The organism is Paenibacillus xerothermodurans (assembly GCF_002220865.2).
Lineage (GTDB): Bacteria > Bacillota > Bacilli > Paenibacillales > NBRC-103111 > Paenibacillus_S > Paenibacillus_S xerothermodurans.
The window spans coordinates 1-57,671 of sequence record NZ_NHRJ02000009.1 but is presented as its reverse complement, the minus strand read 5'-3'; the positions used below and the strand labels follow the sequence as shown (position 1 = coordinate 57,671).

Genomic DNA, 57,671 nt, shown 5'->3' with positions numbered 1-57,671 from the left:
TTAGCGTAGACGTCCTCCATTGCTTTTTGCACCTTTGGGTCCAGGTTAGTATAGATGCGAAGGCCGGACGTGAGCACTTGTTCCTCAGTGAAGCCATACAGCGCTGCAGCTTCTTCAATGACGTAATCTACGTAAGACGGATACTTTCCTTTGAGTGATTCTTCATTGTTCTGCTTTAATACAATCGGCTTCGCAACCGCCTGCTGATAAGCGGCGTCGCTGATAAACTGCTGCTCTCTCATCAAGGAGAGCACCAAATTACGCCGCTCCAGCGCTTTCTCCCTGTTTTTCGCCGGAGAATAGGTGGTCGGCGCCTTCGGCAGAGCGGCGAGCAAAGCAGATTCCTCCAGCGTCAGCTGTGCCGCCGGCTTGGCGAAGTATTGCTGTGCCGCGCCTTCGACACCCCAGCGCCCTTCACCGAAATAAATACTGTTCAAATACAGCTCTAAAATTTCGTCCTTGCTGTAGATAAGATTAATTTTAATCGCGTAGCCAGCTTCCTTAATTTTGCGGCTGAACGTTTTGTCCGTCTGCAGGAACAGATTTTTCGCAAGCTGCTGCGTCAAGGTGCTGCCGCCCTCCTTGAGCGAACCGGACTGCAGGTCACGTAACAACGCCCGCCCGATGGCCCACAGATCGATGCCGGAATGCTCGTAAAACCGCCGGTCTTCCACAGCGATCACCGCGTTGCGCAGATCAAGTGGGACATCCTCCAGCTCTACCGGTATAATGCGGGAGGAGGACAGCTGTGAGGCAGGCTGACCACTACTGTCCAAGATCAGGGTAGGCTCGGGCAGCGGGTGCTCCAGCTTGCTCACATCCAAGCTGCGTATCCACAGTGCCGCTGCCGCCAACACCGCCATGCCTGATGCCAGCAGCGCACCGCCCAGCCACAGCCAAGTACGCCTATCACGCAGTCTCGTCTTCCACCCCGCAGCCTTTTGATGTGCAACCGCATCTCCTTGCATCGGCGTGTTCTGTTTGCTTTTATCGGCTCCAATTCGTGCGTTTGCTCCCGCTGCCGGCTGGCGCTCTTTGGTATTAGTTGTTTTTGTTCTATCGGTTTGATTGTCCTCGAACATCCCGACACCCCCTGGCATGATGCCTAAAAATTGTCTGCATAATGGTGTTTTAATAATGTATTCGCAGGAAGTTCCTTGTTTGAAGCGGCACTCGGGCAATCATGCCCAGGTGTGATGCATAGCTGGAGGTTCGCTTCAGTTCAAGCTGTAGCTCCAGCTCCTTTGCTGCAGCCGTGTATGCCTCGAAATCCGCCGAATCTGGCCGACTTCGCATTACCCCGCCCTCAGACAGGCTTTTCACTCTCACGCACGACGTACGCGTTGCTGCCAACACATGCACGGTGGGGCTGTTGCCCACGAACATGTAACAAAGGCATAATAAGGAATAAATAGGAAAAGGTTGTGAAACGATGAAGCTCGACCGCCTTCTGGCGATCACCATGCTCCTGCTAAACCGAAAAAGAGTCACTGCGAAAGAGTTGACCGAGCGCTTTGAAGTTTCAGTTCGCACCATTTACCGTGACTTGGAATGTCTCAATCAGGCGGGCATTCCCATTGTCTCATTCGCAGGGGCGTCGGGCGGATATGAGATTATGGACCAATACCGGTTGGAAAGGCAGTATTTGTCTATGGAGGAGCTGCAGGCAATCGTCATTGCGCTGAAAGGGGTTCGCTCTTCGTTGGACGACACCGACATCGGCGGCCTGCTCGATAAGGTTGGGGCCCTGGTGGCGAAATCAGAGCGGAACAACATAGATGACTTGAGCCAGCAGATATTGATCGATATCAACCCTTGGTATGGGGCGGAGGTAGAGCGGGAACGGCTGACTGTGCTGCGTGCCGCGATACGTGATACCAAGCTGATACAAATGAATTATATTAATTCACAGGGCGAAACATCGGAGCGTGAGTGCGAGCCTATGGGGATGGTCCTGAAGGGCTATGTGTGGTATCTATACGGCTTCTGCAGATTGCGTCATGATTACCGTATTTTTCGTCTATCGAGAATCGATGGTCTGACTGTCCTGAGTGAAACGTTTGAGCGGAAGCACAAACCTCTGGATCAATTGGATGTTCGATGGAACCGGCCGGATGTGCAAAATGTTGTCAAATTGGTGCTGCAATTTCAGCCCCGCGTGAAATCCCGCGTACGGGACTACTTCGGCCACGCTAAAGTAGAGGATTTACCAGACGGTACCGTGCTCGTCACCAGCGTACAGCCGGAAGAGCCATGGCTTTACAGCATGCTGCTCAGCTATGGCCCCGACGTGAAAATCTGTGAGCCTATATCGGTTGCTGAAGCAGTGGCAGCGCAGGCACGAAAAATTGTTGAATTGTACCGGCCAACACTGACATAAGGTTGTCAGGGTAGACAGCGTAAAGTTAGGGACGTAGCGGGTTAATACAACATACTAAGGAGGCTGTTAGAAAGCATGTTTACCACTGTGGAACAATTCGTAAGAAATTGGAAAAATGAGTCGGCAGCGACCCAGCGGGTGATGGAGGCGCTCACTGATGAATCCCTGTCGCAGCAGATCGCACCGAATTATTGGAACCTGGGGCAGTTGGCGTGGCACTTGGCTGACACGATCCATGAGATGGTATCACGTACGGGACTTACTTTTGTGAACGTGGTCCACACTGAGCACGCACCTGCATCCGCGGCAGAGATTGCGGGCACGTATCGTCGTGCCGGTCAAGCCATGCTCGACGCGATTCAAGCCCAATGGACGGATGAAGATATGAGCAAATCGAGTGAAATGTACGGCGACCAATGGCTCAACGGGTTCACACTGCACGTAGTGATCCAGCATGAGGTGCATCACCGCGGTCAAATGACCGTGCTAATGCGTCAAGCCGGCCTGAGAGTGCCTGCCGTCTACGGGCCTACCCGTGAGGATTGGGTTGAACGAGGTACGCAGCCTTCGATCTAAAACGTAAAGAGGCAGTCACGGTCTCATACATTGACCGTGAACTGCCTCTTGCCACTTACTTAGGCAAAGTTGAAATACTGCTGCGCATTTCTATAAGAAATGTCCTGCACCATGCTGCCCAGAAGCTCCATATCATCCGGCGCCTCGCCATCCTCGACCCATTTGCCGATCATGTCGCACAGAATTCTTCTGAAGTATTCGTGTCTCGGATAGGACAAGAAGCTTCTGGAATCCGTGAGCATACCGACAAACTTACTCAACAGGCCAAGGTTAGCCAGTGCGTCCATCTGCTCTAGCATGCCGTTTTTCGTGTCGAGGAACCACCACGCGGCACCAAGCTGCATTTTTCCAGGAATGCCGCCGCCTTGGAAGCTGCCGACGATCGATCCGAGCACATAGTGATCTTTTGGATTCAGTGAATACAAGATCGTTCTAGGCAGCGCGTCGTCGTGGTCCAGCGCATCGAGCAAACGGGTCAAAGGCTGCGCGGTATCGCTGTCATTGATGGAATCAAAGCCGGTGTCAGGGCCGAGCTTTCCGAACAGGCGGCTGTTATTGTTGCGGTGCGCATTGATATGGAACTGCATAGTCCAACCGTTTTTCGCGTACTGCTTTCCAAGGAATACCAGGGTAAAGGTTTTGTACTTCTTTTCGTCCTCCAAACTCACCTTGTCACCCTTCAAGGCTTTGGCGAAAATCGCTGCGGCCTCATCCTTGGTGGTCTCCGCGTAAGGCACATAGTCCAGCGCATGGTCGGAGAGGCGTCCGCCGATCGAGTGGAAGAAGTGGATCCGGGACTCGACAGCAGCCAGGAATTGATCGTAGTTTGCGATTTTTTCGCCGGTCACCTCGCCGAGCTTTTCAACCCATGGCAGGAACGCGGCACGATTGATTTCCAGCCCTTTGTCGGGACGGAACGATGGGAGCACCGCTGTGTCGAAATCCTTCAGTTCTTTGATTTTAATATGCCATTCCAGGCTGTCCGTAGGATCATCCGTTGTGCAGATAACGGTGACGTTGGATTTTTTGATCAAATCCCTAGCGCCGAAGCCTTCGCCGCTCAACTGTGCGTTAACCTTCTCCCAAATCGCAGGAGCTGTTTGCTCGTTGACCAGCTCATAGATGCCGAAGAAGCGCTGCAGCTCCAGGTGGGTCCAGTGATACAGCGGGTTGCCGAGCGTGTTCGGTACGGCTTTCGCCCATGCCATAAAACGGTCATAGTCGTTCACGCCTTCGCCGCCGGTCACGAGGGATTCTTCCGCGCCGTTGGCTCTCATCACTCTCCATTTGTAATGATCCCCGTATAACCAGGCATCGGTGATGTTCTTGAACGTTTTGTTTTCGTAAATTTCCTGAGGGCTTAAATGGCAATGGTAATCGATGATCGGCATCTGCTTGGCGTAATCATGGTACAAACGGACTGCCGTTTCGTTAGACAGTAAGAAGTTTTCATCCAAAAACTTTTTCATGAATATCTACACCACCCGTAAGAAATATGATTCGGTTCTACTATATGATTGCGGTCGAAACAAATAGAACAAGCCCTATTACTTACCCAGCAGGTCGATATGTCTGCCGATGTGTTTGATTAAGGCTTGCTCGTATGCCTCTTCGTTCTCACTCAATGTGCGGAAGAACTCGTTAGCGAACAACGAATCGCCTTGCTCGTCCTTGGCTTGCAGCAGGATGCCGTAAGTAATATGAATCAATTGACGGGCGTTATCCTCGTTCATGTAAGTATCGGCTAGATCGGCATCCTTGACTTGGTCCAACGGGACGATTTTACTCAAGTCTGTTGTAACATGATAATAGGCTGCCGCCTCGTGGAAGTGTTCCAGAGAATACTTGTGCATTTTGCGATACAGCTCGGGCTTAACTTGAGCCACGGTTCTTACCGCTTCCAACCAGTTGGTGCCCGCGGTCTTCACATGGAAACGGCCTTTCGTGTACTGTCCGATAATCGGGAACACGCTGAATTTGTCGCTGCCGGAGTGAATGCTGAGCTTGTACCCGAAATCGTCGGCCAGCCCTGCGTGAATCACCATTTCCTTCTCAAATTGCTCGATGTCGCCGATGTAGTCGATGCCTTTCTGGAACTCCCCGCAGAACCTCGGCGCCATACTGTATACGGTTACGCCGCGGCTGTACAGCTCCTTGGCTACGAAGAAGTGCGCTTCCGGAGCGGTCGGAGATGGAGTCTCGTCGATAGAGATTTCGAAGTCCACTGCACGACCCAGGTCTTTAATGTAGGTGACATACACATGCTCCATGAAATCTACCGCTTCACCGTATATCAGTACGTTGATAATCAAAGTGTCTTTATCGAATGTGATAGAGTTGCCTGCCACCTCGAACGTCTTATCCCGATAACGGGACTCGTAATGCTTGCGTTTGGCTGCCGGCAGTTGGTTGTATTTCTGTTCGCGCTCTGCCGTGGAGATTGTTTCTACACTGTTGTCGATCTTCTCGGAACAATCGAGTGTGATCATGGTAAAGCCCAAATCGAGGGACATTTTGATATCCGATTCGACTTTCAGGTGGTCACCGTCTGCACCATAGCCGTCCTTGTAGCCCTCTTGGAACACGGCGAAGCAAGCGCCATTGAGAACATCGTTGTAATCGCGGTTTGTCAGAGTGATTTCACGAATGCTCTGCTGTGCCAGGATAGGACGAACATCTTTGCCCAGCACGGTTTTTATATGACCGGCGGAAGCGATACCGAGGCGGTCGCCAAGTCCGAGCGTGGAGGACTGAGTACCGAATGCGCGAGGTACGGTGTAGTCGAAATATTTATTCAGCACCAGACGGTTGGCGGTGACCAACGGGCATACCTTGGTACCGTTTTCTACTTCGCCGGTGAGTTCGTCAAACAAGGGACCTGCGCCCACCGCCAGGATGTATTTGGTGTGATCCTGTTTCACCATTAATAATTTCACGTTGCCCGACTGCTCGAATGAATGCGGATACACTTTTACGCTGTCTGATAAAATGCCGGCTACGTCACCCTGTTGCATCGCTTCGGCAATCGCCTGATATTTGCTCATGAAATAAAGCCTCCTCAAAAATGAATGGGATACGACTATAGAATAGATGATAACGCAAAATCATATTAGTTTCTCCGCCTATTTTGTCCATTTTGCCCGGACGACTGCATATTTTGCTATCCTGCGGCAGCGCGGTTTGGTACAATAAAGTTATCTTGTAGTACGGCGTAGTCGTTATCGATATAGCTGAGGTTAGCGTTTCCAAGCACGCGGCAGTACATTGCAGACAGCGGTATACATAGAAGGACGGTGAACAACAGATGAGCGAAACAGTTTCCCTCGACTACGGGTCCGAGGAAGGCGATTTTTACATGCAGCATATAAAACGGACCGAGCCGTTTGAAAGGACAAACCATTTTCACGGAACTTATGAGATCTATTTTTTGCTGTCAGGCCAGCGTGCTTACTTTATTAAGGACCGGTCGTATTTGATATCGCCGGGCGATCTGGTGTTCATCAACAAACACGATGTGCATAAAACATCGGACGTAGGCCGACCCGGGCACGAACGGATCGTGATTAATTTCAGCGACACGTTCATCAGCAAAGACCATCCTTTGTATCATCCCTCGCTCTTCAATGTGTTTCGGCAGCCTGCACATGTGCTCAGTTTGAAGCTGCAGGACCAATTGTTTGCACAGTCGATTATCGGCAAAATGGATAAGGAGCTCCGTGAGAAAGCGACTGGCTTCGAAACCTACATCAAGCTGCTGCTGGTCGAACTGCTGCTGTTTTCCAGCCGCTATGCGGAACGCAATGAAACTGTTCCCTTCGAGCATGCCAGCCCGCTGCACAAAAAAATTTCGGAAATCGTGCAGTTTATCAACAGCAACTACGACCAGCCCATGACTTTGTCAGGTATGTCGGAGCAATTTTACATGAGTCCGTATTATATGAGCCGCACGTTTAAGGAGATCACGGGGTTTACCTTCATCGAATACGTGAATATGACTCGCATCCGTGAGGCACAGCAGCTGCTCCGGGCAACGGACCGCAAGATCATCGACATTGCTGACGGGGTCGGCTTTGCGAATATCGCTCACTTCGGCCGCATGTTCAAGAAACTCACCAAGCAAACGCCGCATGAGTACAGAAAAACACATCGCTGAACTGACGGCTGAGCAGCTATATATAACGAGATACACACCCCAGTCAAGCACAACTGCACGGTGTCGCGCCGCAAACACCCCGGACGAGGGCAGGCGCACCGGTGTCGCACCACAATATAAAGCAACAACCCCGCGGCTCAGTCAGCACATCGGGGTTGTTGTCATTACTGTATAAGATTAGATCATTCTATGCGGATAAACTGAGCGTCCAGTGCATCCTTGCCATTTTTGCTGCCTGCTCTCTTCTATCGTGCAGGCGAATTGGCTAAGTGCCCATTAACTGCCCCCGCAGTCCCGGTGGCGGCTGTCTTCTGGCCGTGGCTTGTCAAGTACTGCGCTACTTCGCTTAGAACGTGCCGTGCGGCTGAGAATGCTTGCGCCGGGATTTCACCCGACTCCTTGAAAGAGGCCTCATGCAGGTGTACGCAAGTTGACCCCCTGTCGTCGTTATAGGTGGGGATGAGATACGTATAACTTTGATGGCTCGTCGGACTGCGAAACGACAGTTCATACACACTTCCCGCTAAGGTCGCCTTCTCGCTGAAGCCTAATGCGGTCAATGTCTTATGAACGTGAGCAAAGGGGCGGGTGATGGTGTTGGTTACTTTCTTACGCGTCATTTTTTTCCGTCACACTCCTTCATAATGTTGTGTGGGCAGGTTGACATGTGCGTATTCCCCGCTTATGCGGGTAATAAATAATTACCCCTATCTGGCTCCGTCTGAACCGGAATTTTCTAAATAGCACAGCAGCTGGGAGGCGCTGTAGGAAGTCATGCCGCTTTTTGTAGGAGTACCGTGGCATGTTATACTGAAACAACTGAGCAAGTACATAACTCAAGTGGAGTGAACGATAATGAGAATAAATAAGTACATCAGCGAAACGGGGTTTTGTTCCCGCCGGGAAGTGGATAAGCTGGTGGCAGCTGGACGCGTCACCATCAACGGACGGTTGGCGGAGCTGGGCAGTCAAGTCGAAGAGGGAGATGAGGTGTGCGTGGACGGGCGCCCGGTCAGCGCTAAAAAGCCCCCGGTGTACATCGCGCTGAATAAGCCGGTCGGCATCACCAGCACAACCGAGAGGCATGTGCAAGGGAATATTGTTGATTTTGTGGGGCATCGGGAACGCATCTTCCCTATCGGCCGTTTGGATAAAGACTCCGAAGGGCTGATTCTGCTGACGAATGACGGCGATATCGTGAACAAAATTTTAAGAGCGGAAAATGAGCATGAGAAAGAGTATATCGTCACGGTCGACAAGCCCATTACCCCTATGTTTTTGCAGGGTATGGCGGGCGGTGTGCGCATTCTCGGCACAATCACGAACCCTTGCCGAATTACCAAGCAGGGAGACCGGGTGTTCCGTATTATTCTCAGCCAGGGCTTGAACCGTCAGATCCGCCGGATGTGTGCTGCGTTCGGGTATGAGGTCAGACGCTTGAAGCGAGTTCGCATCATGAACATCCATTTGGCAGAACTCCCGGTAGGCAAATGGCGCGATCTGACCCAAACCGAGATGGACGAGCTTCAGCGTAGAATTGCATATAACCGCCGCTGACATCAGCCATAAGCCATGCACGCGCAAGGCATGCAATTTACATGCAACAATTTGTCCATTGGCGCGAAACAGCCCGGCCCATGCCTGCCTCGGCAGTGCCGCAGCGATGTCATGGCATCACCTCCGTAGAATGAACGCCGATGTTACAGTGTGATCAGCCAATTTGTCGCCGGCACCAGACGCATGCTTCAACACTTGGTCCACTGGGTGTCTCCGCCGCTGCTGTTGAATTTGTAGCCTACGCCGCGAACGGTTGGGATGTAGGCCGGTTCGGCCGGGTCCTGTTCGATTTTTTTGCGTAAGCTACTTATGTGTACCAGAAGCGTGCGGGTGTCCCCGTTGCTATCGACACCCCAAGCCATTTTATACAATTGCTCGATGATTGGTATGACGCGGTCTGGCGCTTTGGCCATTAAGGACAGCAGGTCGAACTCTTTAGCGGATAGCGTGACAAGCGCCCCATTGACCCATACATTCCGCGTCAGCAGATCGATGGCGACGCCCGGATATGATAACTTCCGCGACTCCTCCTTATGCTGATCCAGTTGATGCATCCGCCGAAGGTGTGCTTTTACACGGGCCACCAGCTGGCTGGGGCTGAACGGTTTGGTAATATAATCGTCTCCACCTATGGTTAACCCATGTATAATGTCCATGTCTTCGCTTTTGCAGCTGACAAGCAAGATTGGTATATCGTAAGACAGCCTCAGCCGCCGGCATATTTCAATTCCATCCATACCTGGCAGCAGTATGTCCAAAATCAGTAAATCCGGAGCATATCGTTGCATATGGTCAAATACTGTTTCCCCGTTATCGGTGCTTAGCACCTGATAGCCTTCTTTTGACAGGCACAATCGGATCAACTCGACAATTTCCGCTTCATCATCCACTATTAATATTTTTTCGCCTGCCATGAGTCTATGATCCTCCTACCCTTGCATCTATGAACTCAGTTCCCAAAACTCCGAAATTGCGATAACATGGACAAAAAAGCCAGGAAAGAGGCCCCGTTGGCTGGAAGCGGCTATGCGACCTTTCAGCTCCAGGTTTTGCTGGATCCGGGCGCCAAAGTTATGGCTCTGGAACTTCCGACTATCAGGTCGGCGTATGTTTTATGGATCAACGGCCAACCGATGGGAGGGGCAGGGAGGGTAGCAGCTAGCGTGGCGGCGGCGGAACCGGGCTGTGAGCCCAAGGTGGTCTTTTTTGAGCAAGGAGACTCAACCACCGTGGACATCGTCCTGCAGGTATCGAACTATGACCATCGACTCGGCGGTATCTGGCAGGAGCTAATACTCGGCGATGCGCAGCTGTTGTCCGACCATCACAACCAGCATCTGGCGGTGGAGATGCTGCTCGTCGGAAGCTTGCTTCTGATGGGCTTTTATCATTTGGGCCTATGCCTCATCCGACGGCAAGAGCGTGGGGCTCTCTACTTCGGTGTTCTCTGCCTCTTGGTGGGCATGAGAAGCATATTCGTGGGCGAAGGGGGGATATATGAATTTTTCCCGCGGTTTCCCTGGGAGACGGGGCTCAGGATCGAGTATGTTTGCTTTTTCCTCGCTGTGCCTATTGGGCTGATGTTTCTGCGTTCCCTGTATAGCGACGAGATTGGACCGCGTGTTACGGCAGTGGCCAAGTGGCTCGGCTGTTTGTTTTCCATCGCGGTGCTGCTGCTGCCCGCACGTATTTTCAGCTGGACTACCCAAACCTATCAAATTATCACAGCCATTGTGTGCCTGTACGCCGTTGTCCGTTTGCTGGCCGCTATCCGGCGCCAAAGAGAGGGATCGGGGTTTGCGTTCGCCGGCGTGATTGTGTACCTGTGCACGGTAGGGATAGATATCGCCTTTTACAATCAGTGGATCCTTACCGGCGATGTGTCAACGATCGGGTTGTTTTATTTTATATTCATGACCTCTTTCATTATCAGTCTCAAATCGTTTAAGGCTTTTGCCGCCGTAGAATCGTTGTCCAGGCAGCTGGTCGAATTGAACACGGGATTGGAACAGCGAATCCAAGCGCGCACGGCCGAGCTCAAAAGGTCCAACCGCAACCTGGAACAGATGGACGATGATCTCGCAAGGCTGGAGAAGTCAAGGCGGCACTTGCTGAGTAACATCTCGCATGACTTGGGGACGCCGATGACACTGATTCAAGGTTACATAGAAGCACTGGTGGATGAGGTGATTGTCGAGCCGGACCAGCAGCGAAAGTATTTGCGGATGACGTTAAGCCGCATCAACGGGCTAAACCGGTTAATTTCGGACCTGTTTCAATTGTCTAAGCTGGAAGCGCGGTAGATCGAATTTACCATGCAGGAAATGACCGTGCAGGAATTCGTCCGATACTTCAGCGAACGGCTACGAGCTTGAGGTTAAAAATGCCGGGAGAGGCTTCAGATGGCATGAATCTATCGCGCTCCAGCTGAAGCACGCCGGGGACAAGGTACTACTAGACATCGGTAGAATCGATCAGGTGTTGACGAATATCATTCACAACCGCCATCAAGCATACGCCTGCAGAAGCTGCCGTCGAGCTGCATTTTCACATTGATCACGGCGGCCTGCTGGTGAAGGCGCAGGACGGTGGAAGCGGGATTGATCCGGCGGGTTTGCCGTTCATCTTCGATCGTTTTTACAAAAAAGACAAGTCTCGTAACTCCGCTGCAGGAGGGAGCGGCTTGGGCCTTGCCATCGCCAGGGAGATTATCGAGTTTCACGGCGGCCGCATCTGGGCGGAAAGCCGGCAGGAGCAAGGAGCACGCATATGCTTCGTGCTGCCGCTCGCGGCTCCGCGGGAGTTATCCGGCAGGGAGCGAAGTTAAAGCTGGCGTACTTCGTCGCGGTAGGCGCTCGGGGATACGCCGTGGAGACGTTTGAACTGTTTGGAAAAGTAGAGAGGATCCTGAAACCCGACCGACGCTGCGATCTGCTCCACCGTCAGCTCGTGCCGTTCTCTCAGTAAATGGCGCGCTTTATCAACGCGGAGCTTTAGCAAAAATGTTACCGGTGTCACGCCCGTATGCTGCTTGAACAATGTCGAGAGGTAAGCCCGGTTATAGCCGAGGGATTCAGCCATCAACTCAATGGTAATTGGTTCCGCGTACTGCGTGGACAAATAGTTCACCGCCTGACGCACGATACGTTCGGCACTGCTTGTGAATTGGGTATGCGTTGAAGGGCTTGGATGAATCGCTTCAGCGTACTCCGCCAGAAGCAGGTGCAAATAGCCGGCTGCTCTGAGATTGGCGCCATGCTCCCTGGCTTGAAAGGCACGCTGAATTTGCTGATACAGTGCTGCGATGTTCCGCTTGCGGCCTGTATTGACAATAGGCTGCTGTGAGGATAAGCCGATGCGTGAAAGCAGCCGATCAGCCTGTTCGCCCGTGAAAGCGAGCCACCGGTAGTGCCACGGATCATCCAGGTCGGCCGTGTAACTGATCAGCTCACCCGGTTCGATCAGGAAGCTGTCTCCGGCGCCCAACTGATAGGTTGTCCCTTGGCAAGTGTACGTACCACGCCCGGACACAATGTGATGCAGCAGATAGTAATCCACCACTTTGGGACCGGGCTTATGCCCCGGCTTGGTTTGACTGCTGCCGGTGAATAGCACGACCAAATCATCCTCTGCAGCCTCGGCTTGCGGGTTGGATACAACGTAATAGCTGTCTACTGGTTTTGTGCGTGCGGCCATGCTGCGGTCTCCTTTCGACTTGCCTGAAGTTACGTGTTAGCGGTGAAGCACTGGTGCAGTCTGGATAACGGTCATGCGCGGCCTTATTTCCAACAAATGAAGAAGGAGCAGCAGGCATGTCCGACGAAGTCTGGTTTACTTTACTGAAGTATAACATCAACCGGTTGGTCCCGCATGATAAATCCGACATTTTTCCATGTGATGCTAACATCGCTCCATAGCGGGGTGGCCGGTCCGGCGTTATACTGGAATCAGGAAGCAAGGGCCGTTTTTGCAGCGGCGCAGCCATTTATGAAACGGAGTGTGGGATAATGACAGATTCGCAAGCCCTGAAGCAGCGTTTTGTCCAGCAGTTCGGCAGTGCACAAACCGAAGCGATACATGCGTTTCATGCACCCGGCAGGGTGAACCTGATCGGTGAGCATACGGACTACAATGGGGGTTACGTGTTTCCGGCGGCACTTACCTTCGGCACGACGATGTTAATCCGCAAAAGAAACGATGACCAGCTCCGTTTTGCCAGTACCAACTTTGATCTGCACAAACAAATTTCCATTGATAACATAGTGTTTGATACGTCTGATGAGTGGATCAATTACCTGAAAGGAATTGTGGCTGAGCTCCAAGCGCGGGGAGTACACATCGGAGGCTACGATATTTTATACAGTGGAGCGATTCCGAACGGCGCCGGATTATCATCGTCCGCTTCTCTCGAAGTCGTTACGGCTTTTGGGCTGTTAACGATGGAAGGTGCGGCGATCGACGAGGTACAGATTGCGCAGCTTTGCCAACGGGCGGAGAATGTGTTTATGGGCGTGAACTGCGGCATTATGGATCAGTTTGCCGTAGCGATGGGCAAACGGGACCATGCTATTCTGCTGATGTGCGATACGCTCGAATATAAGCATGTGCCGTTTCAGGCCGGTGAATATCAGCTGGTGATCGGGAACACGAACAAGAAGCGCGGACTTGTAGACTCGGCTTACAATGAGAGAAGGGAGCAATGTGAGCAGGCGGTAAAGGACTTGCAAGTGCAATTTCCACAGCTAACCCTGCTTGGGCAGCTCAGCTTGGAGCAGTTCCAAGCACACCGGCACCTGATCAAGGATGATACAGTACGCAGACGGGCGCAGCATGTGGTAGAAGAGATCGATCGAGTTCTACGGTCGATGGAACTGCTTCAACGTGGGGATCTAGCCGGTTTCGGGCAGTTGATGATCGGGTCGCACGAATCTTTGCGTGATTTGTACGAGGTAACCTGCACTGAACTCGATGTCATGGTGGAAGAAGCGCTCAAGGTTGCGGGCGTGCTTGGGTCGCGCATGACGGGAGCGGGCTTTGGCGGCTGCACGGTGTCGCTTGTCCATAAGGATAGTGTGCCCGCATTCATCGACCAGGTAGGTGCGGCCTATCAGCGGAGCACGGGCTTAATTGCCGACTTCTATGTTTGCGAGATAGGCGATGGGGTGAAAGACATCTCGGAACAGTTGGCTCAAGCGTCGGAGCACTAATGCAATGAATTTCAACGGGAGGGATTAACTATGGCAATACTAGTTACTGGCGGCGCGGGTTACATTGGTTCGCATACGGTCGCGGCACTATTGGAACGAAACGAAGAGGTTATCGTTGTCGACAACCTGCAGCAGGGGCATCGAGAGGCTGTGCTGGGAGGCAAGCTGTACGAAGCCGATCTGCGCGACGCGGAGCAAATGGATAAGGTGTTCCGTGAAAATGAGATTGACGCCGTGATTCATTTTGCGGCGAACTCGTTGGTTGGCGAAAGCATGCAAAATCCGGCGAAGTATTATCATAACAATGTCTACGGCACGTTGTGTCTGTTAGAGAAGATGAATCAATACGGTGTGACAAAGATTGTATTCTCATCGACAGCGGCCACCTATGGCGAGCCCGAGCAGGTGCCCATTATGGAGGACGATCGCACCCGGCCGACGAATGCCTATGGGGAAACAAAGCTGGCGATGGAAAATATGATACGCTGGTTCGATACGGCTTACGGGATAAAATACGTCTCGCTCCGTTACTTTAACGCAGCAGGCGCGCATCATAGCGGCCGCATCGGGGAGGATCATACTCCCGAAACGCATCTGATACCGCTCATTTTACAGGTGGCTCTAGGACAGCGGTCGCATATCTCGCTGTTCGGGGATGATTACCCAACCCCGGATGGAACCTGCAGCAGGGACTACATTCACGTGACGGATCTGGCCGATGCACACATTCTCGCTGTCCACAGACTGAGGCAAGGTGGGGACAGCTGCGTCTGCAACCTAGGCAACGGCCAAGGCTTCTCGGTGAAAGAAGTTATCGAGATCGCACGTAAGGTCACCGGACATCCGATTCCAGCGGTGGTGGAAGCTCGCCGGGCAGGCGATCCAGCGGCGCTCGTGGCCTCATCGGCGCGTGCTAGAGCTGAACTCGGCTGGAATCCGCAGTACGGCAGCCTGGAGCGGATGATTGAGACGGCGTGGGCATGGCATCAAGCACATCCACGAGGCTATGGAGGCCAGTAATGCCAGCAGCCGCGCGAAGAGACGGAAGGGAGTGACAGCAAATGGGAGTACTGCATGACGCGCACCGCAAAGGTGAAGTAATCGGACGTGAGCTGCAGGCGAAGGCTGCACAGGACATCGAAAGGCTGCTGGAATTCGGCATTCGCCGAGGGCTGCTCGAGCCCATAGACCGCTACGCCGTACGCAACGCTCTGCTTGATCTGCTGCGCATCAGTGAGCCCGATGACGCGGCACTGACGGTGGAGTGCGTGCCTGAAGCGGTCGCCCAGCTGCTTGAACCGCTGCTGGATTATGCGGCTGCCGCCGGCATTCTGGAAGAGAATAATACCACGTATCGGGATCTATTGGATGCAAAGATAATGGGTTATATGATGCCGCGGCAATCGGAGGTCATCCGCCGGTTCCGGGCGACGGTCGAGCAGGGCGGGGTGCAGCAAGCTGCGGATGACTTTTACCAGCTGTGCATTGATTCCAACTATATCCGGATGGACCGCATCGCGAACAACCTTCATTGGCTGGCGGACACCGAATATGGAGCTATGGAAATTACGGTGAATCTATCAAAGCCGGAGAAGGACCCGAAGGAGATCGCGCTGCTTCGGACGGCTCCACAGAGCCACTACCCTAAGTGTCTCCTGTGCGTGGACAATGTTGGCTACGCCGGAAGGCTAAACCACCCTGCCCGGCAGAATCTTCGGGTGATCCCGCTGGAGCTCGGCGGTGATCCGTGGTATTTTCAATACTCTCCGTATGTGTATTACGACGAGCACTGCATCATTTTCGATGAAGTACACCGTCCCATGCAAATCACGGATCAAACCATTGTCCGGTTGTTGGACTTTGTGGATCAATTTCCGCACTATTTCGTCGGGTCAAACGCGGACCTCCCCATCGTCGGCGGATCGATCTTGAATCACGAGCATTTTCAGGGCGGCCGGCATCAGTTCCCAATGGAAAAAGCACCGGTCGAGCAAACTTACAATCATCCGCACTATCATGATGTCAGACTGGGGATCGTGCAGTGGCCAATGTCTGTGATACGGATTAATAGTCGCCGCAAGGAGTCAATCCTGCAGCTGGCCAGCAAAATTTTGCACGCTTGGCGAAGGCACAATGATCCGGCTAACGAGATCTTGGCATATTCCGAGAGCCACGGTGTGCGCAGCAACCATAACACGATTACGCCCATCGCCAGAAAAAATGTGGCGGGAGAGTACGAGATCGATCTGGTTCTTCGCAACAATCGCACAAGCGAGCAGCATCCGGACGGCATATTTCATCCTCATAAGGAACTGCACCATATTAAGAAAGAGAATATCGGTTTGATCGAGGTGATGGGCCTAGCGGTGCTGCCGGGCCGTCTCAAGGAAGAATTGGATTTACTGGTCCGGGTATTAAGCGGAGGGCTGACATTGCCCGCTGCCATCCATTCGATGCCCGAGCATCCCCTCCACAAGCATAGCGCTTGGATCGAAGATTTGATCACCCGGCATGGTACCGCGCTGAGTGAATCGGCTGCGGAGCAGGTCGTGCAGGCGGAGGTGGGTGTAAAATTTGTGGAAGTGCTGCATGATGCCGGCGTGTACAAACGAGATGTGAATGGCCGTGGCGGATTTGAACTTTTCTTGTCAACCATTGGGTGTGTGCGAGAAGCATAGCGGGATTGAGCGTGCCGGTGGTCCATTGACGAACACCGCAGTCGAACGCGAATCGCCAGCCATCCAACTAAATTGTTGCACAGACGTAAAAAGCACCTCCCAACACGATCATGTAACAGGGAGGTGCTTTGCGTGCCACAGAGAGACTCATAAGGCGGGAAACAGTTTTTTGTTGGACTGCCCCGTGCCCGCGGCAGCGGATATCAGTGGTATACAATGAAACAAGCCACGTTAGTTTTCCTCATCGGCAGCTGCCGCCTCGTCTGCGTATACATGCTTTAATTCAACATGAATGGTGTCATCATCGCGCTTCATCTCACTGATTTGAATTCCGTTTCTCGTTAGCGTGGCGGAGAGCAGATTCTCATCCTGGGGTGGCAAAATATAAGTCGGGCCCGTATTCGCGTCATGCAGCAGTTTTTCTGCCACCTGCAGCAGCTTTTCCATGGTGAAAGGCTGACGCAGAAAACTTTTCACTGTCCTTCGCTTGATAACCCGCAGGTGGCTCCAGTGCAGTCGACCGATCACGGGGGTCCGGTGCCATAGCGGATGGCGATATAACTCAGATATGAAATCCCAGCCGGTCCCCTCCAGATGAATATCCACTATGCACAACCGCGGCGGCACATTGGCTGTATGCTGCAGCGCGACAAGCCCTTCCTCCGCGGACCGCAGCGGCACAATCGGCAGCTTGAGTTTGCCCAGCGCCACTTGGATCAGTTTCGCTAAATTCGCGTCGTCCTCCAGTAAGAGGATACTTCGTTTCGCTGCAATGTTATTCGGGAAATGCCTCTGGTACACGGTGATCATGGTTACGCCTCTCGAACAGAACACGGTCATGATGCTTATGGCCTCTGGCGCACGGCATCATGGTTATGCCTCTCACGCCCGGTGACGCGGTAGACCGTCTTACGGCATTGCTCGTTGTCGGCACAAACGGCTAATGATGTACTACTTCTTGCCAGAGATTCGCCTTGCGTGCGGCGGATCTATACTTCGACCCACTCGCTTCTGAGGGCGAACAGCTCACGTAAATCGTCGGTCGACATTTCGGTAATCCATTGCTCGCCGCTTCCGACAATTTGTTGACTCAACCCCTGCTTCTTTTCAATCATCTCATCGATGCGTTCCTCAAGTGTGCCAAGGGTGACGAATTTATGCACCTGGACTTGGCGGGTTTGGCCAATGCGGAACGCCCGGTCGGTCGCCTGATTCTCAACGGCCGGATTCCACCAGCGGTCGAAGTGAAAGACATGGTTGGCTGCGGTGAGATTCAATCCGGTGCCGCCTGCCTTAAGAGATAGGATGAAGACACCGGGCTGCCGCTCCGCGGGCAGCGAATCGCCCTGAAATTCGGCGATCATCCGGTCACGGCCCGCTTTGGGAGTACCTCCGTGCAGGAACGGAACGTTCGGCTCCAATTCTTGTTCCAGGATGCGCTGCAGCAGGTGACCGGTTTCCACGAATTGAGTGAAAATTAAGCATTTATCGCCTTCCTGACGAAGCTCGTGTACCATCTCTAACAAGCGCTCCACTTTATTGGAACGATTCTGCCAGGGTGCTCCCTCGGGCTCCTTCAGCATGAGGGACGGGTGATTGCAGATTTGCTTGAGCTTCGTTAAAGCGGCGAGGATTAAGCCTCGGCGCTCCATTACGCTGAGCCGGTCAAGCCGCTCGAACATGTCGTTGATGTAATTTTCATATAAACTGCCCTGCTCTGCAGTGAGCGAGACGTAGGTTTTATATTCATGCTTATCCGGCAGATCCAATTGGATGGCCGGGTCTTTTTTGACCCTCCGAAGCAGAAACGGGCGAATGAGACGCTGCACTTTGCCCACCAGCCCCGGGTCGTTAGTTTTCTCTATGGCATTCACATAGCGGTGAGTGAATTCCCGCAGGGGGCCCAAGTAACCTGGATTCAGAAAGTCGAATATTGACCAGAGCTCAGTGAGCCGATTCTCAATGGGCGTGCCGGTCAGTGCGATCCGGTGCCGCCCGTTTAAGTTGCGAATCGACGTAGCTTGCTTCGTGTAGGCGTTTTTGATATTCTGCGCTTCATCCAGGCAGATGGAGTTCCACTCCACCGGCGTCAATTCCGCTTCGTCCAGATGCGATAACGTGTAGGTGGTGAGCACAAGGTCACTTCCGCGGCACGCTTCGATGAATGCATCACCTTTCACCCGATGCGGACCGTAATGCAAATATATCTTCAGCTTGGGCGCGAAGCGCTCGAGCTCCTTTTGCCAGTTGCCAAGCACCGAGGTCGGACAGATCAGCAGGGAGGGAGGGTGCTCGACCGACTCTGGGCGGCTGCCGATGGAGGCCGCGTGCTGGCCGACCTCTTCCTCATCTTCTTTCAGGTGCAGCAAATAGGTAATCATTTGGATCGTTTTCCCAAGCCCCATGTCATCGGCCAGGCAGCCTCCCAAGCCCGCCTGCCGTAAAAAGAGCAGCCATGAAATGCCCTCGATTTGATATGGCCGCAGCGTTCCACGGAACGAAGCCGGAGGTTCGATAAGCGGAGGCCGCCGGGAGTGGTTCAACAAGGCGACCATCTCCTGCAGATGTTGATCCAGCTCCACCTCCATCTGAAGCGAGCGCTCGAAGCCGAATTCCTCTTCGTCATCGATCGATCCTAACAGGTGCAGCTCAAGCACATCGCGAAAGGAGAGCCCCCGCTTGTTTTGCACCTGCTGCATCACCTGTTCGAGCTCCTGCAGTTGTTCCGGATCCAGCTGAATCCACTGACCTCGGATTTGCACCAGATTACGCTTCTCCTCCAGTAATGTCCGGAATTCCTCTTCCGTCAGTTCAACATCGCCTACCGCGACCTTCCAATCGAACTGCATCAGCTGCTGGAGGCCGAACATGGCCTGTGGACCCGTACCGATGGAGGATTTGACCTTGGCTTTCAGTTTTGGCCGCCAGCGGCGGATGCGTTCCCACCAGGCCGGCAGGAATACCGAGTAGCCCGCCTCCATCAATCGTAAGCTGCCTTGGGTCAGTAACTGCCAAGCGTCGTCTTGCGATAGCTCCGTGCGCAGGGCCGGTGTGTCCTCATCTTTCTGCAGTGACGGTTGGATGCGCCGCCATTTCGCGAGGTCCTTCGCAGCGCGGTGCAGGTGCGGCAGCCACGCTTCGGGCAGCGCGGCGAGCTCCGGCTCCGCGGCGAGCAGCGCCTCGCGTTCTGCCGCCACAACAGCATCGCGCGCAGTGTCATCGCCGGCGACCGAGAGCGCCTCACGTTCCGCCGCCGCGGCTCCATCGCGTGCGGTGTCTGCACCGCCGGCCGCGTCCGGCGATGCCGCCAAGCGGGCTGCGTGTATCTGCGCAGCCGTTTCCAATGCTGCGGCGTCCACTTCGCGCAGCACATCCTTGTCTGCGCGATCCTGCAGGATCACGCGCAGCGGCCACGAACCTCGCCCCTGCGGAGGCTCGCTCAACTGCAGGCACGTACGGAACGGAGTGCCGTCCGTGTGCCAGCCGATGGAGACGAGCCAATCTTCCTCGTCCATCCACAGATCGGTTGGCAGCGTGCCGCGCTGAAGCAGTGGATATGCCTGCTCCAGCTGGCTAATGCTCTGGCGCAGCGTAGCGTCTTCCTCGGCCCACTCGGGAATGAGCCGTTCCATCCACTGCTGCGCCAGCGGGGACATGCCGGCAGCAGCCACGCCTTCCGGCAGCTGCAGCTTCCAGCCGAGCTCGCCCGCCTTCCACTTCGCGAAGTCGGGCATCACACGGCCCTTCACCAGCGCCTCCTTCACGTGAGGCGCCAAGCGCAAGAGCTCCCGCAGCTCACCGTTCCATTCCAGCTTCAAATGCTGGACGGTGCTTGGGCTGCAGAAGTAGTCCAGCGCCTCTAGTGCCGGCAGCTGCAGTCCCTCAACATTCATCGACTCCATCGTCTCGATGAACGTGCCGTAGAACGAAGGCTGATGCCATGCGAACAGCAGGTTTTTCAAATCGGTGGCGTCTGCAACAGCCCCGTTGTGTCGTGTGGCCCACAGGAAAAAAACGCCGGGCGAGATCCAGCGGGCATGAACGGTTAACGCTGTGGTGTCGATCATGGAATCCATTTCCCTTTCCGAAGCTCTTCTTGCAGCGCACGCAGGCGGGAGTATCGAGTGGCCAGCCGGTAAATGTACTCTTCCCACGCGTTCTCTTTATCCAGCTTTTTGTAATAGCTATGCAGCTTCTTGAGCAGTTTAACGGCCGTCTTATAGGCGTTGCGGTTTTTCTCGTTGATGCACCGTTCCACCGCTTGAGTGTACAAAGGAAGCAGCAGCGCCGGGTCGCTTGATTCCACCGCTTTCAAGTCCATCGCATACAGATTGAGTGGCGAGACACGGTTCGAAATTTGCAGATCAACCCATGATTTATAGCGCTGCGCCTTCATTAAATAGGACGTATAAAAATAATACGTGCGCGGCAGCAAGGCGATCATCACATCGACCCATTCGCCGTCATCCGGTTGATGGCCTACCGCCTCCATCCAATAGGTGCAGAACGTGCGCAGCTCTTCCTGCTGCGCCCGCTGCACCGAGGGAAGAAGCCAGCGCAGCCAAGCCAGCATTCGATTCCATTGCTGCAGCTCGTAGCAGCGGTGAAGATACAGGAAAAAGTCCTTAGCTTCACGGCGGGACAACTGCTCCAGCAGTGACATGGCCTTCTGGTCGTCTCCCTGCATCACGTCAAAATGTGCAAGTGCGATCAGCAGGGCATCTCGTTTGCGGGGCATCAATGTTTCGTTCGCTCGCAACAGCTCCAGCCTTTTTCGTTCCTGTTCGACCCTCTGCCGTTGATTCTCGAGGCGCCACCAGATACTCCGGTAAACCAATAGCCACTCCACCGGAGATTCTTTGCCGTCCAAAGCGAACTCGCCTACCAGCGCGGTGGTTTCATTCAGCGCGCGCTCGTGCTCCTCCAGCAGCTCCGCAAAATTCAATGCAGGAAGCAGTTCGGCAAAGCGTTCCATACATTGCTTGGCTACGGTTTTACTGCCCGTTTCAATGTAATAAGACAGGTAGGATGATTTGGTGTCCGCATAGAATTGATCAATCTTCCGCATGACAAACAGCAAAACGTGCAGTGTATACAGGCTGCGGAGCGGCTCATCCCAATCCGCGGCTATGGGCATCAGCGAGTCCTTCACCGCATTGTAGAATAATTCAATCGAATTCTGCTGCGTCAGGGCGTAGCCATAGAACTGCTGGTCAAAATACCGCTGCCAAGCAGCAGGCGGCTGATCGGGCTTCGGCGGTTCAAGCCGATCCAGCTTTTTCTCCGTCCTAGCCGCTGTAGCGGTGGTACGGGCCGACTGCTGCCGTTTCTTCACCAGTTTGGCCTGCCTTAACTGCTGAAGCAGGAGCTCTGGGCGTGCATACGAAGCGTATAGTGCGTAAATTGTCGCTGCCATATGCTTACAACAAGCCCCCAACGAGCAGCTGCAGTTACTTTTCGCAAAGCTGTCCAAATCGATAGTTACCTTGTACGTTTGTTTACCGCGCACGTCGGCGTGAACCTCAACTCCATCCAGGAGCTCCACGTCTCTGACCCTTCCTTTGTGGAAGAATTCCCACCCTGTTTCCAATGCGGCCAAATCAAAGTCATGCTGCATTCGTTCGATCAGATAATTTATTCGGTTTTTAGGAATTTGCAGCTTCAGCATGGGAAACGCTCCGCCTCCGGGCTCATTGTCTATCCTTATAGTGTAACAGATTTTGTTTTTAAATGCTTCCCGCCGGTCGATTGCATGGCAACGTTTTTTCAGGGTAAAATGCTTAATAGAGCGTTTCTCCATTAATTGCTAATTTGAGGAGGACTGTCCGCGTATGGGAATAAAATTCGGGCGTGAGTATCCAGATATTATTACAGATTTTACCGAAGCTTTGTGCAGTATAGATGAATGTTACACGTTCCTGGAGATGACCCCGAAGGAGTGGCAGGGGCTGGAGCCGGACGAGCAGCGGGAGTGCATTAAGACATTGGCGGATGACGTTTTTTATGGATTGGGCACTGAACCTAGGATGCGGATAGGCACCTGCACCATCAACTATGACAGGGAAAAGCACGTCATTGTCATTCACCATGAAGATAAGCTGATCAACGTGGTGTATTTGGTATAGCTAGGGCAGCTCATGCTCTAAACTGACCTCTCGGCGGGCAGGCGGACTTACGAAGTTGGATTTGGAAGCAGATGCACGCTCTGACGTCGCGCGCGAAACCCTGAATTGATACTGATACAAGTGTCTGAACAACCGTTACACCGCTTTTTCCAGCCCTGAGTTCCGTGTTCACTCATCTGGAGCGTGCTTCCGCACCATACAGTAAAACGCCTGTCTGCCGTGCGGCGTCATCCGGTCATATGAATCGGTATGCACGAAGCCGGCGCTGCGGTAGACGCGATATGCACGAATGTTCCAGGTGAGAACCTCCAGATCGATTTCATTGTCAGGTGATTGCTCTCGGGCATATGCGGCAACGGCACGAACAAAATCGACTCCGAAACCTTGTCCGCACCGCTTTGGATCCATGCCCAAGCCCAGCCTCGTCACGCCTTTCATGGGAAAGAATTGGGCAAATCCCCACATCTCACCCTTGTTGTCCACAACAGCTCGGTACTGTTGCTCTCGTAACTCTTTGTCTGCGAACTCCTCCTGCGCGGCCAGCATGTCAGCCCACGGCCGCCAATTGTATATGTCGTACGGGGGCGGATAAGACCAGGTACAGATTTCTTGGCATTGTTCTTCTTTCAAAGGCACGATGTGATAAGCGGGAACGATCATGGTACAGCCTCCTTGCTATGTGCAGATATTGCCGGTTTGCTTTGAATCTATTGTAACCGGACGATGCGGCCATGTCGAACGGTTACCAGTATAAGGGATTATTTAACGTTTCTCTGGACGGTCTGTACGTTGTATACTGGTAGACATAACCTATTCGTAGAAGGAAGTGTTCAGCGATGCAACCGATCGTAACTCAAGAGTGGCTGTTCGAGCATGGGACCGATGAGCATGTCGTGATCGTGGACTGCCGGTTTGTTCTGGGCAATCCTACCGCAGGACGGCAGGCCTATGCTATTGACCATATCCCGGGGGCTGTTTATTTTGACCTGGAAGAGGATTTATCCGCACCGAAAAGCGCTCATGGCGGACGCCACCCAATGCCTGATTGGGATCAATTTGCCCGTAAATTGGGCGAAGCCGGCGTGGGCCGCGACACAACCGTTGTTGCGTACGATGACCAGGGCGGAGCTATGGCCTCCCGCTTATGGTGGATAATGCATTATCTTGGACATACCCGGGCGTATGTGTTGGACGGCGGCTATGAGAAGTGGAAGCAGGCGGGTTATCCCGTAACGGATGGACCCACGGTAACACACCGCACCGTGTTCGAAGCGAATCCTCAGGAAGGTTTGCTGCTTCATATGGAAGACGTGAAGAGCCGGCTAGGCAGGCCCGGCACAGTGTTGGTCGATTCACGGGAACATCGGCGCTACCTGGGGCTGGAGGAGGCCATTGATCCGGTCGCAGGTCACATTCCCGGCGCCAAGAACTATTTCTGGAAGGACAGCCTCACCGAGAACGGAGGATGGAAGGATGCCGAAGCGCAAAAGGAGCGCTTTGCCGGTCTGCACACTGCGGACGAGATCATTGTTTACTGCGGCTCAGGCGTGACGGCCTGTCCGAATGTGCTCGCTTTGCTGGCGGCAGGCTACAAGAACGTGAAGTTGTATGCCGGCAGCTGGAGCGACTGGGTGAGCTACAGCGATAATCCCGTGGCAACAGGAGCGGAGTAAAAAACAACAGGCCCGAGGCGTGACTCACTGCCTACGAGGCCTGTTATTTGTATCTGCGTGATGGAAATCAGATGTAAAAGTTAGAAAAATCTACAATTAGCCATGGTTACTGGGTATAATGTTACACAGTATGCTTACAGTATATATGAACAGGAGGGTGCGCGTTGGAACAAAACTCCATGGATTCGACAAATTTTCCCCCGCAGCAGAGATTTCAACCGCCGCCAGCAAACAGTAAATCCATTGCGGCGATGGTGCTTGGCATTTTATCTATCGTTATACCTTACATCGGTCTGATCATCGGCATTGTTGCCATTATTTTTTCCGCAATTTCCCTGAAGGAGATAAAAAGGACCGGCGAACAAGGCCGCGGAATGGCAATCGCAGGTTTGGTGTGCGGTATTATCGGAACTTTAATTTACGGGATTATCTTGCTTATCGTTATCATAGCGCTCGCACTGTCGTATTCGTCCGATCCCTTTTATTAATAGGAGAAGGCACGCTCATAGATTCAGCGGCGGTCCACACGGTTAATGTGTGCATGTAACCACTCATAACAAATCAAGAAACGAGGGGATAATCATGGCAGACGTTAACGCTGGTGCCACGCCGGACAAGAGCAGTGTCGACAAGGTAGAGGAAACCTTACGTAATATGAGTGCTGACGAGAAAGAGCAAATTCTGGGCAGTTTTAATGAGTTCAAACGTTATCTCGCTTCGCGGATAGAATTGGCGCAAAATTTAGGTCTCGGCGAGGAGCAGATCGCTCAGGTCGCTCAAAAGGTAGCTAATTATTTGGCGACCAGCGAGGAGCCGCGCAACCGGGAAGAAAAGCTGCTGCAGGAGCTGTGGAAGGCGGGCACCCAAGACGAGCAGCATAAACTCGCCCACATGCTGGTGAGATTGGCGCAGGCATGATTTTACTCGAATACAGGAAGGCCGGTGCCGTCATGGGCCGGCCTTAATCTATTTTAGGTGACTCACCAGCCTCTTCCCAACATGCCGATAATTGCAACGATAACGGCCTCAATGGTGATCCGACAAATCCATGCTTGATTGTGCTCCAGTTGAGTCAGGCGTTTATCGGTGGCGTCTGTCGATTTCTCCCCTTCGCTCTCGGCTTCTTTCTCCCGCGCCAGCGTGTCCAGCTTCATCTCGATCCTTTCGATCTGCTCTCGTATGTGCTTTGCCTCACTATTGTGCTCTTTCATCGGTCACACCTCTTTTCACAGGGATTTGTTTTTGCGATTGGATTATTACCTTTTGGTAACGAATGAACAAACGGGTTTGGCAGCCGGGCGTGCAAAGACATGTCCATTGTGTTCACCCGCAAACATGTGTGCGTGGTGTGACTGCACTGTCGCCCTCTGTGATAAGTATTACCCAGGTTATGCCAATTGGTAAAGCTCGAAATACACGCATATAAGGGCCATTTGCAGCATTTTTCTAATGAAATCTTGCACAGAACATATGTTTGGTTCCATTCTTTACCTTTTCACGGCAATGGGTTATAATTATTACCAAGAGGTAATGGCAAAGGCGGGATGGGGCGTATGAGCGAAACGCAGTTCGGTATGTATCTGAAGAAGGCTCGTGAGCAGAAAGGGATGAGTGTCAACCACTTGGCTGCTGCATCAGGCATTAGCAATGCGCAGATCTCCCGGATCGAGAACGGCGTAAGAGGGATCCCCAAACCGGAAACGATCCGCAGGTTGGCGGAGGCGCTTGGTGAAGACTATGGGGGCATGATGGAGAAGGCCGGGCACATATCCGAGGAACATAAGCAGCAAATCCCCGAATGGGCCACTCACAAGGACAAACGGGACTTTAAAAAAATGCTCGAAGAAGACGGAGAGGTCATGTTCGACGGAATTCCCCTTGATAAAAGCGATAAGCAGAGAATAATGGATGTGTTGACCGGATTTTTCTGGGAGGCCAAGGCGATGAACAAACGCAAGAAGCCGCCAGCTTCGGAAAAGAAGGAATGAGACCTGACAGGTGCCGCCGTTTAAACTTGAATGATCCGGGTGATGACAAATGGACGATACCATAGCCAAACTAACCAAGCGTTATAAAACAAACTGCCCATTTACGATCGCGAGAGCACTAGGCATTCATGTGAGATTTCATGATCTCGGACAGAGCACAAGAGGGGTGTACTACCGCAAGCTGAGACGCCGGCTTATCGTCATACACAATGAGCTTTCAGCGGAATGGCAGAGGTTTGTCTGCGCGCATGAGCTGGGGCACGACAGGCTGCATCAGGGTTTAAGCAGGTTTTTCCTGGAGGAGCACTCCTTTTTTCATCCCGGCAAATTCGAGAGGCAAGCGAACCGGTTCGCTGTCAAACTGCTCACTTCCACAGATACGATCGGAGCGGAGGAAACGGTAGAACGTTTTTGTACGCGCCACGGAATCCCCGGGGAAATGCATCAATTCTACTAAACTGCAGCACTCTGTCCGCATCGGACCCAATCCTGGATTCCGACGGCGGGTTCATACGACTTGCTGTCTGACTCTGTGAATCTAGCCGTATGCTTGCCCAAATTTTATTGTGCCGGCAAGAAAAACAGCCCTGCAGGCTGGTTTTACGCGAAAAGCGTTTGCGGCAGCACTGAGGGCTTTATTGAAGAGGAACCTTTTTTAGCCGTGCGATTATTTATCGGTCATCAATTGGTGATATTGAGCATCCGATAGAATACGGTTGGCGGTTACGTAGCGCTTGGCATAGTACGCTTCGCTGAGACTGCTCACTGTGACTCCCTTGTTGGAGGCGGAGTGATAGAACTTGCCATCGCCAACAAAGACACCCACGTGTGAAATGCCGCGACCATCGGTATTGAAGTACACGAGATCGCCGGGACGAAGCTGATCTTTTTCCACTTTCGTTCCGAGTACTGCCTGAGACTTGGACTGGTGGGGCAGATCGATGCCGAACTTGCTAAAGACGAAGGAAGTGTAACCGGAGCAATCGAACCCCTTTTTAGTGGTTCCGGCCGCTTTGTACGGAGCTCCCAACCCATCGTTCACAGCCTGGCTGAGCGGAGTTTCCGCAAATGCGCTTCCTGCTTGAAAGCTGAAAAACAAAGTCAAAGATGTAATGATGCCAAAAAACTTCTTCAAAAAAAGTGTCCCCTTCCGCGCCTACGAGGTTAGCTTAAGGGTTCGGTTGAAGGTTCCCTATGATCACTCTGAAGCGAGATCAATTCACCCAAAATCGGATCCCCCGTTTTCCATATGACTGGAAATTCGGCAAATGTTGGTTTTATTATTTTTGCTTATAAGTAAAATTCGATTATAATCGGTAAATTCCTCCTGTTGACACATATTCTTCACATTTTCCATGCAACCTTTCAAATCCCTTATGCGGTAAGTATTTAGCCTGCGGGCAGGGCCGGTTTTGCATGTTCAACGGAAATACTGCACTGCAGCGTTCGACAATTATGTTCGCTCATCCCACGCCAGAGTCCGACTATGTACCATCCAATTTCCGCATCACTGTCACATTGCAGGTCAATGGACGCCGGTATAGGATCGTGAACATGTCCCGTTGGCGTATGATTCCTTGGGTTGGAATGCTAGGGGACAAACGCAAAAAAGACTCAGGCTGCTCGTGGCGGCCCAAGCCTTGTCTATGCCGGCTAATCTATTTGCGTACTCCAGAGTGCATACTGAGTGGTGATGGCCCACATTTTCAAAAACATATGCACGAGCCGAAATGCTTGCAAACCGAGGAACGCGGCGAATCCGGCCCACAGCATTGCAGCACCCGTTACGGCGGCGGATATGCAAGCTGTCACCAAAAACACTCCGACAGCCAACAGCGTCACCGACAGCACGTTTCGGCACAGCACCTGCAGCACCTTGCCCGCCGGCAGCCGCTTCAGTTTACCAAACTGCATGTACATGACCATGATTTGGACCACGAATACGTACACAATGTAACCCGCGATGAGCGGCGCCGCATCCCAGGCCAAAGAAGAGAGATTGGCTTGGTGCGCATACGCTGCTGTTACTCTTCGGACAAGCAGATACAGAGGAGCTAGGATTAACAAGGTCTGCAATGCGTACAGTCCGGCAAATGCAAGTGCGTACTGGCGGATACCTTGAACGAACCGGTAGCCTGCATTCACACCAGTATGTTCCAGTGAATAAAAGACCCCGGCATTCAACAGAGGGGTGATAATCATCCGGGTGAGCAGCAGGCAGACCGCCCACCAGACATAGGGATGAATCAGGTCGGTTTTCATGAGTTGAAACTGCGCTTCCGCCCAGAACAGCTGAACGGCTTCTCGGGACAATTCATCCCCCGGATACCGGTGGAGGAGAGGCACCACGACAGAGCGGACCATGCGGTATAAGAGCACTCCCCAGCACAGGTTGTATATAAACAGCATGCATACCGCAAACGGCTGCTGCCATGCCAATCCCCAGCCGATTTTCATCGTTTTCCACATCTGAATTCCACCTCACCAAGCGACCCAATTGCATAAGGTCTCCATAAATTTCACTACTCCCATGTTCCAGCGGGCGGTCAGTGTCGGATCCACGTTGGTTTTCATAAAGCTGTTGATCCGTTTGTTTTCAAGTATGATCGTCTTTTCAGGATCAATCACTACCCAGTCGAGCTGAGCGGGATGGTTTAGTTTGAATTGCACGGCCTCGTTCTTGCCGTCCCAGGTTTTATCGAGCTGTGAACCATCGGCAAAGTGAAACCGGATAGGGATGTCGTGATACGTGCCGTCCTTTTTTTGCACCAGTACAGTATTCTCGTATGCTTGTTTGCCATCAGCGAGCACCTGTCTCGTTTGAATGCCTCCCACGGCGTAGTCTACCATGTGTCCATTGTATATGTACTGGTCGAAAAAATGAGACCAGCTTGTATTAGTCGTGTTCTCCAATACTTTCTGGAAATCAGCCGTGGTCGGGTGGCCGAACTTCCATTTTTGGAAATATGCTTTCAGCACACGACTCATGAGCTCCGTACCTATTTCTGATTCTATGGATTTGAGCACCAGCTTGGAACGTGTGTACACATTTCCAGCATATTCACCATGCTGACCGTAGCTCCAGGAGTTCAGCTGCAGAGGTCTTGGCGAGGTGATGTAGCTTGCCTCTATCGCAAGATTCGGTCGCACGTCATACTCAAGCTCCATGAATTTATCCTCGGCGTATGAGGCGAAGCCCTCGTCAAGCCACGCCTCTTCAAACTCATTGTTGGCAACGATGCCATACCAGAATTGGTGGGCGATTTCGTGCACTATGACGCGCTCGAGCTCAAGGTCCGGCTGCTCTTCGGCTGCGCCCCACCCGGTCACCAGTGTCGGATATTCCATACCGCCTGCGCCATTGCCGTTTTCCGGGGGGATTACGATGGAAAGGGTGGAATACGGATAGCTTCCGTACCACTGTGAATAGCGGGCTAATGCCTTTTTGGCCGCGGTCATGTAGCGCTGTTTTAGATGATCATGCTTCGGATCCAGATACAGTTTGATCCGCACACCAGGCAGATGGGACGTTGCGTAAGGCTCCTCATAATAGATGAAGTGGGGCGAGGCAGCCCAGGCGAAGTCGTGTACATCGTCGGCGTAAAATGTATATGTTTTCGTTTGTCCATCTTGTGTGGCAGGTTTAATGGGAAAACCGGTGGCAGCTACCGTGTAATCGGCAGGCACTTTGATACGTACATCATATAGCCCAAAGTCCGCATAAAACTCCGAGTTGCCATGATACTGATGCAAATTCCAGCCCTCCGCGGTCCTGCCCCGCAAGCCTGCCGGCTCGTAGACCGCAAGCTTCGGGAACCATTGTCCGGCCATGACGAAGTCTCCCGCGTAACCCATACGTGCAAACACCGCCGGGAGCTTTACGTCGTAGGCGCAATTCAAAGTTATGCGGTCACCCGGATTCACCGGCGCCGGGAGCGTCAGCTTCATCAATGTACGGTCTTCTTTATTGCCGTCGTCAGGCTGCACGAATTCCATGCGCGAGGACAATTCCTGACCATTGCGTGTTTTGATGCTCGTAATGTCCATGCCTCCCACACTGGCAGCAGTGCTCTTGTCATTGCGCAGTCTGCCGCCGGATTCTTTCATGAAGGTTGTTTTTTCGGAGTTGAATGCGTTTGGGTATAAGTGAAAGTAGAGCTCCCGTACAGGCACACTGCCCGGGTTTTTCCAAGTGAACGTTGAAGTGCCCGAGAGGCGCTTGTCCTCGGCGTGCAATTCCACCTCCAGGTGATATTCCACAATGCGATCACTCAAAGGCTGAGGCGCCGGCTTCTCTATCGGTTTCGCCGGCGGGCTAGGCGGAGCGGGTGAGGTAAGAGGCGGCGCAGGCTGCTGCGTCGGCGCCGCCGAATCCATATGGCCCGCCATGGCCGATACCGTCGGGCGCCCGTGCCCGTTGGGCATACCATCCGCGCCCGCCAGGACCGCAGTGCCTTGACGCTCATTCGGCTCGTCCATTGCCGCGGCAGATAATAGAGATTGAGCCATTAGTTGCTCCGCTGGCTGGCGTCCGCCATATTGCTGCAGCCGGGACGAAGCGGATTCGGTCGGTATCGCCGCGGCTGGCGGCAGCGAAGCTTGGCTTGCCCAGGAGGCTCCGCAGGCTAACAGAAGTAGAACGGACCATTGCACCGTTCGGTTGCCGAGTCGTTTTTTCATCTCATTTTCACCCCGTTGACAAGCATCTAGAGCATGTATATGTTTGCAAATTGAGGATTATTAGCTAAAATGATAAGTAACGATAAAACTTATTTCACAAATTGGATGGTGCCATCGATGGATATAAATAAAGATCAAGCTGGAGAAAAGCCAAAGAAACTGCCTGCGCTCAACATCGTTAGCGGTAAAGTCGAGCACCGCGGCTTTGGAGCCGGCTCAATTGATTTAAGCCAGTTATCGAGCGTGATCATAGACGGTGACGAAGCGTATCTGGATATGGGGGCCTTGCACGCGAAGAGTAAGGTGGAGAAGGGTATCAAGTTCTCCGCGAACAAGGAAGATGTTCCGAACGGCAGGCCATATTGGATAGTTTGGGTAGCGGTAGACCGTAAGCCGGAAGGCAGCTATTATGCGGGCGTGACCTCATGTGAAATGCTTGTGGACCGGGAAGCCAGACGCGGGTGGAAAATCCTAGCGGACCATGTCAACCGCATGGACTATGCTTTGAAGCGGCGCGTCATGTTGGACAATATCGGCCAGCGTGAAAAGGCAGCGCTGAAAAAACTCCTGATGGAGTATAACCCAGAAATGTGGGCAAATTCAGAGGACACCTTGAAACAGGCGCTCGCCTAACACCCAAAATATGGCGATTATGTGACGCGCATTGTGCTTTACAACTTTCTGGATGTATACTAAATTTTAGTATATGCGACATATACTAGGACAGCAAAAAGACAGACCGTGTGGTCTGTCTTTTTGTGTTGGATAACTCGGTATTTGCGGCTCAGACAACCGGGAACCAGCCGGGGGTGTTGATGATGGCCTGCCATAGCGGATCAGGGATTAACAGACGCTCTTGATCATCTTTAGATATCGTGGTTTTAATTTCAGACTCACGGCCTTCTGCCACTTTCTGTGCCCAATCAGGTTCCACAATCAGTTCTCGGCCCAGCGCAATTAACGGCACGCCGGTGTTGAGGGCTTTGATCGCGTCATCAGCCGTGTGAATGGAGCCTACGCCGATGACAGGCGCCCTATCCCCGACGGTTTGCAGAATCCATTCGATGCGAGTCCGGCTGTCGTCGACCCCGCGGCGAGGGTGCGACCAGAAATCCATTAACGACACATGCAGATAGTCGAGGTTTTTGTCCGCCAACGCTTCGAGTAATTTTAGTGTGTCGGCCATCGTAATGCCTACTGCTTCCGGCTCCTCCGGTGAAAACCGGTAGCCGACAAGAAATGGCTGTTTTGCATGCTGCGCAACAACCCGCTGCACTTCATCCACAACGGCGAGCGGGAACGCCATCCGCCGTTCAAGACTGCCGCCCCAGCGATCATCGCGACGGTTGGAGTGGGCGGAGAAAAACTGCTGGATCAGATAACCGTTCGCTCCATGGATTTCGACACCGTCATAGCCGGCTTCAATCGCTCTGCGCGTCGTTTCTCCAAAATCACGCACGATGGATTGAATCTCCTCATCGGATAGAGCGCGAGGAACTACACTGCCTTCCTGCTCGGCTGCAATCGCGCTTGCGCTCACGACATCGCCATCCACCAAATCCGGGGGACACATACGCCCTCCATGGAAAATTTGCAGTACCGCCCGGGCGCCTTGCTCTTTTATTGCGGTTGCTAAGCGCCGCAAGCTGGGAATGATTTCATCGGTGTGACCGGCGAACTCGCCTGCAAAGCCCTTACCGTTTCGGGTTACATATGTACATGCTGTGATGACTGTGCCTACCCCGTTCGCTCTACGGCGATAATATTGCACCTCAGAGTCCGATACAGTGCCATCGTCGTTTGAGGCGAAGTTCGTCATAGGAGCCATGACCACGCGATTTTTTAACTGCACTCCGCTGCGTAACGTCAATTCCTCGAATAAAGCTTTGTACTTTGCGTCCATTCAGTCTATACCTCCAGCTGTCAGTTGTTAGTACCATGATGCTTCCATATTTTTAATTACTTACATAAGTATAGTTATTGTTTAACCGTTGTGCAAGTATTGCACTTCGTTGAGGCTCAGTAGTGTCTGCTCGTTCAGTGCAAGCATGTGCAGTGGGGCGACGAAGAAAAAATGCATGCAGGCTGCCCCGACAACGACCACTCTACTGCGTCGGCAGCTCTTGGGCGCAACCGAAAAAGCCGTCCCGGCAGCAGATGATTCTACTGCCAGGACAGCTCACACAATAAGGGGCTGCGTTAGCCAGATGCATTCGCATAATTGCCTGCGGCGGAGCAGAGCTTGCGGCCACCGGCAGCGTCCGCTTGTAGCAAGCGAAGCGGCTCAGCCGGCTGCGGCGTGCCAGGGTGGGCGGAGTTACTCGTTCCACCAGCGTTTGAGATCTTCCCACCATGATCCGTTGCCTTTCGGCTTTGCCGTCTTAGCATCCTCGTCCTCGCCAAGGTGTTGCGTGCAGTATTCCGTCGGCTCCGTCCCAGCGATGAACGCCTCCATCCTCGAGGCAGGACATCCTTCGTTGGCGAGTTTGCCGCTCACGGGATCAATATAAACACTGACAACACCCTCGGGCATCGGAAACAGCTTCGGCGGTACGGATTCAAGAGCGCGCTCCGTGAACTCCGCGAAGATGGGCGCTGCCAAATGGGACTCGACCGCGCTGATGTTGCGGTCCTTGTCGTAACCCACCCAAACGGCGGTGGACAACTCGGGCGTGTAACCCACCAACCACGCATCGGTATTGGTCGTGCCCGTCTTGCCCGCCACCGGCCTCTTCAGCACGCGCGACACACGGCTGCCGGTGCCGCCTTGCTCGAACACGCTCTCCATAAGATGTGTCATTACATAGGTTGAAGGCGGATCCAGCACCAGTTCCTCTGCCGGATGTGCTTCATGCAGCAGCTTTCCGCGGCTGTCCTCAATACGGACAATCGCGGTAGGCTCGACACGCACGCCCTGGTTCGCGAAGATAGCGAATGCCGACGCCATCTCATACGGGCTCACCGGAAATGTACCGAGCGCCAATGACGGCAAAGGCTTCATCGGACTATGAATTCCCATTTTACGTGCTGTGTCAATCACGTTATCCGCTCCGACGTCGAGCAGGGTATGGACCGCAAAAATATTGTCCGACTTGGCGATCGCCTGACGCAGGTCGATCCAATCGTAATATGTATTCCCGAAGTTGCCAGGTGTGTAAGTTTGGCGTCCGTTGTCATAAGTGAAGGTGGTCGGTTCGCTTTTTACCCGCGTGACCGGTGTATATTTCTTTTGCTGTAACGCCGTTGCATACACGATCGGCTTGAATGCGGAGCCGGGCTGACGAGAATCGGCGAACACACGGTTGTACTGGTTCTCCCCATAGTTCCGTCCGCCGACCATAGCCCGAATGTAACCGTTTCGGGGATCGATCGCTACCAAGGCAGCTTGAATTTCATTGAATTTGCTCAGCTGTTGACTGATGACCTCTTCGGCCGCCTTTTGTGCATTCAAGTCCAGAGTTGTATAGATTTTGAACCCGCCATCTTCCAACTGTTCTTCACTGACGGCGAGCATTTCTGCTGCAGCGCTGCGCACGTAATCGCGGAAGTAACCGGCGATGGCAGGCTTCTTTGGTTCCAAGGGCCGAATCGTGAGCTTTTCTTTCGCCGCTTGATCCGCTTCCTCCTGAGTAATCGCTCCGGACACTACCATAGTTTGCAGCACCGTTTTTTGGCGGTCCTTCGCGTTCACGGCGTCATAGTAAGGTGAATAATAACGGGGTCCTTTCGGTATTCCCGCGAGCATCGCGCTTTCCGCCAGACTAAGATCGGCCGCATTTTTACCGAAAAACAGCCTTGCCGCAGCCTGAATGCCGTATGTGGAATGGCCGTAATAAATCTGGTTCAAGTACTCTTCCAAAATCTCATCCTTGTCCATTTGCAGTTCCATCTGCACGGCATAATACGTTTCTTTGATCTTACGCGTCCACGTACGTTCATGAGAGAGATACAGGTTGCGGGCGAGCTGCTGGGTGATGGTGCCGGCCCCTTGCACTTTGGACATATGCTGTAAATTCACCACAGCCGCCCGCGCGATACCCCTCACGTCGAATCCATAGTGGTGATAAAAACTGCGGTCCTCGATGGCGAGTGTTGCCTTGATCAGCTTCGGTGAAATGTCCGCAAGAGTTACGCGCTGCTGATTGATCCCTCCGTTCATCACTTCTACCACTTCACCATGTATGTCGTATAATTCGGTCGCCGGCATCATTTTGGACACAGGGAGTGCCTGGGAACGCATAAAAAGGAGGATAATGATTAGGGCGGCAGAGGTTAGAATCAATGAGGAAACGCACAATGCTCCCAGCCTCTTCAGACGCCGGAACCAACGCGAGAGCGGAGTATCACTGTCAGATCGGGCAGAGCTGCTGTTGTGTATGTCGGCCACGGCCATTCATTTCCTTTCGCAACAAGGCAGCGGAAACGCCACATCGTCGTTGATTTTTACCTATTATAAATCGTATCGTACTTACTTACTTTCCAGTATGGAAAAACATAGAAACAACTATTCATCACACACGCGGTTGACATTAATTTTTTTTGAACCAAAGCGTTACCGTGCCGCATGAGTTTGCAATTTCGGGAGGATACACTATAATACAACATGACGCACAACTGCTGGGTAGTATTAACATCCGAAAAGCATCCGATCGAAGCTATTTTACAATGATTCTGAGACCAAGAAGGGTGGATAAAATAATGGAATTGTGGTACACGGAGAAACAAACCGAAAATTATGGTATTACTGCAAAAATCCGCGAGACGCTTGTAACGGAAAAAACCGAATTTCAAGATCTTGCTATCATCGATACAGTGGAGTTCGGGCGCATGCTTGTTCTCGACGGCATGGTTATGACGACAGAGAAGGATGAGTTTGTCTACCACGAAATGGTGGCACATCCAGCTCTGTACACGCATCCCAACCCGAAGCATGTTCTCGTGGTAGGCGGCGGCGACGGCGGCGTAATCCGCGAAGTAATGAAGCATCCGAATGTCGAGAAGGCCGTGCTCGTTGACATTGACGGCAAGGTCATTGAGTACTCGAAAAAGTTTTTGCCATCGATTGCCGGAGAATTGGACAACCCTCGTGTCGAAGTACTCGTGAACGACGGTTATATGCACATCCATGATCATAAAAACGCGTACGATGTCATTATGGTCGATTCCACCGAACCGGTCGGACCCGCTGTGGAGCTGTTCAGCCGCGGATTTTATCAGGGGATCTATGAATCGTTAAAAGAGGACGGCACCTTCGTCGCACAAACGGACAACCCCTGGTTCAAAGCTGATCTCATCCGCAACGTTAACCGTGACGTAAAAGAAATTTTTCCGATCGTGCGCGTATATTGCGCCAACATCCCGACATATCCGAGCGGCCTTTGGACTTTTACAATGGGCAGCAAAAAGTATGATCCGCTTCAGGTGGATGAAACGAAGATTCCGGAGATCGATACAAAATATTATTCCCCGCGTCTACATAAGGCGGCCTTCGTGCTGCCGAAGTTCGTAGAGGATCTCTGCAAGTAAATCTTAAGTAACAGAGGTTAGCAAAAACACACTGTTAGCCAGTATATAGTAGAAGGAAGTGGTCACATGCGTTTGGATCAAGCCTATTCCGGCAATGTATTCATACTGAGCTCCGACAATTATGCCGATTCCCGTGCGGTAATCTATGGCATGCCTATGGATTTTACGGTTAGCTTTCGCCCCGGTTCCCGGTTCGGCCCTCCTCGTATCCGAGAGATGTCCGTCGGTCTGGAGGAATACAGCCCTTACCTCGATAAAAGCTTAGAGGATATCACATACTTTGATGCCGGCGACCTGCTCCTGCCTTTCGGCAACGCGGCGCGCAGCTTGGACATTATTGGTGATTACGTACGCCAGCTGCTAAACGACGGCAAAGTGCCGATCGGGCTCGGTGGAGAACATCTCTGCACGTGGCCGGTAATACGTGAAATGTACGCGAAGTACCCGGATCTGGCAATCGTCCATTTCGACGCCCACGCCGATCTCCGTGAGCATTACGAAGGCGAGCCGTTGTCCCACTCCACTCCTTTGCGCAAGGTAGCGGCATTGATGGGTGGTAAAAATATATACCAATTCGGCATTCGCTCCGGTTCCCGTGAGGAGTTCAAGTACGCCCGTGAAAATGTGAATTTTCATCCGTTCGACGTATTGGAACCATTGAAAAAGGTGCTGCCGGAGCTCGCGGGCCGTCCAATCTACTTAACGATTGACATCGACGTCCTTGACCCGTCCGCCGCTCCAGGCACGGGCACAGCGGAAGCGGGGGGTATCACATCCAAGGAGCTGTTAGCGGCAATCCATGCGATGGCCGAGGCCGGCTTGAACCTGGTTGGTGCCGATGTTATGGAAGTCGCGCCTGTGTATGATCCTTCCGAGCAAACGCCAATCGTGGCATCCAAGTTGATTCGTGAAATTCTGCTTGGTCTCGTGAAATAAAAAATAGACGAAAGGCAGTTCCTGACGCCATAATGGCTCCAGGGGACTGCCTTATTTTTTTCTTTGGCCAGACGCGACTCCCGCCGGCAGCACCCATCATTGCATCAGAAGGGAATTCTCAGCCCCTGCGCAGAGTGAAAACGGTCAATTCAGGGCGACACCAAAACCGGATAGGCAGCACAGAAACCCCAATGCCCCGGTTGGTATACACATGCAGCTTGCCGTCTCCCAGACGATGAAGTCCGTCCACATACTTAACGCCATACGCAGGTGCTAGTAGATGCCCGTAAAACGGCAGCCGGACCTGTCCGCCGTGACTGTGGCCGGAAAATTGCAGGTCGATCGGGTACTGCAGCGCGATGTCGGCGAAATCGGGGCAATGCGACAATAGCAGATTGAACTCGCCAGGGGGGACGGACCGAAGCGCTTTGCCCAGATCGGGTTTGCCTTCCCACATATCATCGACTCCGCTTAACCAAATGCGGGCACCGCCGCGTTTTATAGGGATCGCCCGGTTGGTAAGCAGCGCGAATCCGCCGTCGGTGAGAACCTGGCCGATGGAGTCATGTACCTTGGCGTAATAATCATGGTTGCCGAGCACCGCCCCTTTGCCTAGCGGAGCTCGCAGGCCTCGCAAAACTTGCGCAGCTTCCTCTCCGTCGTCTATCACCGTATCGAATAAGTCACCGGTGAAACAGATAAGATCAGGCTGCAGTGATTGAATATGATCAGCCAGCTCCGCTAAATTTGCCACCGTATAATTAAAGCCAAGATGTACGTCGCTAAACTGCACCACACGAATATTGTCGAACTCGGCGGGCAGCCGTTTGAGAGACAGTGTCACGTGGCGGGTGTGCAGCCATTCGGGCTCCGCGTACCGCGCATACCCAAAACCTGCGAACGGTGCGGCTACGGCACCCGCGATTGTATATGCAGCTCGTTTCAGAAAAGCGCGTCTATTCATTATCATCTCATCCATTCTTTAATTTGCCGCGTATCCCGTGCGAATGAGCGAGAAGTAGTAGGTGCGATTCTAGGCACCATCCGGCGGCTCGGCGCCAAACGTTGGCGTCAGCCTCAATTCGACATTCTCTGCGGCGAGCCGGTCAAGCAAGCTGCTTACCGGCGTGACAGCGCAACGGAACGACTGTGCCACGGCTACATAGTAGCTCGCATTTTGAGCTTGCAAATGGAACCGTTCCGGCCCAAAATGATATATATAATTGCGTGTCCAGCATGCCAGAGTAACCCCCTTGTTCGGCCGGTATTTGGCAAAAAGTTCTACTACATAAACGCGGCGAACCAGCAAAGGTTGCTCGGAGGGCGGAACTTTTCTGTGACCGGTTGGAGCACAGAGCTGGCGGTGATTTGTTCTGTCGGCGGACGAAAACCATTGTGCATATCGCGATGGGGAACTAGGTGCGCAAATAACAATGGGAGGCGATGAGTAATGCCTGTATCAAAAAAGCTGCCACAACTGTTTTATGGAGGCGATTACAATCCTGAGCAATGGCCGGAGGATGTTTGGCTGGAGGACATGCGGTTAATGAAGCAAGCCGGCGTGAACATAGTGAGCGTTGGCATTTTCAGCTGGGCTATCCTGCAGCCGAATGCGGAGAACTATGATTTTGGTTGGCTGGATCGTCTTATGAATTTACTGGCAGACAATGGGATCATGGCAGATCTCGCGACAGCAACGGCAAGTCCCCCAGCTTGGCTCGCTCAGCTGCATCCGGAATCACTGCCGGTGGACGAGAACGGGGTGCGCTTTTCGCACGGATCCAGACAGCATTACTGTCCCAACAGCAAGGCATTCCGCCATTACGGCCAAGGACTGGTCCGGCGGCTGGCCCACCGCTACAAGGATCATCCTGCATTGGCCATGTGGCATGTAAACAATGAGTACGGCTGCCATGTGTCGCGCTGCTATTGTGCTGAATGCACGGTCCGCTTCCGCGAGTGGCTGCAGCAGCGTTACGGCACGGTGCAGGAGTTGAACGCCCGTTGGGGGACCAATTTCTGGAGCCAGAAGTATTATGCCTGGGACGAAATCGCCCTCCCCGCCAAAACGCCGACCTTCGCTAATCCCGGACAGCAATTGGATTATATGCGTTTTATGTCCGACAGCCTGCTCGACGCTTATTTGGGTGAATATCGGATTCTTAAGCAAATCACACCGGACGTACCGGTGATGACTAATTTTATGGGCGCGTTCAAACCGCTGGATGAGTTCGAATGGGCGAAGCACATGGACGTCGTCACTTGGGACAGCTATCCGGAGCCAACTGCAGGCATACCTGTTGCTGCAGCTATGCAGCATGATCTGATGCGGAGCCTTAGAGGAGGACAGCCGTTCATCCTTATGGAGCAGGTGACCAGCCAAGTCAATTGGCGGCAGCGGAATCCTCTTAAGCGGCCCGGCGTGATGCGTTTGTGGAGCTACCAGGCGATAGCCAGAGGCAGCGACGGTGTGATGTTTTTCCAGTGGCGGCAGTCACGGGCTGGAGCGGAAAAGTTCCATGGCGCTATGGTCACGCACACCGGGGATGAGAACGGCCGAGTGTACCGGGAGGTAGCGCAGCTGGGCAACGAGTTGAAGCGATTGCAAGCGCTGGTCGACACTAGGATTGAAGCCAAGGTAGCCATTTTGTTCGATTGGCATAACTGGTGGGCGCTGGAGCTTGATTCCAAGCCCAGCCGGGATGTGCTGTTTTTGGAGCAAATCGGCCATTATTACAAAGCCTTGTTCGACGCCGGCATTGCAGTTGATTTTGTGCAGCCGCATGCGGACTTGAACAAGTATCGGTTGGTGATCGCACCGGCGCTGTATCTGATTGGACCCGGCGTGTCAGACAACCTTGAAGCCTATGTACAGCAGGGCGGCACTTTATTGACGACGTTTTTCAGTGGAATCGTGGATGAGAATGATCGCATCCATCTTGGCGGTTATCCCGCCCCTCTCCGCAAGCTGCTAGGATTGTGCGTCGAAGAATTCGACCCGATGCTGCCTGATCAGACGAATGGACTTCGCGTGAGGGGGCAGGGGGATCTGGATGGCGACTACAAATGCACATTATGGGCGGATATCATCCGGCTGGAAGGCGCCGAGGCGCTAGCGTCGTTTACAGCTGACTTTTTCGCGGGGTCGCCGGCCGTCACGGCACACACATTCGGTCAGGGCAAAGCATACTATGTGGGCACCCATGCTGAAGATGCCTTTGTCGCAGGTATGCTTCGGCGCATTCTCAGCGATCTGGGTGTGCAGCCACCAGTTATGACTCCGTTAGGGGTGGAAGTGAGTGAACGGAGAGCCGAGGGCAGGAGCTATATCTTCCTGCTCAATCACCTGGATCAGCCTGCGGAGGTGCAGCTGCCGGCAGCAGGCTTCACCGATTTGATCAGCGGACGCAAACTGCAGGGCTCTGTTCGATTGAGCGCTAACGAAGTGCTCATTCTTCATAAGGATACGGAGCACGCCGTTTGAAAAACTGTTGTTCATTAGCTACACTAGCCAATGAACAGGAGGCAACTATGGAGAATTCACCGAGGAAGGTACGTGTCGTCATCGAGAGCAGCACAGGTAACGAACACATCAGCCAGGATGCCGACGGCGAGTTGTATGCCAAAGGCAATCATTATTATCTTCGATACAATGAGGCAAGCGCGGAGATGGCGCGCACGGTGACTACCATCCGGCTTGGGCCGGACAGCATCCGAGTCATCCGGCAGGGAGCTTTACGTTCGGAGCAGACCTTCGTACGAGGGCAGAGGCTGCATGGCTATTACGACACCCCGCAGGGCAAGCTTGGCTTGGAAACGAAGACGGACGCCTTGGCCGTTGATTTGATTGACGGACTTGGCGTTGTCGAATGGAGCTATGAGTTGTATGTTATGGGCGAGTTGTCCGGAACATACCGGCTGCGGTTGACCGTCAGCGCACGGGGGTAAATCCTGGCAGTGCCCAAGCAGGCCGACTAAATGCCCATTGGCATCCAACGGCTGCTCATCTACCCGTCGATGCCGTTTTCGCCACTCCGCCGACTGCCCGAAGGGCATGAACCTCTTTGATACTAACGCCGGGCTTCGGCAAAATCTTGGCGTTTTTCTTAATAATCGATTTCACATGCAGCGGGCTGAGTCCGGCCTTGCGTGACAGGATCAGCGCGACCACGCCGGTAACATGTGACGTTGCCATGGATGTGCCGCTTAGCTCATTGTATTTGCCTCGAAGCCAAGTGGAGTATATTTTTTCTCCGGGAGCGTAAATGTCTATGCTTTTGCTGACATTGCTAAACGGAGCAATCCGTCCCCGCTTCGTCGTCGCACCGACCGCTATAACTTGGCGCAGCCGGGCGGGGTAATCAATGGTCGCCTGCTTGCCTTCATTGCCGGAGGACGCCACCACGATCACGCCGGCGTGATAGGCATTGCGGATTGCGGTTTCGAGCGCTTTACTGTAGGTGCGCATGCCAAAGCTCATGTTGATTATTTGCATTTCATTTTGCACGCACCAGTCGATCCCGCTGATAATGTCGGATACGTAGGCGCTCCCTTGATGATCAAATGCCTTCACGGGGTGGATCATAGCTCGGGGAGCTACGCCGGTAATGCCATGCTGCCGGCTGGAGGCCGCGATCGTGCCGGCGATGTGCGTGCCGTGGCCGTTGTCATCGTTTGGCATGAGCAGCCGATTCAAGAGGTTGACGCCATATGACAGACAATGTCTTAAATCGGGATGCGTGTAGTCCGCTCCTGTATCGATCACACCGATTCGAATGCGCTCCCCCTTGGACTTATTCCATGCTTGAGGTGCATGGATACGTTTGATGCCCCAAGGAATGTTGGCGGCTCCGCTTCGGATGCTCCCGTCAGACGGCTGCGCCCCGTTGGCTGCTCGCACAGCATGAACTCTCATTTTCGTGTCGGATTCTATCGATTTTATGAAGGGGATGGACGACAGCTTGTCGGTGTTACTCAGACTGCAGGAGATAGCATTGATGATTTTAAGCGGCTGAATTTTATTCCTACCGGCGAGGGATTGCCTCATCTCATTCCATTGACGTATGCATGCTTCATAATGATGCCGGTCGGAAAAATGGATGATGTGCTTGCGTTCGGCGCGCTGTGCGCCCGTCATAGATACGTGAAGCCACTCGACAAATGTGGATGGTTTCAAGGTCATCGTCCCTCCCGTATAACGACAATCCATGGAGACGCAGTTATAGAAGTTCCGACACCTTCTCGCTATGGTCATTCGGAGGCTTGGTCTGGGAAGGTATGTGGAACGACTTAAACACACTTTCCTCATCGTATGTGGGAGCCAGTTTGGCGGCATGTGCGTATTACCTTTGGCAAAATAAATGGGTTTTTACCCGTGGCACAACCCCCTAGTCGACATACCATGAATCAAGAGAATCAGAAGGTTCTCTTAGCAATTGGGGGCTGGGTTCCGCACACGGTTCGCCACCCCTATGGATACAGTCAAAAAGCGGGGGAGAAATCTCCGGCTTTTTCCTTTTTGTTCGGCGGAGCTTTGAGGGTCCGGTTCGCATCGCCGGGGCACGCTATACAAGCAGTTGCTTTTTTATATAAAATAAGGTTTACTAAATGAGTATATTGGATATTTTAGTTAGGAACTCGTGAAAATGTTTGAAGGGATGTGCTTGAATGAGTGCAAACTACACTCTTAAGGTCGGCAAGGAGCAGGCCAAAGAGATGCCGATGGTGGACCTTGCGTTTGAAATACTAAAAGCAGCGAACACGCCTTTTTATTATCGGGACCTTATGGCGGAAATCGCTAAAATCAAAGGGCTCTCCGAAGATGCAGTCATGCAGGTCATCGCTCAATTATATACGGAGATAAATATCGACGGCCGTTTCGCATGCGTTGGAACGAATCTATGGGGACTTAAGCGTTGGTATCCGGTTGAGAAATCGGACGATGCTGTAGGTACCGGCAAGCGTCCGCGTATCATCAACGATGAGGATGACGATCTGGACGATGATGAGCTGTTCGCCGAAGAAGAGGATACTTTCGTGGAAGAGGAAGAATACGAATCCTTCGATAAAGCGCGCGATGACGACTTTGATTCGGAAGAAGAGGAAGCTGAGGAAGAGACAGAGATCTTCGAAGAAGAAGATCTGGATGATGACGATGCCGATGACACCGAGCTTGATGAAGAGGATGCCCCTGTGGAGAGCTTGGATGACTCGGATTCGGACGATGATGACGCGAACACGACAAAATAAAATGGGACCGCTCGTAGCTCACTTGACACGGCTGACCGATCAGAGTACACTATTTTCTGGGCTTTTGATATGTGATTCGTGACAAATTGTCTAGAATAATAAAGTGCCCCGCCATGTCGGGGGACTTTTTCTTTTTTTATGGAAAAAATATGGCAAGGCAATCAGCTAGATCGGACTGGAATTATACATGCAACGGAGGCGCCCCAAGGTTCCCTCAGAATGAGAACGGGGTATGACGAGTTCGTGTATTGGTATCGTTTTCGAGGCAATACTATCAAACAACAATGGGAGGGTTACATAAATGACCAAATACATTTTCGTTACGGGAGGCGTCGTGTCCTCGCTGGGTAAGGGGATTACGGCGGCATCGCTAGGAAGGCTGCTCAAAAATCGGGGACTAAAGGTAACTATTCAAAAGTTTGATCCATATATCAATGTCGATCCGGGAACGATGAGCCCCTACCAGCATGGGGAAGTGTTCGTTACGGATGACGGAGCGGAAACGGATCTGGACTTAGGCCACTATGAGCGGTTTATCGACATTAATTTGTCTAAAAACAGCAACGTCACCACAGGCAAGGTGTACTCTTCCGTTATTACGAAAGAGCGCCGCGGCGAATATTTGGGAGGTACCGTTCAGGTCATTCCGCACATTACCAATGAGATCAAGGATCGTGTATTCCGCGCGGGCCGCGAAACTCAATCGGACGTGGTGATCACGGAGATTGGCGGCACGGTGGGCGACATTGAGAGTCTGCCCTTCCTGGAAGCCATCCGTCAAATAAAGAGCGACATCGGCCGGGAAAATGTGATGTACATCCACGTGACGCTGATCCCTTATCTGCAGGCTGCAGGCGAAGTCAAAACCAAGCCTACCCAGCACAGCGTTAAAGAGCTGCGCAGTATCGGTATCCAGCCGAATGTTGTGGTATGCCGGACGGAACATCCGTTGACCGATGACATGAAGCGCAAACTCGCACTTTTCTGTGACATTGACGCGGGTGCCGTTGTCGAGTGTCTCGATGCGGACACGCTGTACGAAGTGCCTATGATGCTGCGTGAGCAAGGTTTGGATGATATCGTGGTGAAGCATCTTGGCTTGGCGGCCAATCCGCCGGACATGACGGAGTGGGAAAGCCTCGTGCAGCGGGTCAAAACGCTTCAGCACACTACGGAAATCGCTATTGTCGGTAAATATGTAGCTCTGCATGACGCTTACTTGAGCATTGTGGAAGCGTTGGGCCATGCCGGCATCGACTGCAACACCGAGGTAAAAATCCGTTGGGTCAACGCTGAGGAAGTGGATCAGCAGAACGTGGCCGAGCTGCTAAAGGGCGTGCAGGGCATCCTTGTACCCGGCGGGTTTGGTGACCGTGGTATTGAAGGCAAAGTGACGGCGATACGTTATGCCCGCGAGAATAAGATTCCGTTTTTCGGTATCTGTCTCGGTATGCAGGTGGCGGTCGTTGAATATGCCCGTTCCGTCTTGAATCTTGAGGGCGCGAACAGTTCTGAAATCAATCCAACTACCCCTTATCCCGTGATCGACCTGCTGCCGGAACAAAAGGAGATCGAGAATTTGGGCGGCACAATGCGTCTCGGGCTGTATCCATGTAAGCTGGCGGAAGGATCACTGGCCATGAAGTGCTACGATGATGAACTCGTGTACGAAAGACATCGTCACCGTTATGAATTTAACAACGAATACCGGGATGCGATAGAGGCGGCCGGTTTCAGAATTTCCGGTACGTCCCCGGACGGACGACTGGCTGAAATCATTGAGGTGCCGGATCATCCATGGTTCCTGGCGGTGCAGTTCCATCCAGAATTCACATCCAGACCAAACCGTCCGCAGCCTCTATTCAGGCATTTCGTGAAAGCGGCGTTCGATCATAAGAATTAAGCTGCGCCCCGCGCGCTAACGGATAACATATTCATATCTGATCGTCAATGCGACGAGCTGCATCAATTACTTCTTTTTTTGTAAAACATTTCAAACTTTCGTCAAAATCGAGCAGGAATATCATAAGTTGTATCGAAATTGTTCTTGTTAGGTTTCATAAGAGGGCGGAACGCTGGCTACGAAGACCGGGGAGGTTTGTTAAATGAAGAAGAAGTTGCTCATTGTTGACGATCAGAATGGTATTCGGATATTGCTTATGGAAGTGTTTAGCAGTGAGGGATACGAAACGTTCCAAGCATCTAACGGCAAGCTAGCACTAGAGATTGTCAGGAATGTCACACCGGATTTGGTACTGCTCGACATGAAAATTCCCGGCATGGATGGCTTGGATATTTTGAAGCATATCAAAAGCATCGATCCTTCGATTAAGGTCATCATGATGACGGCGTACGGGGAATTGGACATGATCAAAGAGGCGACGGACCTCGGCGCGATTATGCATTTTACGAAACCTTTCGATATCGACGAGCTTCGCAACGCGGTCAACAGCCATCTTCGTTCCAACAATTCATATGCTATGGGATCCTAAGATCGGGATCTCTTTTTTTGTGTCTGCACCGAAGGGGCGGCGCCTGGAGACAGTGGTGACGGCAACAAAAACGTACAGCTTGGTTATCTTTTCATTCTATGTATGATATAATATGTCAGTATGACGCGTCGAATCGTTCACAGTAATTGACTCGGCAATAAAGATACTAGGAGGAAGAGTCACATGCCATTGGTTTCAATGAATGAATTTTTGCCTAAAGCTAAAGCAAACAAGTTCGCGGTGGGACAGTTTAACATGAACAACTTGGAGTTCGCGCAATCCATCGTTGAAGCAGCGGAAGAACTGAAGTCTCCTTTCATCTACGGTGTTAGTGAAGGGGCTTTGAAGTATATGGGTATCGAATTTACTGTAGCGATCGCGGAAGCGGCGGCCAAGAAATCCGGGTTGCCGATCGCTTTGCATCTGGATCACGGCAGCAGCTTTGAAGTCGCTATGAAATGTATCCGCGCAGGCTTCAGCTCTGTAATGTTCGACGGCTCGCACTATTCGTTCGAAGAGAATATCCGCCTGACGAAGGAAGTTGTTAAAGCGGCTCATGCTATGGGTGTGTCGGTAGAAGGTGAGCTTGGAACTATCGGCGGAGTTGAAGATGACATCAGCGTTGACGAAGCTGACGCAAGCTTGGCCAAGCCGGAAGAGGCAATTCGTTTCTATGAAGAAACAGGCGTTGACTGCCTAGCTATCGCTGTAGGTACGGCGCACGGTATGTATGCAGGTGAACCGAATATCCGGTTCGAAATTATTGAACAAGTTTCCAAGGCTATTCCTGTGCCGGTAGTGCTGCACGGCGGTTCCGGCGTGCCTGACGAAATGATCCAAAAAGCAATCGCTGCAGGCGTTGGCAAAATCAATGTTAACACTGAGAACCAAGTAGCTGCCACAGCGGCTGTTCGCGACGTGTTGAATAAAGACGCCAAAGTGTATGATCCTCGTAAATACCTCACTCCCGCCCGCAAAGCCATGGTCGAAGTGGTTAAATCCAAAATCCAATTGTTCGGAAGTTCCAACCAAGCGTAAAAAGCTTGTTCGGGAGATGCATCGTACAAGATGCGTTTCCCCCTCTATTATTTTTGTTCTGGTACCGGTTTTATGGGCTAGCCCTTTTTATTTAACGCGTTAAAGCAGTTACGTAGGAGGACGAGAGACGAATGGAGAAATTGATGGTCACCGGTGGTCGTCCGCTGCGAGGGACGGTCCAAATTAGCGGTGCCAAGAATAGTGCGATTGCTCTGATACCGGCGGCGTTGCTATCGGAAACTACAATTAGATTGGACAACTTACCCGTATTGAGCGATGTGGCTATTTATTCGGATTTGCTTCAGGAGTTGGGTGCGACGGTCCAATGGAATCAGGATCAAATGATCATCGATCCCAGCCAGCTGCGGTCAAAGCCAATGCCTAACGGCAATGTGAAAAAATTGAGAGCTTCCTACTATTTGATGGGCGCACTGCTCGGAAGGTTTGGGGAAGCTACTATCGGTATGCCCGGCGGATGCAATTTTGAGCCGCGGCCAATAGATCAGCATATCAAAGGATTTGAAGCACTTGGTGCACGAGTGAGTACGGAGCATGGGTCCTTGCACATCAAGGCCAGGCAATTGGTAGGTGCAAAAATATATTTGGATGTTGTCAGCGTGGGGGCCACAATCAATATCATGTTGGCAGCCTCGCGTGCAAGAGGCGTTACTTTGATCGAAAATGCGGCGAAAGAGCCTGAAATTATAGATGTTGCAACATTATTGAACGCCATGGGCGCGAATATCAAGGGTGCTGGCACTGAATCCATCCGGATTGAAGGCGTGGATGCCCTGCATGGCTGCCGCCATTCTATCATCCCCGACCGCATTCAAGCGGGTACTTATATGATCGCAGCCGCGGCTACCCATGGTGACGTTGTAGTAGATAACGTTATTCCGAAGCACCTTGAAGCCATCACGGCGAAGCTGCAGGAACTGGGAGTCACTATACATGAAATGGATGAATCCATACGTGTTATAGGCCGTCCGGATTACCAGAGTGTCGATGTTAAGGCGTTGGTGTATCCCGGCTTTGCGACTGACTTACAGTCTCCAATGTGCAGCTTGCTGACACAAACAACCGGGACGAGCATCTTGACCGACTACGTTTACAGCAATCGGTTTAAGCATGTTCCGGAGCTGCTGCGCATGGGGGCCAAGATCAAGGTTGAGGGCCGTTCTGCGGTGATCGAAGGCGGGACACTGGCCGCTGCCAAGGTCAAGGCTACGGATCTGCGTGCCGGTGCCGCTCTGGTGATTGCTGGCTTGACGGTGCAAAGCGGCGTCACTGAAATAACGGGCGTCGAGTATATTGACCGTGGCTATGATCACTTGGTATCAAATCTATCAGCGCTTGGTGCGGAGGTTTGGAGAAAAAACGACTAGCATACGGTATAGAGAAAGCATATTTGGGTAATGCTAGAATACATTTAAAAACGAAAATTTAATAGTTTGGTGGTTGAGACAATGGATATGCCTCTAGCACAACTAGAAGCGCTAAAATTAACGGAGCTTTACCAATTAGCGAAAAAACATCAAATTGCAGGCTATGGCCAGCTAAAAAAGAAGGAACTTATTTTTGCGATTTTAAGAGCTCAGGCGGAAAAAAGCGGTTTGATGTTTATGCAGGGAATCTTGGAAATCCTGCAAGACGGATTTGGTTTCTTGAGGCCGATTAACTACTTGCCGAGCACAGAGGATATTTATATTTCAGCCTCACAAATCCGCAAGTTTGACTTACGCTCAGGCGACTTGGTATCCGGCAAGTGCAGACCGCCGAAGGAAAACGAACGTTATTTCGGGCTTCTGCAAGTAGAAGCGGTCAACGGCGAGGATCCTGTCACCGCTGCAGAGCGATTGCATTTTCCTGCTTTAACCCCTCTTTATCCGCAAAAGAAGCTAGTCCTGGAAACATCCCCGACGCAGCTTTCCACTCGTGTAATGGATTTGTTGGCTCCAGTTGGTTTAGGTCAGCGGGGCTTGATCGTAGCTCCTCCAAAGGCAGGTAAGACCTTGCTGCTGAAGGAAATTGCCAACAGCATCTCTACTAATCATCCTGAAATTGAGCTGTTTGTGCTGCTCATCGACGAACGTCCTGAAGAAGTCACCGACATGCAGCGCTCAGTGAAGGGGGAAGTAGTAGCTTCGACATTCGACGAGCTTCCGGAGAATCATATCAAGGTAGCCGAGCTAGTACTGGAGCGCGCACAGCGGCTGGTTGAGCATAAGAAGGATGTCGTGATTTTGCTCGACAGTATCACACGCTTGGCACGCGCGTACAATCTGGTGATCCCGCCTTCGGGGCGCACTTTGTCAGGTGGTATTGATCCGGCAGCCTTCCATCGGCCAAAACGCTTCTTCGGCTCGGCCAGAAATATCGAAGAGGGTGGAAGTCTGACGATTTTGGCTACGGCTCTTGTGGAGACGGGCTCCCGTATGGATGATGTCATATACGAGGAATTTAAGGGCACAGGCAACCTGGAGCTGCATCTAGACCGCAAATTGGCGGAGCGGCGTATTTTCCCTGCAATCGACATCCGGCGTTCGGGCACCCGGCGCGAGGAAATGCTGTTGACCAAGGAAGAACTCGATAAAGTATGGGCCATACGTAAAAGCATGAACGATTCACATGAATATATTGAAGCTTTTATTAAGAAAATGCTCGACACGAAAACGAATCAGGAATTTTTGGATACGTTGGACACGAATACAAGTAAGCCGGCCTCTGGTAGAGCCGCTTCCTCTTCTTCCGCACCGACGAATAAGCGGGTAAAAAATTCCGCCTCATAATTTAGTTAGTTAGGAGCTTTTTTGATATGAACCTAGTCTATGCCGACAGTGACGGGAATGTATTCGATCACCCCGAGTTTGAGGCCTTGGGCCGCACCGGCGATCTGATCACGGATATATTGAACGAGGAGCTGATAGAGCTGCCGGAAGGAGCGACTCTGGTCAGTTTGCCGCATACCCGCCCCGTCGGAATCCGCGCCGAATCCGGCGAGATGATGGTGGTGCCCGGAGATGTTAACGCTGTCGGAGCACTGCTGCCGCAGGGGTTCACGCGGCTGCTCCTGCCGAGCTACGCCAAAACCGATCGCGACCAAGTGCTGCCTCTGTTTGGTTATACCGCCGTTGTGTGGAAGAATGGCCGGTTTTACGTGGCCGCACATGCAACGGACGATCCGCATCCTTGGAATCCGCGCAATTGCGACCCCGAAGAACTGGAGCTTCAAGTACAGCAGCTGCGCGAAAAATACAGCGGTAACCGGCTGTATGAGCATCTGTCTCACTGCGCATTGGAATACGAATGTCTTACCGCCTCGAACACCTTTTTGAATCGCTGGGAAGGCGCGGTACCCGTATCCTTTTCCTGCAATGCAGGTTGTTTTGGTTGCATTTCGGAACAGCCTGATGACAGCGGATTTCCTGCGCCGCAAACCCGGATGAACTTTAAGCCCACTGTCGATGAAGTGGTTGAGGTTATGCTGGAGCATTTGAAAACGCCTGAAAGCATTATCAGCTTTGGACAAGGCTGTGAAGGTGAGCCGTCTACCCAAGCTCCCACTATCATAGAAGCCATACGCCGCGTAAGGCAGCAGACAACGATGGGATACATCAATATCAATACGAACGCAGGACTGACCGACCAAATCAGGGGAATCGTGGATGCCGGGCTGAATTTAATGCGGGTGAGCACGATCAGCGCTCTGGACGAGCACTATAACGCCTACTATAAGCCGCGGGCCTACACGCTTCGGAATGTGGAAAAATCTTTGCGGTATGCTGCGGATCATGGCGTCGCCACCTCCATCAACTACTTGATCTTTCCCGGCGTGACGGATCGTGAAGAGGAAGTGGAGGCTATGATCGAATTCGTTCGGCGTACCGGGCTAAAGCTAATTCAATTCCGCAACCTCAACATTGATCCGGAGAGTTACCTGAATCTCATTCCTAAAGCACAGGGCGAACTGCTCGGTATGAAGCAAATGATTGAAATATACCGGCAGGAGCTGCCTGATGTGATGCTCGGCTCATACACGCATGTGCCCGATCAATTAACACGGACAAACAACTTGCATCATACATGATTCTCATGATATAATCGATTTATGTGTTTAATTTAATAACTCTGATTCACATGGTGTTTCAGGGCAAAAGAGGTGAAAGCAATGAAAGAAGCAATCCATCCGACTTACCATAAAACAACGATCACATGCGCTTGCGGTAACACTTTCGAGTCAGGTTCCATTAAGCAAAATCTGCGTGTTGAGATTTGCTCCGCTTGCCACCCGTTCTTTACCGGTAAACAGAAGTTCCTTGATGCCGGCGGTCGTGTTGATAAGTTCAAGAAAAAATACGGTATGTAATTGGGCTATTCCAATGATTTTACAGCGTGATCGAAGCCTCCTGTCTCTACCCTAGGATATCATCTTGGTAGTGCGGGAGGTGTTTTTTGTTTGCTACGGATAAAGTTGCCGTTTCTAACAAATCATACCCCCGGTTGCTATTTCGCTGTGAATAGACTATACTTAATTTTGCCGTGCTAGACGGGGAGGTAGCGGTGCCCTGTAACCCGCAATCCGCTGTAGCGGGGTTGAACGCCTAAATGCGGTATTGCGATGTAAGGTCTGGGTTTTAAACTTGGTGTTGAGAGTCGGGTCCTCCGCAATGGATGCTTGCGAATCCGGTCAGGTCCGGAAGGAAGCAGCCGTAAGTAAGTTGTTCCATGTGCCGGAGGGTGGCCTAACTTGAGCTGGGGTTAAAGGTTCCGCTTGGATCGTAATATCAAAGTAGGTGCACGGTTTACATATTACCATTTTGCCGACTTTGAATGGATGTACGCAGAACGATAACGGCTAATATATCGAAGCATCGTTCGGACCTGTTGGGACAGGCTCCGGAACGGTGTTTTTTTATGCGTCGGAAGGAAAATGACAAATTTAGGAGAATTGTATACTAAAGTGAACTTGGACAGGCGATCGGAGGGGGTACGGTGAAACAAGGTTTAAACTTGCTGCAGCAATTTGCTGGGACATTTTTGAAGGACGTGAATCTTGGTGTCATTTTGATGAATACCCACTTTGAATTGATCGACATTAGTGATATGGCGTGCCGTCTTCTGGGCTTGGTGAAGGAGGAGGTTGTTCACCGGCCGTTAGAGGAAATTTTCGCGAATATGCCTGCCGAGCATCAGTTGGTGCACCGTAACATTCTGGACGGCATGGTGGTCCGTAATCATGCGATTTCTTGGACCAACAATCAGGAGCGCTACGAATTGCTTGTCGATTCCAACGTGCTGCGCGATGATCATCACCAGGTGGTCGGCGCGTATATTATGTTCAAAGATGTCACCAACCTTCGCTCTCTGGAAGAGCAGGTTCAGCGGAGCGACCGTTTAGCTATGATCGGCCAGATTGCCGCGGGCACGGCGCACGAAATCCGCAATCCGTTGACTTCGATAAAAGGGTTTCTGCAGGTGCTGCGCAAGACTTTAGAAGACAAGGGGATGGATCGTGAATGTGGTTACACCGAGGTCATGCTCGGGGAGATCAACCGGATCAACCAGTTAGTAAGCGAGTTTCTGCTTCTAAGCAAGCCAAAGCATGTCAGTTATGACTCGGTGGACATTTCGCAGGTGGTACGTGAAATTTTGCCGATCATTAACAATGAAGCAATCCTGCATGGGGTGGTCGTGCAATATGAGTCGGCGCTGGATTTGCCTCAGGTGGTCGCCGATAAAGAGCTGCTCAAGCAAGTGTTTCTCAACATTTGCAAAAACGGCATCGAAGCCATGGGTGTCGGGGGCCAGCTGACTTTGACGGAAAGGCTGGACATGGACGAGCGGAAAGTGAACATTGACATCCATGATACTGGTCCCGGTATACCTATGTTTGTAGTGGATAAAATATTTGATCCATTTTTCACGACGAAGGCGGAAGGCACGGGTTTGGGCTTATCGGTGTGCCAGCGTATTATTCACGATATCGGGGGAAACATTCGTGTGTCATCTAAGGGATATGGAACCACATTCACAGTGAGTATCCCGTTTCCACAGCCACTTCATTGACACTCTGATATGTAGTATAATATCTAGGATAAACAATTCATTGGAGAGGACACTATGGCACATATCGCATTATACCGAACGTGGAGACCGCAGTCTTTCCAAGAAATTGTGGGTCAAAAGCATATAGTACAAACGTTGCAAAATTCGCTCCGTGAGGGGCGGTTTACGCACGCTTATTTATTCAATGGCCCCCGCGGCACCGGCAAAACGAGTGCAGCCAAAATCTTGGCCAAAGCGGTGAACTGCGTGAACGGGCCGGCCGATGAGCCTTGCAACCAATGTGACAACTGCATCCGTATTACAGAAGGATCTGTCATGGATGTCGTCGAGATAGATGCGGCGTCGAATCGGGGCGTCGAAGAAATTCGCGATATTCGCGATAAAGTGAAGTACGCGCCAACGGAAGTGCGGCATAAGGTGTACATCATTGACGAGGTGCACATGCTGACAACAGAGGCGTTCAACGCATTATTGAAAACCTTGGAGGAGCCGCCGGCCCACGTCATGTTTATTCTAGCCACCACAGAGCCGCATAAGCTGCCCGCCACGATCATCTCCCGGTGCCAGCGCTTCGATTTTCGCCGTGTATCACTGGACGAACAGGTCGAGCGTTTGCATGTGGTGTGTCGGCAGGAGCGGATTGAAGCGGACGACGAAGCCATTCGTTTGATTGCCAGGCTATCCGACGGCGGGATGCGCGATGCGCTGAGTTTGCTGGATCAAATCATGGCGTTTTCCGGAAAACACGTCACTTATGACGACGTTGTCTCTATCACCGGAGGCATGGCTTCAGACCAGTTCGAGCAGCTGGTGCGCGCGCTACAGCAGCGTGATGTCACGGCTGTGCTGCAGCTGATTGAGACTTTTATGCAGGAAGGTAAAAGCGCTGACAAGTGCATGGAAAACTTGCTCTATTACTTCCGTGATCTGCTGATGGTCAAAATGGTACCGGACTCCCAGGCGGTGACGGACCGGATCATCGATGTAAAAAGGTTTGCCGATGTCGCAGCAACGTTTTCGACCGAGCAGCTGATCTCCATGATGGATACGCTGAACTATTACCAAACGGAGATGAAATATTCCATGCAGCCGCAAACGCTGCTGGAAGTTGCGCTGATGAAGTTGTGCAGTGCTAATGCTGCGGAGCGCCCGGCAGGTGTCGCGGCTGGTGCAGCGCAAGCCGCTCCCGATGACTCCGGTTCCGTGGATCGACTGGTGCCGCAGCTCATGAGCCGGATTCAACGGCTTGAAGAGCAGCTCGCTCAGGTGTTGAAGCAGGGAGCGGCACCCGCGGCAGGCAGCACGCCTAACGGCAGATCGAGCGCGCGCACCACGGCATCGCCTGTGGCCATGAAACGCATCGTCGAGAAGCTCGACAGCTTCTTGAGCGCGCAAGAGGATGCCGGGACCAAGGCGGTGCTGCAGCGCTGGAATCAGGTGCTGCTCCGGCTGAAAGAGCAAAAAATACAGCTGCACGGCTGGCTGGTGAACGGTGAGCCGGTGTCGTTCTTGGATGACGCGGTATTGGTCGCGTTTAAGAATGAGATCCACCGCGAGACGACAGAGAAACCTGCGAATAAGCAGTTCATTGAGCGCGTCATCGGCGAAGTGCTCGAGCAGCCAGTTAGACTTGTTACGATCATGCTGAAGGATTGGAAGGCGGCGGCGGACCGGCAGCCTTCTACGCAGCCAAAGCAAGAGCTCAAGCTCGTGCAGGAATTTGAACCGCCTGCCGCCGCACAGGAAGAGTGGATCCACGAGGCGATCCAAATGTTTGGCGAAGACTTGGTGAAGATCAAGGAAGAATAATGCTAAAGGAGTCGATCCCCATGAACAATATGAACCAAATGATGAAACAAGTGAAGAAGATGCAAGAGCAAATGCTAAAGACGCAGGAAGAGCTCGCTCAAAAAACAGTCGAAGGCACAGCCGGCGGCGGTGTAGTAACAGTTAGCGTGAACGGCCAAAAGAAAGTGACCGGCATCGTAATCAAGCCGGAAGCGGTTGATCCGGACGACGTGGAAATGCTGCAGGATCTTGTATTGACCGCCGTTAACGATGCGATGAGCAAAGCCGAAGAGTTGGCTAACAAGGAAATGTCCCGTTTGACAGGCGGTATGAATATTCCCGGCTTGTTCTAACATCTGATGGATCCGGCGGGTGTGCTATCCCAGCGTCGAGTCTCATGTCGCCGTTTTGGATGCGGATAGCGGGCATGGTTTCATTTATCGACAAACCGGCAGCGGTCGTTCTCACTGAATGATCTGCGTCCGGTTTTTGCACTATAATAACAGCATAAGGAGCTATCTCTTTGTTTTATCCTGAACCGTTAGCTAAACTGATCGACGCCTTCTCCCGTCTACCGGGCATTGGCCCGAAGACAGCGGCGCGGCTTGCGTTCCATGTGCTGCGAATGAAGGAAGACGATTGTATTGATTTTGCCAAAGCGTTGGTGAATGTCAAGAGAAATTTGCATTACTGCTCGGTCTGCTGCAACATCACCGATACCGATCCTTGCCGTATTTGCCAGGACAAGGGCCGTGACCGTTCAGTGATTTGTGTTATACAGGAGCCGAAGGATCTGGTGGCGATGGAGAGAACCAAGGAATTCAACGGTTACTACCATGTGCTCCATGGCGCGATCTCTCCGATGGAAGGTATCGGCCCGGACGAGATCCGCATCGCCGAACTGTTGAAACGTCTCGGTGACGAGGAGGTGCAGGAGCTTATCCTAGCCACTAATCCCAATATTGAGGGAGAAGCGACAGCGATGTACTTGGCAAGACTGGTACGCCCGTTTGGCTTGAAGGTTACCCGTATTGCGCATGGCCTGCCTGTGGGCGGCGATCTTGAGTACGCGGATGAAGTTACCTTGACCAAAGCTCTGGAAGGGCGCCGGGAATTGTAAATCAACAGGAAGCCATAAAAATACCACAAGTCGCGCAGCGTTCGTCTGTGCGGCTTTTTTGCATGCCAAAAAATTTTTTAGTTCTAATACGGCCTTGTTGTTGATATGCATATGGTATAGGACAACTTCAAAGCCAAGCTAGGTTGGCGCTGTTCGCGGCGAAGGTATTCGTTTACGTCGAGTGTTCACAGTTGCCCCGCCTGGTTTGAGGCATGAGACAGTTGTATAGTACAAAGCAGATGGCAGGGGGTACATGTATTATGAAGTTATGGTCGCGTCGCACTGGCGAGGAAAAGCAACAAGCCCAATTATTGGAGAACGAGCAGCAGCAGCTTATGCAAGAGATTAGACAAGCCCACGCCGACTGGGTGTTAGCCTACAAAAGGCTGGACTATGTCATAGAGAAGGAACAGATTGACTACGCTGTTTATGCGCTGGAGGCCGCTGAGAAACGGTTTGAAATGCTGCTCAAGCAGGCAAAGCAAATGAAGCTGTCCGGTGTGGACGTTCCGCGGGGGAGGGTCATGCACGGCTGATGCTTAAGACTTATTTGCTTTGGGCAATCTTCGGCGTATCGGCACTGCTGCTCGTCGTGATACTGCTGCGTCAAAGAATTGCCTTTCAATGGTTTGGTTCCCTTTGTCTGAATGTTGCATTCGCCGCTTTTTTGCTGTATATTATAAATCTGCTCGCACCGTACACTCATCTGGCATTGCCAATGAATGTGACAACGGTGGGCACGGTGAGTGTGCTTGGCGTTCCTGGCTTACTTATGCTTGGGGCACTCAAGCTTTGGATAGTGTAATTGTGCTTCTGCTGACTGATTATTCTGTTCAAAAAAATAATTGTTGCATTCACTAATGTATCTGTGTTATATTAGAAAAGTCGCCGCTGATACGTGGCACTTACGAGTGTGAGGCGACAGAAAAGGCTCAACGTGTTAGTACGGTTAACACCGCACCTACCGAGAGAGTAATTGCCCTTTGAAAACTGAACAACGAGTGAGTGTAAAACAAAGAGAATGAAAATTCTCGCTAGCATTAACTTTTGAGCTTAAGACAAGCTTAGCTGATAGACGCTGCTAACGCAGCACTTTATTGGAGAGTTTGATCCTGGCTCAGGACGAACGCTGGCGGCGTGCCTAATACATGCAAGTCGAGCGRATCTCACCTTCGGGTGAGATTAGCGGCGGACGGGTGAGTAACACGTAGGCAACCTGCCTGTAAGACTGGGATAACTATCGGAAACGATAGCTAAGACCGGATAATTGSTTTGTTCGCATGAGCAAAACATGAAACACGGAGCAATCTGTGGCTTRCAGATGGGCCTGCGGCGCATTAGCTAGTTGGTGAGGTAATGGCTCACCAAGGCGACGATGCGTAGCCGACCTGAGAGGGTGATCGGCCACACTGGGACTGAGACACGGCCCAGACTCCTAC

The 57,671-nt window shown here is 52.3% G+C and carries 53 protein-coding genes, 1 rRNA gene, 1 other RNA gene and 1 riboswitch (1 of these 56 running past the window's edge); of the genes, 36 read left to right on the top strand and 19 right to left on the bottom strand.

Translation table 11 applies throughout. The features are described from left to right. Positions 1–1,082 carry the start of a transglycosylase domain-containing protein gene (locus CBW46_RS14665; RefSeq protein ID WP_243633324.1) on the bottom strand. It extends 1,123 nt beyond the left edge of the window, so 1,082 of the gene's 2,205 nt are visible here — the first part of the coding sequence; its start codon is at positions 1,080–1,082; its stop codon lies beyond the left edge, outside the window. A gap of 350 nt (positions 1,083–1,432) precedes the next feature. On the opposite strand from CBW46_RS14665, the gene CBW46_RS14660 reads away from it, so the two are divergent. After that, on the top strand, positions 1,433–2,380 hold the full coding sequence (locus tag CBW46_RS14660; RefSeq protein ID WP_089200748.1) for a helix-turn-helix transcriptional regulator: 948 nt from the start codon (positions 1,433–1,435) through the stop codon (positions 2,378–2,380). A 75-nt stretch (positions 2,381–2,455) separates the two neighbouring features. Next, positions 2,456–2,956: a DinB family protein gene (locus CBW46_RS14655; protein ID WP_089200747.1), complete on the top strand. Its 501-nt coding sequence runs from the start codon at positions 2,456–2,458 to the stop codon at positions 2,954–2,956. Between the two features lie 59 nt (positions 2,957–3,015). Here the strand turns inward: CBW46_RS14655 and uxaC are convergent, their stop codons facing one another. Together uxaC and CBW46_RS14645 are read right to left on the bottom strand one after the other, a co-directional pair. Then, a complete protein-coding gene (uxaC, locus tag CBW46_RS14650; protein ID WP_089200746.1) occupies positions 3,016–4,425 on the bottom strand; it encodes a glucuronate isomerase in 1,410 nt (469 codons plus the stop codon). Between the two features lie 78 nt (positions 4,426–4,503). Beyond that, positions 4,504–6,000 carry a tagaturonate epimerase family protein gene (locus tag CBW46_RS14645; protein WP_089200745.1) on the bottom strand — a complete coding sequence of 499 codons (1,497 nt, stop codon included), beginning with the start codon at positions 5,998–6,000 and terminating at the stop codon, positions 4,504–4,506. Positions 6,001–6,260: 260 nt separating this feature from the next. Between CBW46_RS14645 and CBW46_RS14640 the strand changes: the two genes are divergently transcribed. Next, the gene (locus CBW46_RS14640; RefSeq protein WP_089200744.1) at positions 6,261–7,109 is read left to right on the top strand and encodes a helix-turn-helix domain-containing protein; all 849 of its coding nucleotides are present in this window, start codon (positions 6,261–6,263) and stop codon (positions 7,107–7,109) included. Between the two features lie 245 nt (positions 7,110–7,354). Here the strand turns inward: CBW46_RS14640 and CBW46_RS14635 are convergent, their stop codons facing one another. Continuing rightward, positions 7,355–7,729: a hypothetical protein gene (locus tag CBW46_RS14635; protein WP_089200743.1), complete on the bottom strand. Its 375-nt coding sequence runs from the start codon at positions 7,727–7,729 to the stop codon at positions 7,355–7,357. Positions 7,730–7,964: 235 nt separating this feature from the next. On the opposite strand from CBW46_RS14635, the gene rluF reads away from it, so the two are divergent. Continuing rightward, on the top strand, positions 7,965–8,666 hold the full coding sequence (gene rluF, locus CBW46_RS14630) for a 23S rRNA pseudouridine(2604) synthase RluF (protein ID WP_089200742.1): 702 nt from the start codon (positions 7,965–7,967) through the stop codon (positions 8,664–8,666). Positions 8,667–8,854: 188 nt separating this feature from the next. On the opposite strand, the gene CBW46_RS14625 is transcribed toward rluF, so the two are convergent. Beyond that, the gene (locus CBW46_RS14625) at positions 8,855–9,580 is read right to left on the bottom strand and encodes a response regulator transcription factor (RefSeq protein WP_089200741.1); all 726 of its coding nucleotides are present in this window, start codon (positions 9,578–9,580) and stop codon (positions 8,855–8,857) included. 96 nt (positions 9,581–9,676) lie between these two features. On the opposite strand from CBW46_RS14625, the gene CBW46_RS14620 reads away from it, so the two are divergent. Together CBW46_RS14620 and CBW46_RS14615 are read left to right on the top strand one after the other, a co-directional pair. After that, on the top strand, positions 9,677–10,969 hold the full coding sequence (locus tag CBW46_RS14620; RefSeq protein WP_165842325.1) for a 7TM diverse intracellular signaling domain-containing protein: 1,293 nt from the start codon (positions 9,677–9,679) through the stop codon (positions 10,967–10,969). A gap of 185 nt (positions 10,970–11,154) precedes the next feature. After that, positions 11,155–11,493, top strand: a complete 339-nt coding sequence (locus CBW46_RS14615; RefSeq protein ID WP_089200739.1) for a sensor histidine kinase — start codon at positions 11,155–11,157, stop codon at positions 11,491–11,493. Here the strand turns inward: CBW46_RS14615 and CBW46_RS14610 are convergent. Further along, positions 11,490–12,362 carry an AraC family transcriptional regulator gene (locus CBW46_RS14610; protein ID WP_089200738.1) on the bottom strand — a complete coding sequence of 291 codons (873 nt, stop codon included), beginning with the start codon at positions 12,360–12,362 and terminating at the stop codon, positions 11,490–11,492. The two genes, CBW46_RS14615 and CBW46_RS14610, sit on opposite strands and share 4 nt — an antisense overlap. A 311-nt stretch (positions 12,363–12,673) precedes the next feature. Between CBW46_RS14610 and CBW46_RS14605 the strand changes: the two genes are divergently transcribed. The 3 genes from CBW46_RS14605 to CBW46_RS14595 are packed head-to-tail and all read left to right on the top strand — an operon-like array spanning position 12,674 to position 16,551. Beyond that, a complete protein-coding gene (locus CBW46_RS14605; protein WP_089200737.1) occupies positions 12,674–13,873 on the top strand; it encodes a galactokinase in 1,200 nt (399 codons plus the stop codon). Between the two features lie 30 nt (positions 13,874–13,903). After that, positions 13,904–14,893, top strand: a complete 990-nt coding sequence (gene galE / locus CBW46_RS14600) for a UDP-glucose 4-epimerase GalE (protein WP_089200736.1) — start codon at positions 13,904–13,906, stop codon at positions 14,891–14,893. Positions 14,894–14,934: 41 nt separating this feature from the next. Then, positions 14,935–16,551 carry a UDP-glucose--hexose-1-phosphate uridylyltransferase gene (locus CBW46_RS14595; RefSeq protein WP_089200735.1) on the top strand — a complete coding sequence of 539 codons (1,617 nt, stop codon included), beginning with the start codon at positions 14,935–14,937 and terminating at the stop codon, positions 16,549–16,551. A gap of 231 nt (positions 16,552–16,782) precedes the next feature. Here the strand turns inward: CBW46_RS14595 and CBW46_RS14590 are convergent, their stop codons facing one another. The 3 genes from CBW46_RS14590 to CBW46_RS14580 all read right to left on the bottom strand — a co-directional run bounded on the left by CBW46_RS14590 (position 16,783) and on the right by CBW46_RS14580 (position 22,219). Beyond that, positions 16,783–17,391, bottom strand: coding sequence for a response regulator (locus CBW46_RS14590; protein WP_165842324.1), 609 nt, complete (start codon positions 17,389–17,391; stop codon positions 16,783–16,785). 149 nt (positions 17,392–17,540) lie between these two features. Continuing rightward, positions 17,541–20,627 (bottom strand): DEAD/DEAH box helicase, encoded by a 3,087-nt coding sequence (locus CBW46_RS14585; protein ID WP_089200733.1) that lies wholly within the window; start codon positions 20,625–20,627, stop codon positions 17,541–17,543. Then, on the bottom strand, positions 20,615–22,219 hold the full coding sequence (locus CBW46_RS14580) for an SWIM zinc finger family protein (protein WP_089200732.1): 1,605 nt from the start codon (positions 22,217–22,219) through the stop codon (positions 20,615–20,617). The genes CBW46_RS14585 and CBW46_RS14580 overlap by 13 nt, the downstream gene beginning before the upstream one ends. Before the next feature lie 163 nt (positions 22,220–22,382). On the opposite strand from CBW46_RS14580, the gene CBW46_RS14575 reads away from it, so the two are divergent. Next, entirely contained in the window at positions 22,383–22,676 is a 294-nt protein-coding gene (locus CBW46_RS14575; RefSeq protein WP_089200731.1) for a hypothetical protein, read from the top strand. 168 nt (positions 22,677–22,844) lie between these two features. Here CBW46_RS14575 and CBW46_RS14570 read toward each other — a convergent pair whose 3' ends face one another. Then, a complete protein-coding gene (locus CBW46_RS14570; protein WP_111361076.1) occupies positions 22,845–23,336 on the bottom strand; it encodes a GNAT family N-acetyltransferase in 492 nt (163 codons plus the stop codon). A gap of 176 nt (positions 23,337–23,512) precedes the next feature. On the opposite strand from CBW46_RS14570, the gene CBW46_RS14565 reads away from it, so the two are divergent. The 3 genes from CBW46_RS14565 to CBW46_RS14555 all read left to right on the top strand — a co-directional run bounded on the left by CBW46_RS14565 (position 23,513) and on the right by CBW46_RS14555 (position 25,267). Beyond that, the gene (locus tag CBW46_RS14565) at positions 23,513–24,349 is read left to right on the top strand and encodes a sulfurtransferase (RefSeq protein ID WP_089200730.1); all 837 of its coding nucleotides are present in this window, start codon (positions 23,513–23,515) and stop codon (positions 24,347–24,349) included. Positions 24,350–24,528: 179 nt separating this feature from the next. After that, positions 24,529–24,837, top strand: a complete 309-nt coding sequence (locus tag CBW46_RS14560) for a DUF4190 domain-containing protein (protein ID WP_089200814.1) — start codon at positions 24,529–24,531, stop codon at positions 24,835–24,837. 94 nt (positions 24,838–24,931) lie between these two features. Continuing rightward, a complete protein-coding gene (locus tag CBW46_RS14555; protein WP_089200729.1) occupies positions 24,932–25,267 on the top strand; it encodes a DUF3243 domain-containing protein in 336 nt (111 codons plus the stop codon). A 62-nt stretch (positions 25,268–25,329) separates the two neighbouring features. Here CBW46_RS14555 and CBW46_RS14550 read toward each other — a convergent pair whose 3' ends face one another. Beyond that, a complete protein-coding gene (locus tag CBW46_RS14550) occupies positions 25,330–25,560 on the bottom strand; it encodes a hemolysin XhlA family protein (protein ID WP_089200728.1) in 231 nt (76 codons plus the stop codon). Between the two features lie 342 nt (positions 25,561–25,902). Between CBW46_RS14550 and CBW46_RS14545 the strand changes: the two genes are divergently transcribed. After that, positions 25,903–26,337 carry a helix-turn-helix domain-containing protein gene (locus CBW46_RS14545; RefSeq protein ID WP_089200727.1) on the top strand — a complete coding sequence of 145 codons (435 nt, stop codon included), beginning with the start codon at positions 25,903–25,905 and terminating at the stop codon, positions 26,335–26,337. A gap of 49 nt (positions 26,338–26,386) precedes the next feature. Further along, positions 26,387–26,794, top strand: a complete 408-nt coding sequence (locus tag CBW46_RS14540) for an ImmA/IrrE family metallo-endopeptidase (protein ID WP_089200726.1) — start codon at positions 26,387–26,389, stop codon at positions 26,792–26,794. 210 nt (positions 26,795–27,004) lie between these two features. Here CBW46_RS14540 and CBW46_RS14535 read toward each other — a convergent pair whose 3' ends face one another. The 3 genes from CBW46_RS14535 to CBW46_RS14525 form a co-directional block, all read right to left on the bottom strand. Continuing rightward, the gene (locus CBW46_RS14535) at positions 27,005–27,472 is read right to left on the bottom strand and encodes a C40 family peptidase (protein ID WP_089200725.1); all 468 of its coding nucleotides are present in this window, start codon (positions 27,470–27,472) and stop codon (positions 27,005–27,007) included. 3 nt (positions 27,473–27,475) lie between these two features. Then, a riboswitch (cyclic di-AMP (ydaO/yuaA leader) is annotated at positions 27,476–27,614 on the bottom strand. A gap of 376 nt (positions 27,615–27,990) precedes the next feature. Beyond that, positions 27,991–28,806 (bottom strand): hypothetical protein, encoded by an 816-nt coding sequence (locus CBW46_RS14530; RefSeq protein ID WP_089200724.1) that lies wholly within the window; start codon positions 28,804–28,806, stop codon positions 27,991–27,993. Positions 28,807–28,818: 12 nt separating this feature from the next. Continuing rightward, a complete protein-coding gene (locus tag CBW46_RS14525; RefSeq protein ID WP_089200723.1) occupies positions 28,819–31,017 on the bottom strand; it encodes a M1 family metallopeptidase in 2,199 nt (732 codons plus the stop codon). Between the two features lie 117 nt (positions 31,018–31,134). Between CBW46_RS14525 and CBW46_RS14520 the strand changes: the two genes are divergently transcribed. Further along, positions 31,135–31,650 (top strand): YwhD family protein, encoded by a 516-nt coding sequence (locus CBW46_RS14520; RefSeq protein WP_089200813.1) that lies wholly within the window; start codon positions 31,135–31,137, stop codon positions 31,648–31,650. 151 nt (positions 31,651–31,801) lie between these two features. On the opposite strand, the gene CBW46_RS14515 is transcribed toward CBW46_RS14520, so the two are convergent. Both CBW46_RS14515 and CBW46_RS14510 read right to left on the bottom strand, forming a co-directional pair. Beyond that, entirely contained in the window at positions 31,802–32,920 is a 1,119-nt protein-coding gene (locus CBW46_RS14515) for an NADH-dependent flavin oxidoreductase (RefSeq protein WP_089200722.1), read from the bottom strand. Between the two features lie 414 nt (positions 32,921–33,334). Then, a complete protein-coding gene (locus tag CBW46_RS14510; protein ID WP_089200721.1) occupies positions 33,335–35,410 on the bottom strand; it encodes a transglycosylase domain-containing protein in 2,076 nt (691 codons plus the stop codon). A gap of 305 nt (positions 35,411–35,715) precedes the next feature. Between CBW46_RS14510 and speE the strand changes: the two genes are divergently transcribed. Together speE and speB are read left to right on the top strand one after the other, a co-directional pair. After that, positions 35,716–36,543, top strand: a complete 828-nt coding sequence (speE, locus tag CBW46_RS14505) for a polyamine aminopropyltransferase (protein WP_089200720.1) — start codon at positions 35,716–35,718, stop codon at positions 36,541–36,543. A gap of 66 nt (positions 36,544–36,609) precedes the next feature. Further along, on the top strand, positions 36,610–37,479 hold the full coding sequence (speB, locus tag CBW46_RS14500) for an agmatinase (RefSeq protein WP_089200719.1): 870 nt from the start codon (positions 36,610–36,612) through the stop codon (positions 37,477–37,479). A 118-nt stretch (positions 37,480–37,597) separates the two neighbouring features. Here speB and CBW46_RS14495 read toward each other — a convergent pair whose 3' ends face one another. Beyond that, positions 37,598–38,443 (bottom strand): metallophosphoesterase, encoded by an 846-nt coding sequence (locus CBW46_RS14495; protein WP_243633323.1) that lies wholly within the window; start codon positions 38,441–38,443, stop codon positions 37,598–37,600. A 69-nt stretch (positions 38,444–38,512) separates the two neighbouring features. Further along, positions 38,513–38,788, bottom strand: a complete 276-nt coding sequence (locus CBW46_RS22190; RefSeq protein ID WP_089200717.1) for a DUF6886 family protein — start codon at positions 38,786–38,788, stop codon at positions 38,513–38,515. Between the two features lie 141 nt (positions 38,789–38,929). Here CBW46_RS22190 and CBW46_RS14485 point away from each other — a divergent pair, with 141 nt between their 5' ends. Continuing rightward, positions 38,930–40,963: a beta-galactosidase gene (locus CBW46_RS14485; RefSeq protein WP_089200716.1), complete on the top strand. Its 2,034-nt coding sequence runs from the start codon at positions 38,930–38,932 to the stop codon at positions 40,961–40,963. 47 nt (positions 40,964–41,010) lie between these two features. Continuing rightward, positions 41,011–41,427 carry a YwiB family protein gene (locus CBW46_RS14480; protein ID WP_089200715.1) on the top strand — a complete coding sequence of 139 codons (417 nt, stop codon included), beginning with the start codon at positions 41,011–41,013 and terminating at the stop codon, positions 41,425–41,427. Between the two features lie 55 nt (positions 41,428–41,482). Here the strand turns inward: CBW46_RS14480 and CBW46_RS14475 are convergent, their stop codons facing one another. Continuing rightward, entirely contained in the window at positions 41,483–42,661 is a 1,179-nt protein-coding gene (locus tag CBW46_RS14475) for a S8 family peptidase (protein WP_089200714.1), read from the bottom strand. 485 nt (positions 42,662–43,146) lie between these two features. On the opposite strand from CBW46_RS14475, the gene rpoE reads away from it, so the two are divergent. The 16 genes from rpoE to CBW46_RS14395 all read left to right on the top strand — a co-directional run. After that, entirely contained in the window at positions 43,147–43,728 is a 582-nt protein-coding gene (gene rpoE / locus CBW46_RS14470) for a DNA-directed RNA polymerase subunit delta (RefSeq protein WP_089200713.1), read from the top strand. A gap of 301 nt (positions 43,729–44,029) precedes the next feature. Further along, positions 44,030–45,631 carry a CTP synthase gene (locus CBW46_RS14465; RefSeq protein ID WP_089200712.1) on the top strand — a complete coding sequence of 534 codons (1,602 nt, stop codon included), beginning with the start codon at positions 44,030–44,032 and terminating at the stop codon, positions 45,629–45,631. 202 nt (positions 45,632–45,833) lie between these two features. After that, a complete protein-coding gene (locus tag CBW46_RS14460) occupies positions 45,834–46,220 on the top strand; it encodes a response regulator (protein WP_089200711.1) in 387 nt (128 codons plus the stop codon). A gap of 183 nt (positions 46,221–46,403) precedes the next feature. Beyond that, positions 46,404–47,258, top strand: coding sequence for a class II fructose-1,6-bisphosphate aldolase (fba, locus tag CBW46_RS14455; protein ID WP_089200710.1), 855 nt, complete (start codon positions 46,404–46,406; stop codon positions 47,256–47,258). A gap of 131 nt (positions 47,259–47,389) precedes the next feature. Next, positions 47,390–48,643, top strand: a complete 1,254-nt coding sequence (locus tag CBW46_RS14450; protein WP_089200709.1) for a UDP-N-acetylglucosamine 1-carboxyvinyltransferase — start codon at positions 47,390–47,392, stop codon at positions 48,641–48,643. 81 nt (positions 48,644–48,724) lie between these two features. After that, complete coding sequence (gene rho / locus CBW46_RS14445; RefSeq protein ID WP_089200708.1) at positions 48,725–50,047, top strand: transcription termination factor Rho; 1,323 nt, start codon at positions 48,725–48,727, stop codon at positions 50,045–50,047. Positions 50,048–50,073: 26 nt separating this feature from the next. Next, on the top strand, positions 50,074–51,345 hold the full coding sequence (locus CBW46_RS14440) for a radical SAM family protein (protein ID WP_089200707.1): 1,272 nt from the start codon (positions 50,074–50,076) through the stop codon (positions 51,343–51,345). A gap of 81 nt (positions 51,346–51,426) precedes the next feature. After that, positions 51,427–51,624: a 50S ribosomal protein L31 gene (gene rpmE, locus CBW46_RS14435; RefSeq protein ID WP_089200706.1), complete on the top strand. Its 198-nt coding sequence runs from the start codon at positions 51,427–51,429 to the stop codon at positions 51,622–51,624. Positions 51,625–51,795: 171 nt separating this feature from the next. Beyond that, positions 51,796–52,059, top strand: an RNA gene (gene ffs, locus CBW46_RS14430) — signal recognition particle sRNA large type. A 176-nt stretch (positions 52,060–52,235) separates the two neighbouring features. Then, a complete protein-coding gene (locus CBW46_RS14425) occupies positions 52,236–53,324 on the top strand; it encodes an ATP-binding protein (RefSeq protein WP_424446521.1) in 1,089 nt (362 codons plus the stop codon). Between the two features lie 54 nt (positions 53,325–53,378). Continuing rightward, a complete protein-coding gene (dnaX, locus tag CBW46_RS14420; protein ID WP_089200704.1) occupies positions 53,379–55,133 on the top strand; it encodes a DNA polymerase III subunit gamma/tau in 1,755 nt (584 codons plus the stop codon). A 20-nt stretch (positions 55,134–55,153) separates the two neighbouring features. After that, positions 55,154–55,465 carry a YbaB/EbfC family nucleoid-associated protein gene (locus CBW46_RS14415; RefSeq protein ID WP_089200703.1) on the top strand — a complete coding sequence of 104 codons (312 nt, stop codon included), beginning with the start codon at positions 55,154–55,156 and terminating at the stop codon, positions 55,463–55,465. A 170-nt stretch (positions 55,466–55,635) separates the two neighbouring features. Then, entirely contained in the window at positions 55,636–56,232 is a 597-nt protein-coding gene (recR, locus tag CBW46_RS14410) for a recombination mediator RecR (protein ID WP_089200702.1), read from the top strand. Between the two features lie 260 nt (positions 56,233–56,492). Beyond that, a complete protein-coding gene (locus CBW46_RS14405) occupies positions 56,493–56,768 on the top strand; it encodes a DUF2508 family protein (protein ID WP_243633322.1) in 276 nt (91 codons plus the stop codon). After that, a complete protein-coding gene (locus CBW46_RS14400) occupies positions 56,768–57,037 on the top strand; it encodes a pro-sigmaK processing inhibitor BofA family protein (RefSeq protein ID WP_089200700.1) in 270 nt (89 codons plus the stop codon). The genes CBW46_RS14405 and CBW46_RS14400 overlap by 1 nt, the downstream gene beginning before the upstream one ends. A gap of 289 nt (positions 57,038–57,326) precedes the next feature. After that, positions 57,327–57,671: ribosomal RNA gene (locus tag CBW46_RS14395) — 16S ribosomal RNA — on the top strand; the annotation flags it as partial.

What these genes read in the sequence shown, in the direction of transcription:
- CBW46_RS14475 (WP_089200714.1), bottom strand. Translation starts at nt 42,661, where the DNA reads ATGACCTTGAAACCATCCACATTTGTCGAGTGGCTTCACGTATCTATG.
- speB (WP_089200719.1), top strand. Translation starts at nt 36,610, where the DNA reads ATGCGTTTGGATCAAGCCTATTCCGGCAATGTATTCATACTGAGCTCC.
- CBW46_RS14625 (WP_089200741.1), bottom strand. Translation starts at nt 9,580, where the DNA reads ATGGCAGGCGAAAAAATATTAATAGTGGATGATGAAGCGGAAATTGTC.
- CBW46_RS14450 (WP_089200709.1), top strand. Translation starts at nt 47,390, where the DNA reads ATGGAGAAATTGATGGTCACCGGTGGTCGTCCGCTGCGAGGGACGGTC.
- CBW46_RS14575 (WP_089200731.1), top strand. Translation starts at nt 22,383, where the DNA reads ATGGGAATAAAATTCGGGCGTGAGTATCCAGATATTATTACAGATTTT.
- CBW46_RS14520 (WP_089200813.1), top strand. Translation starts at nt 31,135, where the DNA reads ATGGATATAAATAAAGATCAAGCTGGAGAAAAGCCAAAGAAACTGCCT.
- CBW46_RS14645 (WP_089200745.1), bottom strand. Translation starts at nt 6,000, where the DNA reads ATGAGCAAATATCAGGCGATTGCCGAAGCGATGCAACAGGGTGACGTA.
- CBW46_RS14400 (WP_089200700.1), top strand. Translation starts at nt 56,768, where the DNA reads ATGCTTAAGACTTATTTGCTTTGGGCAATCTTCGGCGTATCGGCACTG.
- CBW46_RS14495 (WP_243633323.1), bottom strand. Translation starts at nt 38,443, where the DNA reads ATGAATAGACGCGCTTTTCTGAAACGAGCTGCATATACAATCGCGGGT.
- galE (WP_089200736.1), top strand. Translation starts at nt 13,904, where the DNA reads ATGGCAATACTAGTTACTGGCGGCGCGGGTTACATTGGTTCGCATACG.
- rluF (WP_089200742.1), top strand. Translation starts at nt 7,965, where the DNA reads ATGAGAATAAATAAGTACATCAGCGAAACGGGGTTTTGTTCCCGCCGG.
- CBW46_RS14515 (WP_089200722.1), bottom strand. Translation starts at nt 32,920, where the DNA reads ATGGACGCAAAGTACAAAGCTTTATTCGAGGAATTGACGTTACGCAGC.
- CBW46_RS14465 (WP_089200712.1), top strand. Translation starts at nt 44,030, where the DNA reads ATGACCAAATACATTTTCGTTACGGGAGGCGTCGTGTCCTCGCTGGGT.
- CBW46_RS14480 (WP_089200715.1), top strand. Translation starts at nt 41,011, where the DNA reads ATGGAGAATTCACCGAGGAAGGTACGTGTCGTCATCGAGAGCAGCACA.
- CBW46_RS14550 (WP_089200728.1), bottom strand. Translation starts at nt 25,560, where the DNA reads ATGAAAGAGCACAATAGTGAGGCAAAGCACATACGAGAGCAGATCGAA.
- CBW46_RS14485 (WP_089200716.1), top strand. Translation starts at nt 38,930, where the DNA reads ATGCCTGTATCAAAAAAGCTGCCACAACTGTTTTATGGAGGCGATTAC.
- CBW46_RS14405 (WP_243633322.1), top strand. Translation starts at nt 56,493, where the DNA reads ATGAAGTTATGGTCGCGTCGCACTGGCGAGGAAAAGCAACAAGCCCAA.
- CBW46_RS14560 (WP_089200814.1), top strand. Translation starts at nt 24,529, where the DNA reads ATGGATTCGACAAATTTTCCCCCGCAGCAGAGATTTCAACCGCCGCCA.
- CBW46_RS14540 (WP_089200726.1), top strand. Translation starts at nt 26,387, where the DNA reads ATGGACGATACCATAGCCAAACTAACCAAGCGTTATAAAACAAACTGC.
- fba (WP_089200710.1), top strand. Translation starts at nt 46,404, where the DNA reads ATGCCATTGGTTTCAATGAATGAATTTTTGCCTAAAGCTAAAGCAAAC.
- CBW46_RS14605 (WP_089200737.1), top strand. Translation starts at nt 12,674, where the DNA reads ATGACAGATTCGCAAGCCCTGAAGCAGCGTTTTGTCCAGCAGTTCGGC.
- CBW46_RS14545 (WP_089200727.1), top strand. Translation starts at nt 25,903, where the DNA reads ATGAGCGAAACGCAGTTCGGTATGTATCTGAAGAAGGCTCGTGAGCAG.
- CBW46_RS14530 (WP_089200724.1), bottom strand. Translation starts at nt 28,806, where the DNA reads ATGTGGAAAACGATGAAAATCGGCTGGGGATTGGCATGGCAGCAGCCG.
- speE (WP_089200720.1), top strand. Translation starts at nt 35,716, where the DNA reads ATGGAATTGTGGTACACGGAGAAACAAACCGAAAATTATGGTATTACT.
- dnaX (WP_089200704.1), top strand. Translation starts at nt 53,379, where the DNA reads ATGGCACATATCGCATTATACCGAACGTGGAGACCGCAGTCTTTCCAA.
- rpoE (WP_089200713.1), top strand. Translation starts at nt 43,147, where the DNA reads ATGAGTGCAAACTACACTCTTAAGGTCGGCAAGGAGCAGGCCAAAGAG.
- CBW46_RS14580 (WP_089200732.1), bottom strand. Translation starts at nt 22,219, where the DNA reads ATGCTGAAGCTGCAAATTCCTAAAAACCGAATAAATTATCTGATCGAA.
- uxaC (WP_089200746.1), bottom strand. Translation starts at nt 4,425, where the DNA reads ATGAAAAAGTTTTTGGATGAAAACTTCTTACTGTCTAACGAAACGGCA.
- CBW46_RS14590 (WP_165842324.1), bottom strand. Translation starts at nt 17,391, where the DNA reads ATGACCGTGTTCTGTTCGAGAGGCGTAACCATGATCACCGTGTACCAG.
- CBW46_RS14595 (WP_089200735.1), top strand. Translation starts at nt 14,935, where the DNA reads ATGGGAGTACTGCATGACGCGCACCGCAAAGGTGAAGTAATCGGACGT.
- rpmE (WP_089200706.1), top strand. Translation starts at nt 51,427, where the DNA reads ATGAAAGAAGCAATCCATCCGACTTACCATAAAACAACGATCACATGC.
- rho (WP_089200708.1), top strand. Translation starts at nt 48,725, where the DNA reads ATGGATATGCCTCTAGCACAACTAGAAGCGCTAAAATTAACGGAGCTT.
- CBW46_RS14635 (WP_089200743.1), bottom strand. Translation starts at nt 7,729, where the DNA reads ATGACGCGTAAGAAAGTAACCAACACCATCACCCGCCCCTTTGCTCAC.
- CBW46_RS14640 (WP_089200744.1), top strand. Translation starts at nt 6,261, where the DNA reads ATGAGCGAAACAGTTTCCCTCGACTACGGGTCCGAGGAAGGCGATTTT.
- CBW46_RS14585 (WP_089200733.1), bottom strand. Translation starts at nt 20,627, where the DNA reads ATGGATTCCATGATCGACACCACAGCGTTAACCGTTCATGCCCGCTGG.
- CBW46_RS14660 (WP_089200748.1), top strand. Translation starts at nt 1,433, where the DNA reads ATGAAGCTCGACCGCCTTCTGGCGATCACCATGCTCCTGCTAAACCGA.
- CBW46_RS14655 (WP_089200747.1), top strand. Translation starts at nt 2,456, where the DNA reads ATGTTTACCACTGTGGAACAATTCGTAAGAAATTGGAAAAATGAGTCG.
- CBW46_RS14440 (WP_089200707.1), top strand. Translation starts at nt 50,074, where the DNA reads ATGAACCTAGTCTATGCCGACAGTGACGGGAATGTATTCGATCACCCC.
- CBW46_RS14555 (WP_089200729.1), top strand. Translation starts at nt 24,932, where the DNA reads ATGGCAGACGTTAACGCTGGTGCCACGCCGGACAAGAGCAGTGTCGAC.
- CBW46_RS14565 (WP_089200730.1), top strand. Translation starts at nt 23,513, where the DNA reads ATGCAACCGATCGTAACTCAAGAGTGGCTGTTCGAGCATGGGACCGAT.
- CBW46_RS14510 (WP_089200721.1), bottom strand. Translation starts at nt 35,410, where the DNA reads ATGGCCGTGGCCGACATACACAACAGCAGCTCTGCCCGATCTGACAGT.
- CBW46_RS14570 (WP_111361076.1), bottom strand. Translation starts at nt 23,336, where the DNA reads ATGATCGTTCCCGCTTATCACATCGTGCCTTTGAAAGAAGAACAATGC.
- CBW46_RS14610 (WP_089200738.1), bottom strand. Translation starts at nt 12,362, where the DNA reads ATGGCCGCACGCACAAAACCAGTAGACAGCTATTACGTTGTATCCAAC.
- CBW46_RS14460 (WP_089200711.1), top strand. Translation starts at nt 45,834, where the DNA reads ATGAAGAAGAAGTTGCTCATTGTTGACGATCAGAATGGTATTCGGATA.
- CBW46_RS14525 (WP_089200723.1), bottom strand. Translation starts at nt 31,017, where the DNA reads ATGAAAAAACGACTCGGCAACCGAACGGTGCAATGGTCCGTTCTACTT.
- CBW46_RS14415 (WP_089200703.1), top strand. Translation starts at nt 55,154, where the DNA reads ATGAACAATATGAACCAAATGATGAAACAAGTGAAGAAGATGCAAGAG.